The sequence below is a fragment of the Caballeronia eucalypticola genome, assembly GCF_047608185.1.
Taxonomy (GTDB): domain Bacteria; phylum Pseudomonadota; class Gammaproteobacteria; order Burkholderiales; family Burkholderiaceae; genus Caballeronia.
The window spans coordinates 1-56,968 of the sequence record NZ_JBLKRU010000016.1; the positions used below are offsets into that span (position 1 = coordinate 1).

Annotated in this window: 53 protein-coding genes and 1 pseudogene (1 of these 54 cut by a window edge); 30 read left to right on the forward strand and 24 right to left on the reverse strand. The window is 60.0% G+C overall.

What is annotated here, in order from left to right:
* Window positions 1–157 precede the first annotated feature (157 nt).
* The 7 genes from ACMX25_RS19310 to ACMX25_RS19340 form a co-directional block, all read right to left on the reverse strand.
* Window positions 158–949 (reverse strand): phytanoyl-CoA dioxygenase family protein, encoded by a 792-nt coding sequence (locus ACMX25_RS19310; RefSeq protein WP_414951681.1) that lies wholly within the window; start codon window positions 947–949, stop codon window positions 158–160.
* A gap of 107 nt (window positions 950–1,056) precedes the next feature.
* The gene (locus tag ACMX25_RS19315; protein WP_414951682.1) at window positions 1,057–1,884 is read right to left on the reverse strand and encodes an ABC transporter permease; all 828 of its coding nucleotides are present in this window, start codon (window positions 1,882–1,884) and stop codon (window positions 1,057–1,059) included.
* A gap of 12 nt (window positions 1,885–1,896) precedes the next feature.
* Window positions 1,897–3,153: an ABC transporter permease gene (locus ACMX25_RS19320; RefSeq protein WP_414951820.1), complete on the reverse strand. Its 1,257-nt coding sequence runs from the start codon at window positions 3,151–3,153 to the stop codon at window positions 1,897–1,899.
* 20 nt (window positions 3,154–3,173) lie between these two features.
* On the reverse strand, window positions 3,174–4,238 hold the full coding sequence (locus ACMX25_RS19325; RefSeq protein ID WP_414951683.1) for an ABC transporter substrate-binding protein: 1,065 nt from the start codon (window positions 4,236–4,238) through the stop codon (window positions 3,174–3,176).
* Between the two features lies 1 nt (window position 4,239).
* Window positions 4,240–5,397, reverse strand: coding sequence for an ABC transporter ATP-binding protein (locus ACMX25_RS19330; protein ID WP_414951684.1), 1,158 nt, complete (start codon window positions 5,395–5,397; stop codon window positions 4,240–4,242).
* 78 nt (window positions 5,398–5,475) lie between these two features.
* A complete protein-coding gene (locus ACMX25_RS19335; RefSeq protein WP_414951685.1) occupies window positions 5,476–6,654 on the reverse strand; it encodes an SRPBCC family protein in 1,179 nt (392 codons plus the stop codon).
* Window positions 6,655–6,815: 161 nt separating this feature from the next.
* Entirely contained in the window at window positions 6,816–7,736 is a 921-nt protein-coding gene (locus tag ACMX25_RS19340) for a LysR family transcriptional regulator (protein WP_414951686.1), read from the reverse strand.
* Window positions 7,737–7,893: 157 nt separating this feature from the next.
* On the opposite strand from ACMX25_RS19340, the gene ACMX25_RS19345 reads away from it, so the two are divergent.
* The 5 genes from ACMX25_RS19345 (at window position 7,894) to ACMX25_RS19365 (ending at window position 12,416) form a co-directional block, all read left to right on the forward strand.
* A complete protein-coding gene (locus tag ACMX25_RS19345; protein WP_414951687.1) occupies window positions 7,894–8,451 on the forward strand; it encodes a flavin reductase family protein in 558 nt (185 codons plus the stop codon).
* A gap of 66 nt (window positions 8,452–8,517) precedes the next feature.
* Complete coding sequence (locus tag ACMX25_RS19350; RefSeq protein WP_414951688.1) at window positions 8,518–10,002, forward strand: 4-hydroxyphenylacetate 3-hydroxylase family protein; 1,485 nt, start codon at window positions 8,518–8,520, stop codon at window positions 10,000–10,002.
* 7 nt (window positions 10,003–10,009) lie between these two features.
* The gene (locus ACMX25_RS19355) at window positions 10,010–10,423 is read left to right on the forward strand and encodes a RidA family protein (RefSeq protein WP_414951689.1); all 414 of its coding nucleotides are present in this window, start codon (window positions 10,010–10,012) and stop codon (window positions 10,421–10,423) included.
* A 13-nt stretch (window positions 10,424–10,436) separates the two neighbouring features.
* On the forward strand, window positions 10,437–11,108 hold the full coding sequence (locus ACMX25_RS19360) for a DUF1028 domain-containing protein (protein ID WP_414951690.1): 672 nt from the start codon (window positions 10,437–10,439) through the stop codon (window positions 11,106–11,108).
* A 180-nt stretch (window positions 11,109–11,288) separates the two neighbouring features.
* Complete coding sequence (locus ACMX25_RS19365; RefSeq protein WP_414951691.1) at window positions 11,289–12,416, forward strand: VIT1/CCC1 transporter family protein; 1,128 nt, start codon at window positions 11,289–11,291, stop codon at window positions 12,414–12,416.
* A gap of 246 nt (window positions 12,417–12,662) precedes the next feature.
* Here the strand turns inward: ACMX25_RS19365 and ACMX25_RS19370 are convergent, their stop codons facing one another.
* The 6 genes from ACMX25_RS19370 to ACMX25_RS19395 form a co-directional block, all read right to left on the reverse strand.
* Entirely contained in the window at window positions 12,663–12,860 is a 198-nt protein-coding gene (locus ACMX25_RS19370) for a hypothetical protein (RefSeq protein ID WP_414951692.1), read from the reverse strand.
* 552 nt (window positions 12,861–13,412) lie between these two features.
* Window positions 13,413–13,640, reverse strand: a complete 228-nt coding sequence (locus tag ACMX25_RS19375) for a DUF2934 domain-containing protein (RefSeq protein ID WP_414951693.1) — start codon at window positions 13,638–13,640, stop codon at window positions 13,413–13,415.
* A 370-nt stretch (window positions 13,641–14,010) separates the two neighbouring features.
* Window positions 14,011–14,355, reverse strand: coding sequence for a cupin domain-containing protein (locus tag ACMX25_RS19380; protein ID WP_414951694.1), 345 nt, complete (start codon window positions 14,353–14,355; stop codon window positions 14,011–14,013).
* Between the two features lie 30 nt (window positions 14,356–14,385).
* Window positions 14,386–15,375 carry a M14 family metallopeptidase gene (locus tag ACMX25_RS19385; protein WP_414951695.1) on the reverse strand — a complete coding sequence of 330 codons (990 nt, stop codon included), beginning with the start codon at window positions 15,373–15,375 and terminating at the stop codon, window positions 14,386–14,388.
* On the reverse strand, window positions 15,372–16,844 hold the full coding sequence (locus tag ACMX25_RS19390; RefSeq protein WP_414951696.1) for an NAD-dependent succinate-semialdehyde dehydrogenase: 1,473 nt from the start codon (window positions 16,842–16,844) through the stop codon (window positions 15,372–15,374). Before ACMX25_RS19390 ends, ACMX25_RS19385 begins: the two co-directional genes overlap by 4 nt.
* 59 nt (window positions 16,845–16,903) lie before the next feature.
* Window positions 16,904–17,986 (reverse strand): tartrate dehydrogenase, encoded by a 1,083-nt coding sequence (locus tag ACMX25_RS19395; RefSeq protein ID WP_414951697.1) that lies wholly within the window; start codon window positions 17,984–17,986, stop codon window positions 16,904–16,906.
* A gap of 515 nt (window positions 17,987–18,501) precedes the next feature.
* Between ACMX25_RS19395 and ACMX25_RS19400 the strand changes: the two genes are divergently transcribed.
* Window positions 18,502–19,413, forward strand: coding sequence for a LysR substrate-binding domain-containing protein (locus tag ACMX25_RS19400; protein ID WP_414951821.1), 912 nt, complete (start codon window positions 18,502–18,504; stop codon window positions 19,411–19,413).
* Window positions 19,414–19,418: 5 nt separating this feature from the next.
* Here the strand turns inward: ACMX25_RS19400 and ACMX25_RS19405 are convergent, their stop codons facing one another.
* The 3 genes from ACMX25_RS19405 to ACMX25_RS19415 form a co-directional block, all read right to left on the reverse strand.
* Window positions 19,419–19,916 (reverse strand): Lrp/AsnC family transcriptional regulator, encoded by a 498-nt coding sequence (locus ACMX25_RS19405; protein WP_062089182.1) that lies wholly within the window; start codon window positions 19,914–19,916, stop codon window positions 19,419–19,421.
* A 56-nt stretch (window positions 19,917–19,972) separates the two neighbouring features.
* A complete protein-coding gene (locus ACMX25_RS19410) occupies window positions 19,973–21,424 on the reverse strand; it encodes an aspartate aminotransferase family protein (RefSeq protein ID WP_414951698.1) in 1,452 nt (483 codons plus the stop codon).
* 180 nt (window positions 21,425–21,604) lie between these two features.
* A complete protein-coding gene (locus ACMX25_RS19415; RefSeq protein ID WP_414951699.1) occupies window positions 21,605–22,531 on the reverse strand; it encodes a 2-hydroxyacid dehydrogenase in 927 nt (308 codons plus the stop codon).
* An 838-nt stretch (window positions 22,532–23,369) separates the two neighbouring features.
* Between ACMX25_RS19415 and ACMX25_RS19420 the strand changes: the two genes are divergently transcribed.
* Window positions 23,370–23,552, forward strand: coding sequence for a hypothetical protein (locus tag ACMX25_RS19420; RefSeq protein ID WP_414951700.1), 183 nt, complete (start codon window positions 23,370–23,372; stop codon window positions 23,550–23,552).
* Between the two features lie 108 nt (window positions 23,553–23,660).
* Here the strand turns inward: ACMX25_RS19420 and ACMX25_RS19425 are convergent, their stop codons facing one another.
* Window positions 23,661–24,563, reverse strand: a complete 903-nt coding sequence (locus tag ACMX25_RS19425) for a GNAT family N-acetyltransferase (RefSeq protein ID WP_414951701.1) — start codon at window positions 24,561–24,563, stop codon at window positions 23,661–23,663.
* A gap of 341 nt (window positions 24,564–24,904) precedes the next feature.
* On the opposite strand from ACMX25_RS19425, the gene ACMX25_RS19430 reads away from it, so the two are divergent.
* The 11 genes from ACMX25_RS19430 (at window position 24,905) to ACMX25_RS19480 (ending at window position 37,404) form a co-directional block, all read left to right on the forward strand.
* A complete protein-coding gene (locus ACMX25_RS19430) occupies window positions 24,905–26,383 on the forward strand; it encodes an aldehyde dehydrogenase family protein (protein WP_414951702.1) in 1,479 nt (492 codons plus the stop codon).
* A 231-nt stretch (window positions 26,384–26,614) separates the two neighbouring features.
* On the forward strand, window positions 26,615–27,283 hold the full coding sequence (locus ACMX25_RS19435; protein ID WP_414951703.1) for a haloacid dehalogenase type II: 669 nt from the start codon (window positions 26,615–26,617) through the stop codon (window positions 27,281–27,283).
* Window positions 27,284–27,291: 8 nt separating this feature from the next.
* The gene (locus ACMX25_RS19440) at window positions 27,292–28,569 is read left to right on the forward strand and encodes an NAD(P)/FAD-dependent oxidoreductase (RefSeq protein WP_414951704.1); all 1,278 of its coding nucleotides are present in this window, start codon (window positions 27,292–27,294) and stop codon (window positions 28,567–28,569) included.
* Window positions 28,570–28,641: 72 nt separating this feature from the next.
* Window positions 28,642–30,267 carry an ABC transporter substrate-binding protein gene (locus ACMX25_RS19445; RefSeq protein WP_414951705.1) on the forward strand — a complete coding sequence of 542 codons (1,626 nt, stop codon included), beginning with the start codon at window positions 28,642–28,644 and terminating at the stop codon, window positions 30,265–30,267.
* Window positions 30,268–30,360: 93 nt separating this feature from the next.
* Entirely contained in the window at window positions 30,361–31,317 is a 957-nt protein-coding gene (locus ACMX25_RS19450; protein WP_414951706.1) for an ABC transporter permease, read from the forward strand.
* Window positions 31,314–32,270, forward strand: coding sequence for an ABC transporter permease (locus ACMX25_RS19455; RefSeq protein ID WP_414951707.1), 957 nt, complete (start codon window positions 31,314–31,316; stop codon window positions 32,268–32,270). The genes ACMX25_RS19450 and ACMX25_RS19455 overlap by 4 nt, the downstream gene beginning before the upstream one ends.
* Entirely contained in the window at window positions 32,267–34,117 is a 1,851-nt protein-coding gene (locus tag ACMX25_RS19460; RefSeq protein WP_414951708.1) for an ABC transporter ATP-binding protein, read from the forward strand. Before ACMX25_RS19455 ends, ACMX25_RS19460 begins: the two co-directional genes overlap by 4 nt.
* Window positions 34,114–34,428, forward strand: coding sequence for a (2Fe-2S)-binding protein (locus ACMX25_RS19465; RefSeq protein ID WP_414951709.1), 315 nt, complete (start codon window positions 34,114–34,116; stop codon window positions 34,426–34,428). Before ACMX25_RS19460 ends, ACMX25_RS19465 begins: the two co-directional genes overlap by 4 nt.
* Window positions 34,413–35,789, forward strand: coding sequence for an FAD/NAD(P)-dependent oxidoreductase (locus ACMX25_RS19470; protein WP_414951710.1), 1,377 nt, complete (start codon window positions 34,413–34,415; stop codon window positions 35,787–35,789). The genes ACMX25_RS19465 and ACMX25_RS19470 overlap by 16 nt, the downstream gene beginning before the upstream one ends.
* A complete protein-coding gene (locus ACMX25_RS19475) occupies window positions 35,786–36,988 on the forward strand; it encodes an NAD(P)/FAD-dependent oxidoreductase (protein WP_414951711.1) in 1,203 nt (400 codons plus the stop codon). Before ACMX25_RS19470 ends, ACMX25_RS19475 begins: the two co-directional genes overlap by 4 nt.
* Window positions 36,985–37,404 (forward strand): helix-turn-helix domain-containing protein, encoded by a 420-nt coding sequence (locus ACMX25_RS19480; protein ID WP_414951712.1) that lies wholly within the window; start codon window positions 36,985–36,987, stop codon window positions 37,402–37,404. Before ACMX25_RS19475 ends, ACMX25_RS19480 begins: the two co-directional genes overlap by 4 nt.
* Window positions 37,405–37,479: 75 nt before the next feature.
* On the opposite strand, the gene proX (ACMX25_RS19485) is transcribed toward ACMX25_RS19480, so the two are convergent.
* From proX (ACMX25_RS19485) to ACMX25_RS19495, 3 genes are all read right to left on the reverse strand, one after another.
* A complete protein-coding gene (proX, locus tag ACMX25_RS19485) occupies window positions 37,480–38,508 on the reverse strand; it encodes a glycine betaine/L-proline ABC transporter substrate-binding protein ProX (RefSeq protein WP_414951822.1) in 1,029 nt (342 codons plus the stop codon).
* A gap of 331 nt (window positions 38,509–38,839) precedes the next feature.
* Entirely contained in the window at window positions 38,840–39,310 is a 471-nt protein-coding gene (locus ACMX25_RS19490; protein WP_414951713.1) for an Lrp/AsnC family transcriptional regulator, read from the reverse strand.
* Window positions 39,311–39,752: 442 nt separating this feature from the next.
* Entirely contained in the window at window positions 39,753–40,343 is a 591-nt protein-coding gene (locus tag ACMX25_RS19495; RefSeq protein ID WP_414951714.1) for an amino acid synthesis family protein, read from the reverse strand.
* Between the two features lie 158 nt (window positions 40,344–40,501).
* Here ACMX25_RS19495 and ACMX25_RS19500 point away from each other — a divergent pair, with 158 nt between their 5' ends.
* The 9 genes from ACMX25_RS19500 (at window position 40,502) to proX (ACMX25_RS19540) (ending at window position 50,531) form a co-directional block, all read left to right on the forward strand.
* Window positions 40,502–42,331 (forward strand): helix-turn-helix domain-containing protein, encoded by a 1,830-nt coding sequence (locus ACMX25_RS19500; protein ID WP_414951715.1) that lies wholly within the window; start codon window positions 40,502–40,504, stop codon window positions 42,329–42,331.
* Between the two features lie 92 nt (window positions 42,332–42,423).
* On the forward strand, window positions 42,424–43,413 hold the full coding sequence (locus ACMX25_RS19505) for a flavin reductase (protein ID WP_414951716.1): 990 nt from the start codon (window positions 42,424–42,426) through the stop codon (window positions 43,411–43,413).
* A 16-nt stretch (window positions 43,414–43,429) separates the two neighbouring features.
* A complete protein-coding gene (locus ACMX25_RS19510) occupies window positions 43,430–44,941 on the forward strand; it encodes an aldehyde dehydrogenase (protein ID WP_414951823.1) in 1,512 nt (503 codons plus the stop codon).
* A gap of 41 nt (window positions 44,942–44,982) precedes the next feature.
* Window positions 44,983–46,083, forward strand: a complete 1,101-nt coding sequence (locus ACMX25_RS19515; protein WP_414951717.1) for an LLM class flavin-dependent oxidoreductase — start codon at window positions 44,983–44,985, stop codon at window positions 46,081–46,083.
* Window positions 46,084–46,086: 3 nt separating this feature from the next.
* Window positions 46,087–46,932 (forward strand): alpha/beta fold hydrolase, encoded by an 846-nt coding sequence (locus ACMX25_RS19520; protein WP_414951718.1) that lies wholly within the window; start codon window positions 46,087–46,089, stop codon window positions 46,930–46,932.
* Window positions 46,929–47,294 carry an NIPSNAP family protein gene (locus ACMX25_RS19525; RefSeq protein WP_414951719.1) on the forward strand — a complete coding sequence of 122 codons (366 nt, stop codon included), beginning with the start codon at window positions 46,929–46,931 and terminating at the stop codon, window positions 47,292–47,294. The genes ACMX25_RS19520 and ACMX25_RS19525 overlap by 4 nt, the downstream gene beginning before the upstream one ends.
* On the forward strand, window positions 47,291–48,475 hold the full coding sequence (locus ACMX25_RS19530; RefSeq protein WP_414951720.1) for a quaternary amine ABC transporter ATP-binding protein: 1,185 nt from the start codon (window positions 47,291–47,293) through the stop codon (window positions 48,473–48,475). The genes ACMX25_RS19525 and ACMX25_RS19530 overlap by 4 nt, the downstream gene beginning before the upstream one ends.
* Window positions 48,465–49,415 (forward strand): ABC transporter permease, encoded by a 951-nt coding sequence (locus ACMX25_RS19535; RefSeq protein WP_414951721.1) that lies wholly within the window; start codon window positions 48,465–48,467, stop codon window positions 49,413–49,415. Before ACMX25_RS19530 ends, ACMX25_RS19535 begins: the two co-directional genes overlap by 11 nt.
* 69 nt (window positions 49,416–49,484) lie before the next feature.
* Entirely contained in the window at window positions 49,485–50,531 is a 1,047-nt protein-coding gene (proX, locus tag ACMX25_RS19540) for a glycine betaine/L-proline ABC transporter substrate-binding protein ProX (RefSeq protein WP_414951722.1), read from the forward strand.
* 33 nt (window positions 50,532–50,564) lie between these two features.
* On the opposite strand, the pseudogene ACMX25_RS19545 reads toward proX (ACMX25_RS19540), so the two are convergent.
* Window positions 50,565–50,732 (reverse strand): annotated as a pseudogene (locus tag ACMX25_RS19545) (inorganic phosphate transporter); the annotation flags it as partial.
* Between ACMX25_RS19545 and ACMX25_RS19550 the strand changes: the two are divergent.
* Together ACMX25_RS19550 and ACMX25_RS19555 are read left to right on the forward strand one after the other, a co-directional pair.
* Window positions 50,733–51,473 (forward strand): TetR/AcrR family transcriptional regulator, encoded by a 741-nt coding sequence (locus ACMX25_RS19550; RefSeq protein WP_414951723.1) that lies wholly within the window; start codon window positions 50,733–50,735, stop codon window positions 51,471–51,473.
* A 212-nt stretch (window positions 51,474–51,685) separates the two neighbouring features.
* Entirely contained in the window at window positions 51,686–52,087 is a 402-nt protein-coding gene (locus ACMX25_RS19555; protein WP_414951724.1) for a VOC family protein, read from the forward strand.
* Between the two features lie 1,006 nt (window positions 52,088–53,093).
* Here the strand turns inward: ACMX25_RS19555 and ACMX25_RS19560 are convergent.
* From ACMX25_RS19560 to ACMX25_RS19570, 3 genes are all read right to left on the reverse strand, one after another.
* Window positions 53,094–54,137 (reverse strand): rod shape-determining protein, encoded by a 1,044-nt coding sequence (locus tag ACMX25_RS19560; protein WP_414951725.1) that lies wholly within the window; start codon window positions 54,135–54,137, stop codon window positions 53,094–53,096.
* 212 nt (window positions 54,138–54,349) lie between these two features.
* Window positions 54,350–55,153, reverse strand: a complete 804-nt coding sequence (locus ACMX25_RS19565; RefSeq protein WP_414951726.1) for a hypothetical protein — start codon at window positions 55,151–55,153, stop codon at window positions 54,350–54,352.
* A gap of 226 nt (window positions 55,154–55,379) precedes the next feature.
* Window positions 55,380–56,270 carry a LysR family transcriptional regulator gene (locus ACMX25_RS19570; RefSeq protein ID WP_414951727.1) on the reverse strand — a complete coding sequence of 297 codons (891 nt, stop codon included), beginning with the start codon at window positions 56,268–56,270 and terminating at the stop codon, window positions 55,380–55,382.
* Window positions 56,271–56,453: 183 nt separating this feature from the next.
* Between ACMX25_RS19570 and ACMX25_RS19575 the strand changes: the two genes are divergently transcribed.
* Window positions 56,454–56,968 carry the 5' portion of an SDR family NAD(P)-dependent oxidoreductase gene (locus ACMX25_RS19575; RefSeq protein ID WP_414951728.1) on the forward strand. The gene runs 235 nt beyond the window's last position, so 515 of the gene's 750 nt are visible here — the first part of the coding sequence; it begins with the start codon at window positions 56,454–56,456; its stop codon lies off the right edge, out of view.

Here is a 56,968-nt window from a genome sequence, read left to right on the forward strand (position 1 = left end):
ACGAAGAACAGCAACGGCAGCGCAGCATCGATGCCCTCAGGCGCCGCGCGACTGCGCTCGGTTTTCAGATCACCCCAGCCGTTCAGCTGGCTTGAAACCCGTACTGCTCTAATTGTTTCTCAGGAGATATTGCGGACAACAGACCCAAGACCCTCATTTAGACGATAAACGGAAACTCCATTTCAGGCAGCGGATCGCCGGAAGCAAGCCGGCCTGCCAGCTCAGGATAGGGCGGCGACGTCTCGCCGCCCCGGTCCACGTAGTGCGCGCCGTCGCCGAGCCATCGGAACGAAACCACTCGGCGCGATTGCTGACCGTCTACGTTCCCCGGCGCCCCATGCACCGTATGAAAGTTAAACGCGATCGCATCTCCCGGCTCCAGATCCCAGCCGAGGATCCGATACGCGTCCCTGTTTGCATCGATATCCGGCAACTCTTCCAGCCGATCCGACTTGTGGTCGTACGCCACGCCGCTGAACTTGCGCGGGCGGAACAGCTTTCCCCACTTGTGCGAGCCGGCCACGAATTCGACGCATGTCTCGCGGGGCACGTGATCGAGGGGAATCCACAGGCTGACAGCTTGCTCTGCGCTGACGCAGTAGTAGGGCTCATCGTGATGCCATGGCGTGAGCTTCGCGGCGCCGGCTTCCTTCACCAGCACATGCTCGTGAAAGATGCGAGCACGCTGCGAGCCCATCAGGGCCTGAGCCACCGACGCAGCCGGACTATGCTCGACAAAATCCCTGAACGGTTCAATGCGCTGCCAATTGCAGTAGTCGCCGAAGAACCGTCCGGTCGTTTTCTCGGGTGTGTAGTTCCTGAACGAAGGACCTGGATGAGTCGCGTTATATTCCACGCCTTCACGCAAGGGCTCCACCCAGTCTTTAAACACTCCGCGCAAGACGGCGGCGCCGTCCAGCTCAAACGCTTCCCGTTCTTCTGCCAGCATGCTGCTCTCCTTTAAACGTGCAATCAAACGACAGTCTCCTGCCAACGCGATCGCCACTAGCAATAAAAGCGAACCGATAAAAACAATCGTCGGCTCTCCTGAAGTCTTTAGCTTGCCGGTAACGCCGCTGCCGCACTGCGTCCGCGAAGCCAGTTGATGCTGGTGAACAGCGCCACGGCGAACAGGATCAGCATGGTGGCCACGGCCAGAATGGATGGATCGATGGAATCGCGAATGCCGCTCCACATCTGCCGCGGTACGGTCCGCTGATCCGGGCCGCCGATAAAAAGAATCACGATGACTTCATCGAACGAGGTGGCGAACGCAAACACGCTGCCGGTTGCCACCGCCGGCGCGATCAACGGCAACGTGACGCGACGGAATGCGATCCACGGCGTGGCGCCCAACCCCGACGCCGCGCGAATCAGGCTTTGGTCGAACGAGAGGAGGGAGGCCGTCACGGTGATCACCACGAACGGCGTGCCGAGCGCCGCATGGGCGAGCACGACACCCACGTAGGAATTGACCAGTCCGAGCGGCGCGAAGACCAGATAGAACCCGGCGGCCACGACCACGATAGGGATGATCATCGGCGAGATGAGCAGCGGCATGATGATCGCGCGAAACGGAAAATTCGCTCGGCTCAGGCCCAGCGCCGCGAGTGTGCCGAGGCAAGTGGCAAGCACCGTGGATGCCGCGCCAATGCCAATACTATTCACGAACGCACGTTGCCAGTCGCTGCTGCCGAGCGCTTTTGCATACCAGTGCAGCGAGAAGCCCTGCATCGGATACGAAAAGTACGAACCGGTGTTGAACGACAACGGCACGATTGCCAGGATGGGCGCGATCAGGAAGAACAGGATGAGCGCGGAATGCACGCGCAACCACTTCGACGCAATGCGTTCGGAGAGAACGAGATGGCGCTGGCTTTGCATGAGTCCTTCCCCTTAGCCGAAGCGCAGCCGGTCAATGCCGACAAGCCGGTTGAACACGAAATAGAACACGGCCGTGAAGATCACGAGATACGCCGACAAGGCGCCGGCCAGTCCCCAGTTGAGCTGTTCGTTCGTCTGCGTTGCAATCAACTGACTGATCATTTCGTCACCGGCTCCGCCCAGCAACGCAGGCGTGATGTAGTAACCCAGCGCAAGCACGAACACGAGGAAACAACCCGCGCCGACACCCGGCAAAGTCTGCGGCACATAGATGCGAATGAACGCCGTGACGGGATGCGCGCCAAGCGATTGCGCCGCGCGCATATAGACCGGCGACACGCCCTTCATGACCGAATAGATCGCGAGGATCATGTAGGGCAGGAGGATATGCGTCATGCCGATCAGCACGCCGGCTCGATTAAACAACAGCGGTAAGGGATGGCTGACGAGACCCAACCCCATGAGCAAGCTATTGATGACGCCGCCCGGTTGCAAGAGCACGTACCACGCGGTCGTGCGCACGAGCAACGACGTCCAGAACGGCACGATCACCAGCAGCATCAGTCGATTGCTCTTGGCTGCCGGCAGGGTGGCGAGCAGATACGCGACCGGATAACCCATGACGAGGCACAGCAGCGTGACCGACGCACTGATCCATACCGTGCGCGCGAACGCGTTGACGAACACCGAGCTATCGGCGGGCAGGGCGGCGATGGAACCGTCAGGCGTGACAGTGGCGTCCACTGCGCCTAACAGATAGTCGGGCGTAGGCGACACAGCGGAGCGCTTCAGGATGCGCCAGATCTCATGCGTGCCCCAGCGCGGATCGAGTTCGATCAGCGCCGGTTTCCACGCGGGCGGCGCGGTCTCCGGCAACTGGCGCGCGGTGCGCATCAGCAAGCTGCGAAACTCCGGCAAGTAGAAATTCAGCCGCCGCGCAACGGTTCCCAATTGCCCTTCCGCGGACGCACGGCGCATATCGGCCGCGAGGATCGCGAAGGTGTGTTCGTCGGGCAGACCTTCGCCGTTCCACGCCTTGAGCACCTGCGATAACGCCGGCAGGTTCACCGGCACCTCGCGATTCTCGACACTGCGCGACAACAGGATTGCGATGGGCGCAATGAAGGTAGCGAGCAGGAACAACAGCAGCGGCAGCGCAAGCAGGAGCGCCTGGGCCGACGCCCGGCGACGGGTCCTCGCATACGCCGTCCGTCCGTCGGCCCCTGAGCTAGCGGATGCGTCAGCCGGCTCCTGCAGATTGCTGGTCACTGTCACGGTCACGAGTCGCCTTACTGTGTCAGCCAGACCTGGAAGCGCTTGTTGATCTGGTCGGCGTTATCCGCCCAGAAGCTCGCGTTGATCTGCAGCGCATGCTTGAAGTTGGCCGGAGCCGTCGGCAAGTCGTTGAGGCGGTCCTTCGCAATCAACGGAATGGCATCCTTGCGCGGCGGCGCGTAAGCAATGTACTTCGTCAGGTCTGCGTAGCTTTGCGCGGTGGAGGCGGAAGCAATGAACTTGGCTGCGGCGTCGCCGTTCTTCGCACCCATCGGAATGCCCCACCATTCGAAGTCATAGACCTGGCCATCCCACACCGATACGAACGGCTTGTGGTCCTTGTGCACTGCGTCGTCAATACGCCCGTTGTAGACCTGCGTCATGATCACCGCGCCGTCGGAGAGCAATTGAGGCGGTTGCGCGCCCGCTTCCCACCAGACGATGCTTGGCTTGATCGTGTCGAGTTTCTTGAACGCGCGGTCGACACCGGCAGGTGTGCCGAGCACCTTGTACACATCGGTTGCTTTCACGCCGTCGGCGAGCAGTGCCCATTCGAGCGTCACTTTCGGCGACTTGCGCAGGCCTCGTTTTCCAGGGTATTTCTTTAAATCGAAGAAGTCGTTGATGGTCGTCGGCGGGCTCTTGAGCTTGGTCGTGTCGTAGGCGTATACCGTCGACCAGACCATGGCGGCGACCGCGCAATCCATGATCGAACCGGGGATGAAGGCGCTGGTGTTGCCAAGCGACTTGCGGTCGATCTTGCGCAACAAGCCTTCATCGCAACCGGTGATGGCGTCGTTGGATTCAAGGTCGATCAAGTCCCATGTGGGGTTCTTGGCCTGTTCCATCGCGGACAGTTTGGCGAGCCCGCCATCGTACGATTCCGTCGAGAAGCCGATGCCGGTCGCTGCCGTGAACGGTTCGAAGAACGCTTTCTTCGCCGCAGCCTCGTAAGCGCCGCCGAAGGTCACGACGGAGATGGTATCGGCTGCATGTGCGGTGGCGGCGAACAAGCTGGCCGCTGCGAGGGTGAGTCCGGCGATGCCCGTCAGACCGGTTCGAACGAGTGTTGCTTTCATGTTAGTGGACTCCTGCGGTGAAGGACGGAGCAGAGCCGCGAGCGACAGTAGCGGCTGTTGCGAGGATCTTGCAGTCGTCGTGGCGCCATGCCACGACGGTTGCTTGGCCGAGTGACGGAAGATCGTGGTGCTGCGTATTCGGGACTTTGACGATGAGGTTGTCGCCATGACCAAGCTCCCCGAGTTTCAAGTGGACGCGGTGGTGATCGCCGCAATACACGAGTTCTTCCACACGCGCGGTCACCGCATTGGTGTCCGCGGCGTCATGTTCGGCGTCAGCCGACGCTATGTGCGCGCGCTCGGGGCGCAACGCGAGCATCGCTTCCTCGCCGTTGCGCAAGCCCCGTCCGCAACGGCCGCGAATGACCGCGCCATCCGGCAGTTCCAGCGTCGCCCAGCTCGCATCCTGTTCGAGCACCCGCCCCGTCAAGCCGTTGTTCTCACCAACAAAATTCGCCACGAACGCGTTGTGCGCGTTTTCATAGAGTTCGGTAGGTGTCGCTGCCTGCTGGATGCGGCCATCGGAGAACACGGCTACGCGGTCCGACATGGTCAACGCTTCCGCCTGGTCATGCGTCACGTACACAACCGTCAATCCCAGCTCGCGATGCAGCCGCATGATTTCGTACTGCATGGTTTCGCGCAGGCGTTTGTCGAGTGCGCCCAGTGGTTCGTCCATCAACACCACGCTGGGCTCGAATACGAGTGCCCGGGCGAGGGCGACGCGCTGCTGCTGTCCGCCTGACAATTGCGACGGCCGGCGGGAAGCCAGTTGCGGCAATTCGACCATCTCCAGCGCGCGCTTCACACGCGCCTTTTGTTCTGCTTTGCCAATGCCTCTTACCGACAACGGGAACGCGACGTTCTGCTCGATCGTCAGGTGCGGGAAGAGCGCGTAATTCTGGAACACCATGCCGATGTCGCGCTGATGCGGCGGTTTATCGTCGAGGCGTTTTCCGTTCAGGCGGATCTCTCCCTGAGTCGCGGACTCGAAACCGGCGAGCATCATCAGCGTGGTGGTTTTTCCAGAACCGGACGGCCCGAGCAACGAGACGAATTCGCCTTTCGCTACGTCGAGATCAAGCCCTTCCACGACATAGTGAACGCCGTCATACGTCTTGCTCACACTCGCAAAGGAGATGAAGGAGTGGGTTGACATCGTGTCGTGGGCTCCGGGTTTCAGATCGGCGTTGCGTGTCTTGCTTTATGCGTTTTGCTGTATGCGTTTTCTTATGTGTCAGGCAAGCTGCTGCGCGAGATACCGCGCGAAGTCGTAGTTCGGCCGTTCGAGATGACTAAGATGACCGGGCTTCGCCAGCGGCGCCTGCACACCACGGAACACGGCCTGCACCCCTCGGCGGTCCTCCTCGTTGACTGCATCCAGCAACTCTTTCAGCGACGCCATGTATTGCCCGGCCCTCGGATCCGCGATGAACTCAGGCGCGAGTCCCCCGCCGAAGCGGATATGGACGCGGCCCGTGCTCAGCGGCTGCAGTACGAGGTACCAGAAATAGCCCGGAGTCAGCGTGACGAGATGAGTCGGGTAGATCGCGAGCAGCGCGGTCGTCTTGCGCCAGTGCCCTTGAAGACGCGTGTTATCCGGATGCGCCTGACCAATGGGTAGCGATGCTTCCTTGGTGATCCAGTGGTAATTAAATGCGTCGTGGCCGGGTGGGCATTCCATCTCGTCGAGACGCGAATGCGGCCCAACGGTTGCTCGATGCAGCATCGGCAGGTGGTAACTCTCCATGAAGTTTTCGGCCAGGATTTTCCAGTTCGTATCCCAGACGTGCTCTTCGTAGAATGTTTCCTTGTAATCGGTCATACCATAGTCGGCGATCAGATCGGCGAGGCCGGCGAGTTGCTCGGCGACCGGCCGTGCACCGGCATCGAGCGTGACGTAGATCCAGCCTTGCCAAGCCTCACATCGCACCGTGGGTAATCGGTAGCTTTCCTTACAAAATCCGCTTTGATGCTCCATCATGGGCGCGCCATGGAGCTTGCCATCGAGCGTGTAGTTCCATGCGTGATAGGGGCACACGATACGGCGGGTGTTGCCGCGCCCCTCAAGCAACACGGACATCCTGTGCAGGCACACGTTGGAAAACGCCTTCAACTCCAGGTGCTCGTCGCGCAGCACGACGATCGGCTGACCGTCGATATCCGCCGTGAGATAGTCGCCCGCTTCGGCTACTGCACTTGCACGGCCAACGCACAGCCATTCGCGGCGAAAAATGCGTTCTTGTTCCAGCGCCAGGAAATCGGGCGAGGTATAGACGGTGGGCGGCATGGAGCGTGCATCGCTGAACGGGCGTTCGCAGTTCGCCTGCAACTGACGGACGATATCCAGTCCAGCGCCGGATGCCGTCGACGCCGCTGATGACGTTACCGCCGAGGATGCCGTTGCAGAATCCATCGCGCCTCCCTGTCCCATTCAGTGAATGTGGCAACCCGCTTGAGTCTTGACTGCGGGTTGCTCACTGCATGGACATCAATCTATCAAGTCAAATTACCAGCCAAAATATTGTTTTTGCATGTAGAACCAAGCTTTTTCCTATCTAGAGGGGAGTCTTCAGTTCATGAGTGCTGGCGCTTGATTTCGGCTTCGCAGAACGCGGCGAAATGCTGGACGACCTGCCGGAGCTTCATGCTTCTGGACTGCGCGATACCCAGCGTGGTCGCGTTCACCTCGTCCTTGAATTGCTTGATGACAAAGTCTTCGCCATCCACTGTACGGCTCGATTTGAGCGGGAAGTTGAGGATGCTGTAGCCCAGCCCGTTCGCCACCATGCCGCGTACCACTTCGGGCTGGGACGACTTGAACGCGGCGATCGGCCGGTCGCCGACGGCATCGAAGAGTCCGGCAAAGTACTCGCGGCTGTGCGGCAGGTCGAGCATCACGTACGGCTCGTCGCGCAGGTCGGCCAACGCCACGCTGCGCGCGCGAGCCAGCCGATGGGTCTTCGGCAGGATCACATAAGGCGGCAAAGAGAGCAACGGCGTGAAGGCGATGTCATCGGTCAGGTCGAGGTTGTAAGTGAGCGCTATATCCAGCGAACCGTCGTGCAGGCCCCGCAGCAAGTCCTCCTGATGCGCTTCGAGCGTGCGAAACGCGATGCCCGCATGGTCGGCCAGGAAGCGGCTCATCATCGCGGGCATGAGCGGCGGTGCGAGCGAAACAAGGCAGCCAAGCGTGATGGCGCCGGACATGCCGCCGTCCATTTCCTTGGCGGCCGTCTGCAGGTCCTCCGCGTTCTTGAGCAGGTCGCGCGCACGTCCCAGCATGTCGCGGCCGGCCTGCGTCAGGGATAACCCGCTCGCGTGATGGCGGATAAAAAGCTGGACTCCGAACGACACCTCCAGGTCCGCCAGCGCGGTGGAGATGGACGGCTGCGAGATATGCAGCAGCTTGGCCGCGGCAGTGAACGACAAGACTTCCGCCGTGACGACGAAGTACCTCAACTGACGCAGCGAATAGCGTAGTTGCGCTGGTTCCATGATCCGCCCCGTGGTCTTTTCTAGCGCTTATTGTGCGTGGACATAAATAGGCTTGCATAGGCAAAAGCGATGATTTGCATTTTTGAAATATGTTTTTCGGATGCGCCGCCCGAGCGTAGATTTTGCGAAAGGCTAGGGCAAACGCGAGAGGGACGACATGCAACGAGACAGCGGCTTATCGGAATGTGCGGCGGAATGTGGCAGCGCAGGAGCTAAAGACTTAGACGCCTTGCGCTCCGCGTTCCTGGATTCCATGGCGTCGAATTCCACTTCGGTTCACGTAGTGACGACCGGCACGAACGACCAGCGTTTCGGCGTCACGGTCAGCGCCTGCAGTTCGGTATGTGCGGACCCGCCCACGTTGCTGGTCTGCATCAACACGCGCAGCCCGGCGAATGGGGCAATAGCAGAAAACGGCGTATTCGCGGTGAACCTGCTGAACGTGGCGCAGCGCGGCATAGCGGATACGTTCGCCGGCCGCTCGGCAACGTCCAAGCCGTTCGACTTTTCCTGCTGTACGCATACGGCCGGCACGCTGGGCGTACCGCTTATCGACGGCGCGGTGGCCGCGCTTGAATGCCGCGTGGTCGCGCAACAGGTCATTGGCACGCATACGGTGTTTTTCGGCGAAGTGGTGGCCGTCACGCGCGCACCGGTGACGCACATGCCCTTGCTCTATTGCAAGCGCGACTACGGCCAGTTCCTGGCCTTCTAGACCCTCTCGTTCCAGACGGTCAGCACCATTCCCGAACGACATTCCCAACGGACCGAGGCACAGTAAATGATCAGAACCGGCGAGCAGTACCGCGATTCAATTCGTGACGGACGGCAAGTCTGGATCAACGGCGAACGCGTGAATGACGTGACCACGCATCCCATGTTCAAGCCTATTGTCGATATCCGTGCGCGCATCTACGACATGGCGCACGAGAAAGCGACGCAAGGCGTGATGAGTTACGCCGATGAAACCACAGGCGAGCGCAACGCCATCGGCCTGAAGCTGCCGTACACGCAGCAGGACTGGCACGACAAGCGGCTGGCAGTAGACACCGTGCTGGATGACGTGGGCGGTATTGCCACGCGCGTGGGTGATGAAACCATTGGCGAGATGTGGTCGCTGTATGACGGCAAGGATGTGCTTAACGAAGTCGACCCGCGTTTTGCGGAGAATATCGAGCGTCACATTCATCGTACGTTGCACGAGGATCCGTTCCACGTGTCCGCGAATACGGACCCGAAGGGCGATCGCTCGAAACCGCCGCAGGAGCAGGACCCGGACATGTTGCTGCATGTGGTGAAGGAAACCGATGCCGGCATTGTGGTCCGTGGCGCCAAGTATGAGACGGCGGCCGCGTACGCGAACCAGGCGTTCGTCAAGCCGACTATCGCCAACTGGGGCGATGCGAAACTCTCGGACTATGCGGTTGGTTTCATCGTCAACATGTCTGCGCCGGGGCTCAAGTTTATTTGCCGCACGGGCTTCGCGGGCCGGGCGAATCCGGACGACTATCCGCTCTCCAATCGCTGCGATGAAATAGATACGCTGCTGATCTTCGACAACGTGTTGATCCCATGGGAAGACGTATTGTTCTATCAGCACACGAAGGCGGCCACGTTTATTCGCGCCACGCTGCACCGCTATAGCGCGTTCGCATTCGTTCAGCGCAACTTGCGTCTGGCCGATTTGATGATTGGCGCGGCGTTGTTCAATGCGCGTCAGACGGGACTGGAAAAGCAGCAGGCCGTGCAGGAAAAACTGTCCACGCTCGCGGTGTACAGGGAGACCATCAATGCGCATTTGACAGCCTCCATTGCATGCGGCGAGCGCAGTCCCGCAGGGCTGATGATGCCCAACCAGTCGCTGCTTTATACCGGCCGCGTGCAAGCGTGTTCGCGGCTTCACGAGATGATGCATCTCGCCCGTGAGTTGTGCGGCGGCCAGATCTGCGTGACGCCGGATGCGGCGTCGTTTGCGAATCCGGAGATCAGCGACTGGCTCGACAAGTACTACACCGTCAATGAAAACTGGGTCTCCGACGACCGCCGCAAGTTGCTCGCCTTCGCCCGCGACTTGCTGAATTCGGACTACGCCGGACATCGGCTCACATTCCAGTTGTTTGCCCAGTCGCCGCCGTTCGCGCATCTGGGCGCCGTGTTCCGCAACTTCGATTTCGACAGTACGCTTGGTCACGTGAAGAAGGCGGCGAACTTGTCGGACCGTGTTGTTCAATCCAGCGCAGAGCCGCGGCTCAAGCGCGTAGTGTGAGGTGTCCATGAGCCATACCCGCATCCGCAAATTCAATACTCGCGAGACCTACCCCGAGCAGAAACTGGACAACGATCTGTGCCAGGCGGTGGTCGCCAACGGCACGGTCTATTTGCGCGGCCAGATAGGCCAGGACCTCGATACGCGCGAATCGGTGGGCGTGGGTGACGTCGCCGTCCAGACCGAAAAAGCCATGGCGAACATTGCGATGCTGCTGGACGAAGCCGGCAGCAAGCTTGAGGATATCTGCAAGATCACGGTCTATCTCGTCGATATCCGTTATCGCGAGGCGGTCTATACGGTGGTGGGCAAGTGGTTGAAGGGTGTGTATCCGGTCTCCACAGGGCTCGTAATTTCAGCGCTCGCACGGCCCGAGTGGCTGGTTGAGATCGATGTGATTGCCGTCATTCCAAACAGTTGAGCGGAGTCTTCTCATGACCTTTTCACTGGCTGGCCGATGCGAGCGCACAGGTATGGTCGGCGGCATTGTGTGCAGTTCGAGCATCGCGGTGCCTAGCCGTTGCTTATGGGCGAGTCCGCACGGCGTGGTGCTAAGCCAGAACGTGACCGATCCTCGTCTTGGCGCGCTCGGACTGAATTTGCTGGCGCAGGGATTCGGGGCGCAAAGCACCTTGCGGCAGTTGCAGGACGCACGGCCCTACGCGGAGTGGCGACAGCTTGCGGTACTCGACGCCGATGGTTCACGCGAAGCGGTGACCGGCGCGAAAGGGCTTGGCACTATCGCGACGAAGGCGGGGCGCGACTGTATTGCGGCGGGCAACCTGCTTGCGCACGATGGTATCCCGGCCGCCATGGTGGAAGCTTTCGAAGCGTCTAATGCGAGCTCGCTTGCCGAGCGCCTGATCTGCTCGCTGGAAGCGGGCGCGGCGGCAGGCGGTGAGGCGGGACCCGTGCACTCAGCGGGTTTTTGCGTATACGGGCGAGACGTCTGGCCGCTTGCTGAGTTGCGGGTGGATTGGTCCGATGAACCCATCGCTGATTTACGCGCGCTCTGGCAGCGCTACGAGCCGCAAATGAACGACTACGCAACGCGCGCAAAACGCCCGGAGCAGGCGCCGTCATATGGGGTACCCGGGAACCTGTAGCTCGCAATGCGTGAGGTGCGCGCTGCGCTAAACGAAACCTTGAGCCGCACCACAAACGTTGTACAAACCATTGCTATTCGCAATTACGCAGACGTTCAGGGTCTTTAAGCAGTTAGCACGCTTGATCCGCTAGGATTTGCTGAAAGCACAATTTCAGCATCCACCGGGGAGAGCAATCCTTTGGCATCCAAAACGGAGCTAAAAAGGTTCAGGTCAAACCTGGCCGACGAACTCGATAGCGCGGCGCTTTACGAAACGCTCGCGAACGTCGAGCAGGATCGTTCGAAGAAGGCCATTTATGCGGAACTCGCTGCGTCCGAGTTCAAGCACGCGCAAGTGTGGCGCGAGAAGCTTCGGGCGAACGGCGTCAAGGCCCGGACGCATCAATACAGCGCCAAGACCCGGGTCATGCGGGCGCTCGTACGCGTTTTCGGACCGGATTTTGTCCTGCGTACGGTCGCCGCTGCCGAATACGCGGATCGGGATAAATATGCGGGGCAGCCGGATGCTGCGCAGATGGCGGAAGAAGAGCATCGGCACGCGGACATGGTGCAAAGCGTGGCGAATCGCAAGCGTCCGTCGAAGTCGAAAGGCGCGGAGATTGCCGACGCGGAGTCGTGGCACAAGGGTGTCTCATCGGGCAATGATCTGAGGGCCGCTGTTCTTGGGGCGAACGACGGCTTGGTATCGAATTTCTGCCTGATCATGGGGGTGGCGGGCGCCGGCATCAACAACAAGACCATCCTGCTGACCGCTTTCGCAGGCCTGATAGCCGGTGCGTGTTCCATGGCGCTGGGCGAGTGGTTATCCGTGACCAATGCGCGAGAACTCGCACGTACCCAGATCGCGAAAGAAGCAGACGAGCTGGAACATACGCCCGACGCTGAGCGACACGAACTCGCGCTGATTTACCAAGCCAAGGGCCTGGACAGTGACGAGGCCAAACGTGTTGCCGCCCAGATCATGCGAGACAAGGACAAAGCGCTCGACACCCTCATACGCGAAGAACTCGGTCTGGACCCAGCCGAGTTGGGCGGGAATCCGTGGTCGGCCGCAGGCGTTTCCTTTTGCCTGTTTTCAATGGGTGCAATTTTCCCGGCAATGCCTTTCCTGTGGAGCAGTGGACTTGCGGCAGTCATCCAGTGCGTTGCGCTAAGCGCACTGGCGCTCGCTGCAATAGGCGTGTTCACGTCGCTATTCAATGGGCGTGGAGCTGCATTCTCAGCGATAAGGCAAATCGTTATTGGGTGTATTGCCGCAAGCTTTACCTTTTGCGTAGGGCACTTACTCGGGGTGTCAATATCCTGACGTTGATGGTTTGACCTTGGACCGCTCGTGGGACGCGAGCTCATGCACGCAATATCCAGCGTGCGCCGGTCGCGTGTTGACTTATGCGCGCCTGGAGTGTGTGCTTCAAGTAACCCGAAAGAGAAAGCGAGGCGGTGGCCGTGTTGCTTTAATCAACGCGGCCTTCGCGTGCGCTTAGCGCTTCATTTCACCGGCAGGTTTTAATCAAGCCGATAAAGCCCGTAAATCCACCTTGCAACAACGCGTCTAGTTATAGCCAAGGATTGCAACAGCGGTAATGTCGGCGCGATCGGACACGTTGCAGGCAAGCACGGTCATAGGCGCCTGGAGCATCGATACATATGAGGAGCACTGCGTTTCGGTTTTGGCGGCTGCCTTGGATACCTTGCTACGGCTTCCTGCACTCGACGAGGTCGAGGCACTGAGATGATTGAACGTCTTCATGTTGAACACCACTTCGTTTAGTTATCGGCGAAAACAACGGCGTGCCTCGGTCGACGTATGCGCAATGGCGCAATCACGAGACTAACCACAGGACAGCCGCAGTTCGTGTTCTTCCAGTAAGCGCCAACTGTTTGGTTCAGGACATTGGTAGTGTTACCAATGCAGCCGCTCAGACCCTTGCTGGCTGGGGCTGTGCCACGAGAAAGATCGCGTTAAGCGTATGTTTAGGGCAACAGTATTGAAGTCGCGCAACCATGAGCGCGATTGGCCGGCGTTTGAAGATTGCTCAAGGTGACCGCTAAACTTATTTAGCATCCGTACTTGGCGCTCTGTCCGGATTGTCTCGGGACCTAGGCTAGTGGCTACGTTTCGAAAATGACCACGTGAACAGCGATGCGGTATCACGCGCGATGCGTACGTGGTGTGCTGCCTTGCAAAGATTCCAAAGGATTTTCCGTCCCGCTAAGCGCGGGGCGCGTGGGCAAAGGAAACCCGCATTTCGTCGAACGGCCCTGTGTCATCGCAAGGCCGAATCGCTCAGGCGCGTGCTTTCTATTCAGCCAGCGGGCGGTTCGACGTCGCCTCGGGTTCTTCGCTAAATCCTCGTGTCTCGGCCTCACTGCCATTCGACGCCTTCTCGTCTTGCGCCGAACCTTCAACACCGAGTTGCTGCCGTGCTTTTTCCCAATACTCGTCTGCGCGTCCCTCGGGACTACCGTCCTGCTCCCATAGATGGAACGCAAGCGTGCGAATCTGCTCTTCCGACATTTGGACGTCCATAGTCTGCACCGTAAAAGTGGTTATCTGATCCGAAAGTTCCGGTCATCGCAAAAGCGTGACCGCGCCAAGCTCGATCGAGCTTAACGACGTTGGCAGCAATTTTCGTGACACCGGATGGCTTGGACTGAAGCGCGCATGACCGGGCGCGAGGAGTTTGCTCGGTGAACAGCGAGGCAGCGGTAAAAAACTCTGATGAACGTATAAAGGAAACGGGTCGCTAAAGGAGATGTGCGAACTGGGGGCAGAGTGCCCGGACTTTATCGCCATAGCGCGAAGCCGCCGCTACAGGTCATGGAAGTTATTTAATACGGCCGCTGTTCAAGAGCGGCCGTTGGTCACACCGGGCGGTCTCGCCCGGATCCTTCCGACACTAAAAGATCACATATACCTTGCGCATGGTTTCTTCCACTTCCCACAGCCCGTCGGTGTTCGCTTCAAAAAACAGCGTGTCGCCGCTGGTGAAGTGAATCGTGTCTTCGCCGTCCGCCGTAAAGCGGCCACGGCCCGCGATGAAATGCATGACTTCAGCCTGTTTCACCGAGCGCCGATACGTCCCCGCCGAACACTCGAAAATACCGGTATCGATCGCTTCGCTGCCTTTGATCACGCGTTGCGCGCCGGAGACTTTGATCGGGGTCGTGCCGGGTAAACCTGCGGTGCCCCAATCCTCGAGATTTTGCAGGCTAACGCTCTGCTTGATTTGATGAACCTTCATGTGGACCTTATTGATTCGTTAATCGTCACGTCAGACCGCGCTATCGCGCTCTACGGTTCGCTCGATTTTCCCAAGGCGCACGACGGTTACGCCGGGTCGCAACTGCCGCAATGAAGGCATCACCAGCATGCAGTCGTCGTAAGGCGTATGGATCGGTTCACCATTCGACCAGCCGATCAAACTGCCTGCCTCCGGGAAAATTTCCAGACCCGTGTAGGGCGCGGCAAAGCGGAAATCCATGCTCTGCGCCACGACTGGTTGCGTGACGCGCACCACATGCATGACCGAAGGTAGTGGGCTCAGCCAGTCGCTGGGCAAGTCTTCACTCTCGACCACGCCGGAGAGCAGCAGGAACCGTGCGGTGGTATCGCGGGCGACGGTAACCGCGCTGCGTTCCCAGTGCTGTCCACATTCGATCAGCAACGCGTTCTTCGGACTGCCGGCATCGCCGAAACCCTCGTAGTCGCGCATGCGGCGGCCTTCGGGATGACCCTCATCGCAGATCACCGTGGCCGGCGTGCCAATTTGCAGCGACAACTCAATGCCCTTGTCCAGCGGACCCGCAACGATCAGCGGCTTGCTGCGTTCGTGCATTGAATGGAGGTCGAGCAGGGCGTCCACGGTGTCGATGACCGGACGCATCTCACGCGCCCGTTCGAGCTCGCTGGATGTATGCGATGTGTCGTCGAGTACCTTGCTGGTCCACACGCGGTTGAAGTCCTGATCGACGAAACGGGCGGCATCGGGCTTCGAAGGATCGAAGCTCGCATACGCCTCTACGTTCGCTAACGAAAGCGTCAGGCGGCCGCGCCGTGGCCGCAATTTAAGGCGCAGCAGCGCATCGACCACAATCGCGCCGCACACCTCGTTGCCGTGCGTCAGCGCGTTGATCATCACGTGCGGTCCCGGTACGCCAGAGTCGAACGTGTGCACGTACGGAATGCCCGACTCGGACTTCGCATGCACGGAGATATCGGGGAACGTGACCTCGATCGGATAATTTTCAGTGGGCGTGCTCATGCTAGATTTCCTTGGCACAGGTACTTGATGGAGAGGTAGTCGTCGAGGCCATACTTCGATCCTTCGCGGCCATAGCCCGATTCTTTTACGCCGCCAAAGGGCGCCGCTTCGCTGGACAACGCGCCTTCGTTGATACCCACGATTCCCGCCTCCAGCGCGCGCGACACACGGTCGATACGGCGCAAGTCCTGGCTATAAAAATACGAAGCGAGACCGAACGGCGTGTTGTTAGCGGCTTCGATGGCTTCGGCTTCATCGTCGAAACGGAACAGCGGAACGACTGGGCCGAAGGTCTCTTCGCCGCACAGGAGCATCTCGTGGGTGGCATCGGCGAGCACGGTCGGGGCGTAATAATTCGGGCCGAGTTCGGGCAGGCGTTTGCCGCCGGCAAGCACGCGCGCACCATGCGCGAGGGCGTCGTCTACGTGACGCGCGATCTTGTCCAGTGCGCGGATATTGATCATTGGACCGATCTGCGCGTCGGGGTCGGTGGCCGGTGCAACCTTCAGCTCGGCAACGCGGCGGCTCAGCATGTCCGCGAATTTATCGTAGACGCCCGCTTGTACGTACACGCGGTTCGGGCATACGCAAGTCTGTCCGCCGTTGCGGAATTTGGAGGCGAGAAGGCCGGTGACGGCGGCGTCGAGGTCGGCGTCATCGAAGACAATGAACGGTGCATTGCCACCCAGTTCCAGCGATAACTTCTTGAGCGTCCCCGCCGATTCACGCGCCAGGTACTTGCCTACCGGCGTCGATCCCGTGAACGTGATCTTGCGAACGCGCGCGTCTTCAAGCCAGTCCGCGACGGTCGCCACCGCATGATCCCGCGACGCCGTGATGAGGTTCAGCACGCCCGCCGGCACACCGGCTTCGTGTGCCAAGAACACCAATGCCGATGCCGTCAGCGGCGTGTCTTCAGCCGGCTTTGCAACCACCGTGCAACCGGCCGCGAGCGCCGGCGCGATCTTGCGCGCGATCATCGCGAGCGGAAAATTCCACGGTGTAATGGCCGCGACAATGCCTATCGGTTCCTTGACTGCCGTCATGCGCTTGCCGCGTTGCTGCTGCGGAATGATGTCGCCGTAAATGCGCGTGGCTTCATCGGCGAACCATGCAACGTAAGACGCGCCATAGCCTACTTCACCCCGGCCTTCGGCCAGCGGCTTGCCCTGCTCAAGCGAGATCAGCGCGCCGAGTGCATCCTGATTCGCCACGATCAGCGCGTGCCATTGATGCAGGATCGCCGCGCGTTCCTTGGGTAGCAAGTCGCGCCACGCGGGCGCTGCGCGCGCGGCGGCGTCGGTGGCGGCGCGGGCGTCGGCAGGACTGCTGTCGGCAACTTGCGTGATGACCGTGCCGGTGGCCGGATCCGTGACGGCGAAGCGCGCGCCGTCAGCCGCCGCGCGCCATTGGCCATCGATGAAATTATCCGGGCGGATCAACTCCTTCAGTTCGAACTGGCGTGTCATAAGTCCATGCTCCTGATTTAAGCCAACTAACTCATGCTAATCAATTTAAACGCACTACTTCAAGCCAGGCGCGCAGCAATTGCCTGACCGACTTCCGTCGTGTTCGCCTTGCCACCGAGATCGCCCGTATGCGGACCTTCCTTGAGCGTCGCTTCTATCGCCGCAAGGATCGCATCGTGCGCGTCTTTTTCCGGGCCTTTGAAGTCACCAAGGAACTCAAGCATCATGGCCGCCGACCAGATCATGGCAACCGGGTTGGCGATATTCTTGCCCGCGATGTCCGGCGCCGATCCATGCACGGGTTCAAACAGCGACGGGAATTTGCGCTCGGGATTCAGGTTGCCTGACGGCGCGAGGCCGATGGTGCCGGTGCACGCCGGGCCGAGATCGGAGAGGATGTCGCCGAACAGGTTGGTGGCAACCACCACGTCGAAGCGGTCCGGATTCAGGACGAAGCGGGCGCACAGGATGTCGATGTGCTGCTTGTCCCACTTCACGTCCGGATAGAGCGCTGCGACTTCGGCGGCGCGCTGGTCCCACCACGGCATGCTGATCGCAATGCCATTGCTCTTCGTGGCGACAGTGATCTTTTTCTTCTCGCGACGCTGGGCGAGATCGAATGCGAATTTCAACACGCGTTCGCTGCCGTGGCGCGTGAAGACGGATTCCTGTAGCACGAACTCACGGTCGGTGCCCTCGAACATCACGCCGCCCACCGATGAATATTCACCTTCGGTGTTTTCACGCACGATCCAGAAGTCGATGTCGCCGGCCTTGCGGTTCGCGAGCGGCGACGGCACGCCTTCGAATAAACGGGCCGGGCGCAGGTTGATGTACTGGTCGAACTCGCGGCGGAATTTAAGGAGCGAACCCCACAGGGAAATGTGATCGGGGACAGTGTCGGGCCAGCCGACTGCGCCGAAGAGGATGGCGGCGCAATCCTGTAGTTGCGCTTTCCAATCGTCAGGCATCATCTGGCCGTGCTTCTGGTAGTAGTCGCAGCTGGCCCATTCTATGTGCTTGTATTCGATGGATATGCCGAAGCGCTTCGTGGCAGCGTCGAGGACGCGGATGGCTTCAGGCATCACTTCTGTGCCGATACCATCGCCAGGGATGATTGCGATTTTGTAGGTTTTCGTCATGTTCAAGGTCCTGTTGAGTTTCGTTCGCACTCTGGGTTTTTGGGGTTAGCGGTCGGGTTCATTGCCAGGTTGCTGCTTTCCAGGTTTTCGCGGGTTCCCTTCTAGCTGATCTTTTTCGCTCTATTAGCCACTGCGCGTGGCGGCGCGTCATTTCTTGGTCCTTAGCGACAAAGAAACGAAGCAAAGAAAACGCTTTTAACAGCTCTACCCTAAGTGTCCACAGCGTGCAGTTTCTATTCATGGGTGCCCCAAAAGCACGGTGCTCGCAAGAGCTTAGAATGTTTGAAACCCTCCTTCTCCGAACACCGATACCCACACGCTTCGCCACCAGTCATTGAACCTGCCCAAGGACCACCCCGCGCTATCCGCGTAAACCACACACCGAATTTGTAAGGTCGATGAACCACGTCACTAACCCATAGCGCAGGGGTTGTCTTTATTATTTTATTCCGCTCTGCAAGGCTTAAAATCAGCGTTTTGGTTAAGCCACTGTGCACGAAGCGTGAATAATGAATATCCCGTCTTCCCCAAATCTCGATGATCTCCGCGTCTTCTGCACCGTCGCCCGCAAATCCAGCTTCAGCGCCGCAGCCGATGTCCTGTCGGTCTCGGCGGCTTATGTCAGCAAACGCGTAAGCGTCCTCGAAAACGAACTCGGCACACGCCTCCTGCATCGCTCCACTCGCCGCGTCGCCATCACCGAGGCAGGCGAACGGGTCTACGCCTGGGCCGAAAAAATCCTCGACGACGTCGATCATCTCGTCGAAGACGTATCCACCACACGCCGCATTCCACGCGGCACACTGCGCATTTCCAGCAGCTTCGGCTTCGGACGGCATATCGTGGCGCCCGCCCTCGCACGTCTCTCCGACCAACATCCGCAATTGAGCGTGCGCCTCGACCTGTTCGACCGGCTGGTGGATGTCGCAGGGGAGGGCTTCGATCTGGATATCCGCATCGGCGACGATATCGCAGCGCATCTGATCGCGAAGCGGCTGGCGTCGAATCATCGCGTGTTGTGCGCTTCGCCGGCTTACGTGGAACGTCATGGCGCGCCAAAGCAACTGGCCGATCTCGCAAGCCACGCGTGCCTCGCGATCAAGGAACGCGATCATCCGTTCGGTTTGTGGCGCTTGCATGTGCGTGGCGAACCGGTTTCGATCAAGGTGACCGGGCCGTTGTCGACAAATCACGGCGAGGTCGCGGTGCAATGGGCGCTGGCCGGGCGCGGGATCGTGCTGCGCTCGCTATGGGACGTTCGCCCGTTGCTTGAGAGCAAGAAGCTAGTGCAAGTGCTGCCCGATGTCACACAGCCCGCCAACGTCTGGGCGGTCTACCCGGCGCGGCTGGCGTCATCCGCGAAAGTGCGGGTATGCGTGGACTTTCTCGCCGACGAGTTCGCACAATGGAACTTGCCGGCGCCCTGAGTTCCCTAACTGTGATTCTGTGAAAACAGACTCTCAAGCGGGTAGTGATTCTTCACGAACGGCGACTTGATGATGATGAAGCTGAAGTACTTCTCAATGCCAATATCGCGTTCAAGCAAGCCTTCAATAATGCTCTGATAGTGACTCACGCTGCGCGTCACGAACTTGAGCAGGTAGTCGTATCCGCCGCTCGCCAGATGGCATTCCACGATCTCATCCACATCCTTGATCGCCGCGACGAACTTGATGAAGTCCTCGCGCCGATGATCGGCCAGCGTGACTTCGGTAAAGACTATCTGCACGTCGCCGAGCTTCTCAAGCTGGATCTGCGCGCCATATCCGACGATATACCCCGCCTTCTCCAGCCGCTTCACGCGGATCAGGCACGGGCTCGGCGAGAGCCCGACCGCGTCGGCCAGCTCGACATTCGTAATGCGGCCTTTCTTCTGCAACTGCGAAAGGATGCGCAGATCTATGCGGTCAAGCTTGCCTTCGCTGCTCATCGTCAGAATGTCGCTCCAGTTGCGGGGGATCGTCTCAAAAATGTGATTCGATCTTATCACGCAGCTACGTGGGTTTTCACCTTGCCCTGGGCGCCGCTTTCGGCTCCCGGTACGGCGCTGCCTGACGCCGCCGTAAGCTTGAGCGCGGCGCGGACTTCGGGTTCGGCGAGCACCTCGTCAAGCGTCTTCTCGAGGCGCTCGAACATCAGGTCGAACTCGGCTTCCGTGTAGCTCAATGCGGGCGCAAAACCCAGGATGTTGTCGCCGAACGCACGGAACACCAGACGGTTCCGGTACGCGGCGGCCGTGATCCGGTCGGACAATTTGAGCGCGGGATCGAAGCCTTGGCGGGTTGCTTTATCGGAGACGAGTTCGAGCGCGCCCAGCAATCCGCGATGACGTGAATCGCCGACCAGCGGATGCGCCAATAGCGCGTTGAGGCCGCGCGCGAAACGCTCGGCATGGCGAACGCCGTTCTCAAGCAGGCCGCCCTCGTGATAAAGACGCAGCACTTCGATGCCGATAGCCGCGCTGACCGGGTGCGCCGAATACGTATGACCATGGCCGACGATCGCGGCGGCGTCGCCGTTTGCAATGCCCTGGTACACAGCGTCCGACATAAGCACGGCGCCCATCGGCGCGTAACCGGCCGTCAGGCCCTTGGCGACCGTCATCAGGTCCGGCTGGACGTCTTCGGCCTGGCAGGCGAACAGCGGGCCGGTGCGGCCGAAGCCGGTGATGACTTCATCGGCGACGAACAGGATGTCGAGCTTGCGGCACGCGTCGCTCATGGCCTTCAGCCAGCCGAACGGCGGCACGATCACGCCGCCCGAGCCCTGGATGGGCTCGCAGAAGAATGCGGCGACGTTCTCCGTCCCGAGTTCGGCGACCTTCGTTTCCAGTGCCGCGACGGACGCGGCGATCAGCGCGGCATCATCGGCGAAATTGTTGCGATACGCGTACGGCGACGGGATGTGATGCTGGTTCGGCAGCGGCAAGTCGAAGTTGCGATGGAACGCCGGCAGCGCGGTCAATCCCGCGCCGACCGCCGATGACCCGTGGTATCCGCGTTCGAGCGCGATGATGTGTTTCTTCGACGGACGGCCGGTTGCGTTGAAGTAATGCGTGATGAAGCGCACGGCGGAGTCGACTGCGTCGGAACCGCCTAGCGTGAAATACACGTGTTGCAGCGAGGCTGGTGAAAGTTCGACCAGTTTCTCGGCCAGTTCGATCGCGGGTGCGTTGCCGAAGTGGAAATAGCTGGTGGCGTAGGGGAGGCGGGCCATTTGTTCGGCCGCTACTTTCACGATGCTTTGTTGGCCGTAGCCTACGTTGACGCACCAGAGTCCGGAAAACGCGTCGAGGAGTTCGATGCCGTCGGCATCGCGCAGGAATGCGCCGCTGGCGGATTCGAGTACGGTGACGCCGCGGGCTTCGTGGGCGCGATAGTTGATGACCGGATGAATCAGGTGCTTACGGTCGGCTTCGATGAGCGATTGGTTCGACATGGGAATTTTTCTCGTCGCGGAAAGGGGCTGATGACCGTTCCATACTAGAGAAGATGCACAGGAGTCCGACGTCCTAAACAATTCGTGAAATAACGCGGATGCCGCGTTTTGCAGCGCGTCCGCAGCATTTTCTGCCACGGGCGCGTAAAAACGATGATTTGCCCGGGCGAGCGGCCAGATTCAGTAACCGCGGCTGCGATCGATTTGTCCGATCATCGGCAGGCCTTCCTGATGGCGTCGCAGATTGTCGAGCACGACTTCCACGGCGCTGTCCGGCCGCGTTTCGCTGGCGATATGCGGCGTGATCCGAACGCGCGGGTGCGTCCATAGCGGATGTGTTTGCGGTAGCGGCTCGGGATCGGTGACATCGAGGATGGCGTTTTGTAGCTGGCCGCTGGCAAGTGCGGCGAGCAGGTCATCTTGGTTCAGATGCGGGCCGCGGCCGGTTTGAATCAGCGATGCACCGCGTGGCAGCTTGTTGAATAGCGCGGTGTTGAGCATGCCGCGGGTGGCGTCGGTGAGGGGGAGCAGACAGATCAGGATATCGGTGCGCGCGAGGAAGGTGTCGAGCGTATTTGCGCCGGCATGGCATTCGACGCCTTCGATATCCCGGGCTGAGCGGCTCCAGCCGGCGCAGGGGAAGCCGAATAGTTTCAGCCGTTCCAGCACGGCGGTGCCTAATACGCCGAGGCCGAGTACGCCGATGCGCCGGGTTGACGCGGCGCGTACGGGCAGCGGGTCCCATGTTTTTTGTTGCTGCTGGAGTTGGTAGTCGAGGAGGTCGCGGTGGATGGTGAGCACGGCTTGGGTGACGTATTCGACCATTCCTTCGACGATGCCGGGTTCGATCATGCGGACTACGGGGATGTGTTCGGGCACGCCGGAGAGGTCGAATTGATCGACGCCGGCACCGATTGAGAATATGACTTCGAGGTTCGGTAGCGTGCGGGCGGGGTCTTCGGGTGGTTGCCAGGCGGCAAGGTAGCGGACCTTCGCGGGATCGCCGGTGTCTGGCCATATGTGGAAGGGGATTTCTGGTGCTTTTTGGGCGAAGAGTTTTGCCCATTGGGTTCCGCGGTCGGAACTGGCCTTATAGAGAAATGTCATTTTGCTCGCGCCGGTGGACGGGGGGTGTTAGGGGTTGGGGTTCGGGTCTATGCCGGGTTGGTGGTTCTTGCGTTAACGGTCTGAGTCATTGCCGGGTTGCTGCTTTTCAGGTTTTCGCGGGTTCCGTTCTGGCTGATCTTTTTCGCTCTATTAGCCACTGCGCGTGGCGGCGCGTCATTTCTTTGTCCAAAGCGACAAAGAAACGAAGCAAAGAAAGCGCTTTTAACAGCACTACCCTAAGTGTCCACAGCGTGCAGTTTTTATTCATGGGTGCCCCAAAAGCACGGTGCTCGCCAGAGCCACGGATGTGTGAACCCCTCTTTCTCCGAACACGGATACCCCACGCTTCGCCACCAGTGACTGAACCTGCCCAAGGACCACCCCGCGCTATCCGCCTAGAACCATCCACCAAATAGATTCGGATCCCGAAACATACCGGCAACCCACTCAGAAATTGAATCACCGAAATGTGTAAGGCCACAGGTGGCCGAAATAACGCGCGTGCTAGACAAACGCCTAACAAAAATATAGCAGCCAAACTAGAAAATTTAACCTGCATCCGGCCGTCGCGCGATCTGCGAAATTGCTACGCAGACCACACGATCGACCTGTCAGAACCCACGAATTAAGGCTATTTCCACGAGTATTGCTGCACAAACCGGGGGCTAACACATGAACAAAATGGGAGAGCTAAAAAGCGCATGGGGCTGTGCTGGTTCATGGAACACGGGTGCTTGCCCGAGAGCGTACGGGGCGAAGCGTGTTCGTGTCAGTATTCGCGAGAAGGAGGGGTTCACACATCCTAAGTTCTGGCGAGCACCGTGCTTTTGGGGCACCCATGAATGAAAACTGCACGCTGTGGACACTTAGGGTAGTGCTGTTAAAAGCGCTTTCTTTGCTTCGTTTCTTTGTCGCTTTGGACAAAGAAATGACGCGCCGCCACGCGCAGTGGCTAATAGTGATAAAGAAAACATCCAACACTAAACCCGCGAAGACCTGGAAAGCAGCAACCCGGCATTGAACCCGACCGCTAACGCAAGAACCACCCCCGGCATTGAACCCGACCGCTAACCCCAGAACCAACACCCCACCCCACTAACCCCAAGTGCGAACAACCCCCATCGGCCACTTACATTAAAGCCTGATTAATAATCCCAAACTGTTTAAAGTCAGCATCCGCGGGAGGAAACGCCCCGACCAAACCGCCGTCCGGCCCATTCAAAACCATTTTGACCACCGTATCAACCCGTGGCAAACCCAACCCGTCCAACCACTCCGTCAACCCACTATCCCCCGGGGTATCGATACGAACAAACATCCCCTCGTTCAACGCCAGCCAATGACTGATCAATGCCTTCGCCCGGCTCGAATCAGGCGCATCCGGCGCTACCACCGGCCCAATCGCAAAACCTCGCCCGAAACGCCTGAACAAGGCAAATCCAAGCAACTCGCCGTCGTGATCCAGTGCTATCCCATCCGCAGTCCCAAGCAACGCCGGCAACACCTCACTCCGATCCAGCCCGCACGCCCGCGAAGCCAGTTCGATCAACCGAGGCGTATCGTTAGCCCCAAGCGGCCGCAACCGCTCACCCGCCGGTAACGACACCAAAGGCGGTTGGAACGCCGCCCCCTGATGCTGGTCAAGGGACCCCACCGCACGGAAACCTAACTTCTCATACAACGGCTGGCCAGCCACCGTCGCGTGCAAAAACGTAACGCGCCCACCCAGTTGCTCAAGCACCGTTTCCATCAACCGCTTGCCAATCCCTCGGCCCTGCCAGGCCGGCGACACAATCACCATCCCCAACGACGCGCGCTCAGCCCCGTAAGTCCAGTACAACACCGTGCCAATCACCCTCCCCGACACCTCCGCGACAAACCCCGCGCCCGCCTGCACCACGAAACGCCAGTCATCCGCCCGATGCGGCCACTTCAATTCAACAGTCAACGCATGCGCCGCGGCAATATCGTCGCCGGTAAAAGATCTATAGGTAACTGGTTCGCTATCTCGTTCATTGAATCGCTCGGACACGCCGACCTCCCTCGATGGCCTTCACTTCAGCCGCTCAGCAACCCCTCATCAGACTTCTCTTATCCAGGCTCAAATCAAGCTCAGGTCTCACGCCACCACTCTCGCATCCCACAAACAACGTGACTAGGACGATCTTTTCATGAAAGGACCCCGGAGCCGCGCCGCACGAACTTCAATGCAAAACGGCATGTCCGCACCCTCATAACGCGTGTGATCTGCCGAGCCAATGTTTTTGTCGACGATAAATGCTGCGCACCTAGCCCTACGATTTCATAAAGCCACGCAGCATTCGCGGCCGCTACCAAGACCGCTAGTCAAAGTGCTACTCAAAGGATCTTCATATGGATAGCTTCGATCCCGCCGCCGTCATCGTACGCAGCGGCCATTTTATTGGCGGCGACTACGTGGATGAAGGCGCACGCCGCATCGACGTCGCACGGCCATCGGATGGCATGGTGTATGCCTCGGTGCCGCTCGCGGACGCGGAGATGGTTGACCGTGCTGTCGAGAACGCATGGCAGGCATTTCGCACCAGCGGCTGGCGAACCATGCCGCCACGCGATCGTGCCCGCATCATGCGCCGTTTCGCTGACCTGATCGCCGCCAATGTCGACACGCTAGGCCCCCTCGAAGCGCTCGGTTCAACCCGCCCGATCCGCGATGCCACTCACTGGGACGTGCCGTTTACCGCCGAAGGCATTCGCTTCTACGCGGAGTTCGCCGACAAGATTGGCGGCGATGTGGCGGCCACGGATCACGATCACCTCGGCATGACGATCGCCGAACCGTACGGCGTGATCGGCGCTATCGCTCCGTGGAATTTTCCGCTGGTCATGGCATCGTGGAAGATCGCACCAGCACTCGCAGCAGGCAACGCCGTGGTGCTGAAACCCTCCGAAATGACACCGTTCTCGGTGCTGCGGCTCGCTGAACTTGCCATCCGCGCCGGCATTCCAGCGGGCATTTTCAACATCGTTCAAGGCGATGGCCGCACGACCGGCGACGCGCTCGTGCGCCATCCAAAAATCTCCAAGGTTACGTTCACCGGTTCCACACGCACAGGCGCCGCCATCATGGCTGCGTGCGCGGAGACGGGCACGAAGCCGGTGACGCTGGAACTGGGCGGTAAAAGCCCGCAAATCGTCTTCGCCGATGCCCCGCGCCTGGACGCCGTCGCGCGCCGTATCGCCGGGGCTATTTCGGGTAACGCGGGGCAAGTATGCGTCGCAGGCTCGCGGCTGCTCGTCGAGCGTTCGCTCGCGGAGCAACTGGCCGAACGCATCGCAGCTGTTTTCAGCGAACTGAAACCGGGCGCGACCTGGACATCCGGGACAACCCTCTCGCCGATCATCTCGGAACCGCAGGCGGCGCGTATCGAAGCGATCGTCGGGCGCACGCTTGCCGGTGGCGCGACGTTGCGGTGCGGCGGCCTGCGATCCGACGGCTGCGGTGCGGGCGCGTTCTATGCACCTACGCTGCTGAGCGGCGTGACGCAGCACTCAGAAGCGGTTCAAGAGGAAGTCTTCGGGCCGGTGCTGACCCTGCAGACCTTCGATACGGAAGAGGAAGCGCTCGCGCTCGCCCAGCACCCCGATTACGGTCTGGCAGCGGGCGTTCATACAGCAGACCTGGGACGCGCGCTGCGGCTGGTCCGGGGTCTGGAAGCCGGCACGGTGTGGGTCAACCGCTACGGCAGGACGTCCGACTTCATGATCCCGACCGGCGGCTACAAACGCTCGGGCATCGGTAAGGACCTGGGCCGGCAGGCGTACGAAGCGAACCTTCGCTTCAAGAGCGTGCTGATCGATCTGCGCGAGTAGATCCAAAAAAGAAGGGCAAACCCTAAGCCCCGAAAGGGGCCAAAAAACAGCAGCAACCCGAACCGCAGACTCTGCTGCCGACACCCTGCAAAACGCTTGTTTTATGTTTTTGGATTGCGCGAATCAGGGACATCTTTGTTTTTGCGCTGATTAAATCTCTAACAGGAATGCGCTTTCCTGTTTTCGCCACTGAACCCCGCGCGGGTTCATATCAACGATAGGACTATCACCATGATCGAATTCGAACCGAAGTACATCACCTTCGACTGCTACGGCACGCTGACCAGATTCCGCCTCGCCGACACGACGCGCGAAATGTACGGTGACGTGCTGAGCGGTCCGGACATGGACAAGCTGATCGCGTTCTTCTCGGGTTATCGGCGCGATGAAGTGCTCGGTGCATGGAAGCCGTATCGCGACGTGATCGTGAATGCGTTCAAACGCGCTTGCCAACGCATGAACATCGATTTCGATGAAGCCAAGGCAGAAAAGTTCTACACCGCCGTGCCGACCTGGGGTCCGCATCCGGACGTGCCGGAAGGCCTCTCGCGGCTGGCGAAGAAGTACAAGCTCGTGATCCTGTCGAACGCGTCGAACAACCAGATCCAGAGCAACGTCGACAAACTCGGCGCGCCGTTCCATGCCGTGTTCACGGCTGAGCAGGCTCAGTCTTACAAGCCGCGCATGCAAGGCTTTGAGTACATGTTCGACAAGCTGAACTGCAACCCTGAAGACGTGCTGCACGTGTCGTCGAGCCTGCGCTATGACCTGATGACCGCGCACGACATGGGCATCAAGCACAAGGCTTTCGTCAACCGTGGCCATGAACCGTCGACGCCGTACTACGAGTACACCGAAGTCGACGACATCCCGCATCTCGCCACGCTGCTTGGACTGTAAGCCGCCGGATGAAGCTCGACTCCTACTGGCTCGACACCGCGCCGCCACTGCGCTCAACCACCGATGGCCCAGTCGATGGCCGCGTTGACGTGGCGGTGGTCGGGGCCGGCTTCACGGGTTTGTCGGCGGCGCTGGCGTTGGGCCGGCGCGGCGCGTCGGTGGCGGTGCTGGACGCGGGGCGGATCGGCGGCGGTGCGTCGGGTCGCAACGGCGGCCAGGTCAATACCGGCGTCGCCCAGGATTTCGCCGCGCTGGTCCAGCAGCTTGGACTGGAGAAGGCGCGCGGTTGTTATCGGGCCTACGCAGCCGCCGTCGATACCGTCGAACGCCTGATCCGCGAAGAGCAGATCGATTGCGATTACCTTGCATCGGGCAAGTTGAAGCTGGCGTCGAAACCGCATCATCTCGCGCATCTGGAGAAGACGGCGGAAGTGATCCGGCGTGAAGTCGATGCCGATATCGAGATCATCGGCCGCGACCGGATCTCGACCGAGATTCAGTCGGACAGTTTTTTCGGCGGCTTGCTGCAGCGGCATGGCGGCCAGATGCACATGGGCAAGTTCACGGTCGGTCTGGCGGACGCCGCCGCGCGTCATGGTGCGAAGCTCTACGAGAACGCGCCCGTGACATCGATAGAAAAAGCCGCTGACGGTGGGTACCGGATCGTGTCGGCGCGTGGCGAAGTTCGTGCAAACCAGGTGCTGGTCGCGACCGGACCGTCGCGGCAAGGACCGTTTGGCTGGTACCGGCGGCGTCTTGCACCGGTGGGTTCTTTCATCGTGGTGACGGAGCGCTTGCCTCCGGAGCTGGTGCACCAGGTCTTTCCGAATCGCCGTGCGTACACGACGTCGCGCCTGATGCATAACTACTTCCGCATCACGCCCGATTCGCGTTTGCTGTACGGCGGCCGCGCACGCTTCACGGCGTCCGAGCAGCCTTCTGACGCGAAGAGCGGTCGCATCCTGCAGGACGGTCTTGCGACCATGTTCCCGGCCTTGGCGCAGGCACGCATCGACTATTGCTGGGGTGGTCTCGTCGATATCACCGCCGACCGGCTGCCGCGTGCGGGCCAGCATGACGGCATCTATTTTTCGATGGGTTATAGCGGCCACGGCACGCAGATGTCCACGCACATGGGGCAGGTCATGGCCGATGTCATGGACGGCCGCGAGAGCGCCAATCCGTGGCGTGAATTCGAGTGGCCGGCGATTCCCGGCCACACGGGCAAGCCGTGGTTCCTGCCGCTGGTGGGCACGTATTACCGCATCAAGGATGTGTTTTATTGATTCGTAGCCTTTCATGTAATCAAGCCGAAAAAACCAAAAATCAACCCCAGCCACCCTCGCGGAGAAGTCTCGATGAACAAACAAGATCTGCAACACGCCGATGCCCCAGCCGGGACCGAAGTGACCGAACTCGAGCGCCTGACGCGCCGGGGTGCGTCACGGCGCGAGGTGCTGCGTGCGCTGGCTGCAGCCGGCATGGCTTCGGTCACCGGGGCAGGGTTGCTCACCGCGAGCGGCGCTGCGTTCGCGCAGGCGAAGCCAAAGCAGGGCGGCAAGATTCGCGTGGCCACACAGTCGGCATCCGCCGCGGATACGCTTGATCCGGCAAAGGGCGCGCTCGGCACGGACTATGTTCGTGCATTCATGGTCTACAGCGGGCTGACCGAACTGGATTCGCATCTGGGCGCGAAGATGGCGCTCGCGGAATCGCTGGAAACAAAGGACGCGACCGTGTGGATCGTGAAGTTGCGCAGCGGCGTTCAATTCCACGACGGCAAAGCACTGGCGCCCGCCGACGTGATCTATTCGCTGATGCGCCATAAGGACCCGGCCACGGCATCGAAGGCCAAGACGCTCGCCGACCAGATCAAGGACGCGAAAGCCACGGGCCCGAATGAAGTCACCATCACGCTGGAAGGCGCGAATGCCGACCTGCCGGTGATCCTGGCGACCTCGCACTTTCTCATCATCAAGGACGGCACGACCGACTTCAAGACGGCCATTGGCACTGGTCCCTTCAAGATCAAGGACTTCTCGCCGGGCGTGCGTACGGTTGGCGTGAAGAACGAGAAGTACTGGAAGCCGGGCTTGCCGCATCTGGACGAAGTCGAGCTGATAGGTATTGGCGACGAATCCGCGCGCGTGAATGCGTTGCTTTCCGGCGACGTGCAACTGATCAACGCGATCAGCCCGCGCTCGACAGGCCGCATCAAGGGCACGCCGGGTTTCACCGTGCTGGAGACGAAGACGGGCCAGTACACGGACCTGATTGTTCGCGACGACGGCGGGATTGGCGGCAACGCCGATTTTCGTCGAGGTATGTTCTATCTCATGGACCGCGAGCAGATTCGCCGCGCCGTGTTCCAGGGTTTCGGCACGATCGCCAATGACCAGCCGATCGATCCGACCAATAAGTACTTCATGCCGGGTATTCCCCAGCGTCCCTACGATCCGGAGAAAGCCAAGTTCTACTTCCAGAAGGCAAAAGTGGGTAACGCACCCGTGCAGATTTATGCCTCGCCGGCGGCCGACGGTTCGGTCGAAATGGCCGTGCTGTTGCAACAGGCTGCGCCCGCAGCGGGCTTGAACCTGCAGGTCACGCGTGTGCCCGCCGACGGCTACTGGTCGAACCACTGGATGAAACATCCGCTGGGTTTCGGCAATATCAATGCGCGTCCAAGCGCCGACGTGCTGTTCACGCAGTTCTTCAAGTCGGACGCGCCATGGAACGAAGCGAACTGGAAGAGTCCGAAGTTCGATCAGATGTTGCTCGCGGCGCGCGGCGAACCGGACGACGCCAAGCGCAAGCAGATCTACGGCGACATGCAGGTATTGGTGCACGAGAGCGGTGGTGTCGGCATTCCGATGTTCCAGAGTTCGCTCGACGGTTTCACGACCAAGCTCAAAGGCCTCGGATCGATTCCGCTGGCCGGCCTGATGGGCTTCATGTTCGCGGAGCATGTCTGGCTGGAAAGCTGAAGCGGGACCCAGTGGTCACCTAGTGGTCATGTAAAGCAGCAGCAAAGCACGCCGCCCGCGCGGGGCGTGCCGTTTCAACCCCGGAGGCGGATCATGAAAGCACACGCGTCACGACTTATCGCTGCTCGCCTGGGCCTCGCATTGCTCACGCTGCTGATTGTGTCGGCAGTGGTGTTCGGCATTACGGGGCTGCTTCCCGGCGACGCCGCGCAGCAGGCACTCGGGCAAGCGGCTACCCCCGAAGCAGTCACTGCGCTACGGCATCAGTTCGGGCTCGACCAGCCGGCCTTGCAGCGCTACTTCGAGTGGCTCTATCTGATTGTCACCGGCAACTTCGGCATGTCGTTATCGAATAGCTTGCCCGTGAGTCAACTGATCGCCACGCGCTTGCCGAACTCACTCGTGCTGGCCGGATTGACCGCCCTGGTGTCCGTTCCGGTCGCGCTCTTCATCGGCATCTCGTCAGCCATGTTCCGCGGCTCGCTGCTCGATCGCGTGCTCAACGTGCTGACGTTATCCACCGTTGCAGTGCCGGAGTTCCTGATTGCGACCATCGCCGTACTGGTCTTCGCCGTGAAACTGCGCTGGCTGCCCGCGTTGTCGTATTTGTCCGAGGTGTCGTCGTTCGGCGGCCTGCTGCGGATCTACGCCATGCCCGTCATGACGCTGTGCTGCGTGCTCGTCGCACAGATGGCGCGCATGACCCGCGCCGCCGTGCTCGACCAGCTCAACGCATCGTATGTCGAGATGGCGATCCTTAAGGGCGCGTCGCCCATGCGCGTGGTCCTGCGCCATGTGTTGCCCAACACCATTGGCCCGATCGCGAATGCGGTGGCGCTGAGCCTGTCGTACCTGTTCGGCGGCGTGGTGATCGTGGAATCGATCTTCAATTATCCGGGCCTGGCGAGCCTCATGGTCGATGCCGTCACGAACCGCGACATGCCGCTCGTGCAGGGTTGCGTCATGGTGTTCTGCGCGGCTTACCTGCTGCTCGTGCTGATTGCCGACCTGGCTCAAATCGTATCCAACCCGAGGCTGCGTCAACGATGAACCGACCTGCCAATTCTTCCATTCACCATCCCGGCAATGAGCTCTACGACATGGGCCTCGATGAAATCGTCAATGACCCGGCCATCCCCGAGCCTGAAGTTGCCGGGCCAAAAGCGGGCGTGCTGAAACGGCTGCACCGGCGCTTCTCCGTGCTGGGTTTGATCGGCTTCGTGCTGGTCGTATTCTGGATGACCATTGCGGTCATCGGTCCGTGGATTGCACCTTATAAAAGCGGTGCGCTGTCGTCGGTGGATATATTCGCCGGGTCGAGCCGTGCGTTCGCGCTGGGCACCGACTATCTTGGCCGCGACATGCTCAGCCGGATTCTCTACGGCACGCGATACACGGTCGGGCTGGCGCTGGGCGCGGCGTTGATGGCGAGCCTGATCGGCACGTTCTTCGGCTTGATCGCTGCGGTGTCGGGACGTTGGGTGGATGAAATCCTGAGCCGCTTGTTCGACGCGTTGATCTCCATTCCAAGCAAGGTGCTCGCGCTCGTCGTGATCGCCGCGTTTGGTTCCTCCATCCCGATGTTGATGGGTGTCGCCGCGCTCGCCTACATTCCCGGCGCGTTCCGCATCTCGCGCTCGCTCGCGGTCAACTTGATGACGCTCGAATATGTACAGGTCGCGCGGGCTCGCGGCGAAAAACTGTTCTACATCGCGCGCGTGGAAGTGCTGCCGAACATGATCCATCCGATGCTCGCCGACTTCGGCCTGCGCTTTGTGTTCATCGTGTTGCTGCTTAGCGGCCTCAGCTTCCTGGGCCTCGGCGTGCAGCCGCCCAATGCCGACTGGGGCTCGCTTGTGCGCGAGAACATTGGCGGGCTGGCTGAAGGCGCGCCCGCCGTCTTGATGCCGGCTATCGCGATTGCGACGCTGACTATCGGCGTGAATCTGCTGATCGATAACCTGCGCCGCCGTGGCGGCCGCGGGCAAGGAGCTGCGCAATGAACACCGACGCGATCGACATGATTCAAGTGAAGGGCTTGCGCGTGGTGGCAGGCGCGGCCCCCGATCCGGTGACGGAGATTGTCAAGGGCGTCAACTTCTCGGTGAAGAAAGGCGAAGTGCTCGCGTTGATCGGCGAGTCGGGATCGGGCAAGACGACCATCGCGCTGGCGCTCCTGGGATATGCGCGGCAAGGATGTTCTATTAGCGGCGGGTCGGTGCGGATCGGCGAGACGGAAGTGCTTGAACTCGACCAGCGAGGCCGCCGGGCACTGCGTGCCCGGACCGTGGCGTATGTGGCGCAAAGTGCGTCCTCGGGGTTCAATCCGGCGCGCACGATTATTGATCAGGTAACCGAACCTGCGTTGCTGCATCGGCTGATGACGAAAGACGCGGCGCGTCGCAAGGCGGTCGAATTGTTCCGTGCGCTTGCGTTGCCGGAGGCGGACACGATCGGCGAGCGTTATCCGCATCAGGTATCCGGTGGCCAGTTGCAGCGTCTGATGGCGGCCATGGCGTTGATCACGGATCCAGCGGTAGTGGTGTTCGACGAACCGACGACCGCACTCGATGTAACCACGCAAATCGAAGTGCTTGCCGCGTTCAAGAAGGTGATCCGCGAGTTGGGTACTACGGCGATCTACGTGTCGCATGATCTTGCGGTCGTCGCGCAAATGGCGGACCGGATTGTCGTGCTGAACGGCGGCCGGGTAAAGGAAGATGGTCTGGTGGCGCAAGTGCTCGACGCGCCCGTCGATGTTTACACGCAGCAGCTACTGGCTGCCACGCGGCGGCCCGAGCCGGTGTTATCGGTGCAGACGGCGGCGCAGAAACTCGCCGCACCCTTGCTCGAAATTCGTGGGTTAGCGGCGGGTTATGGCCGTATCGACCGATACGGCGCGCCGGCCGTGCGCGTGCTCGACGACGTGAGTCTGTCCATCGCGCGCGGCAGCACGCTGGGCGTGATCGGCGAATCAGGATCGGGCAAGACGACGCTCGCGCGCGTGGTGGCGGGTCTGGTCGACCGGGCGCGCGGTGAAGTTTTCTTCGATGGCAACCCGCTCCCGGCGCAGCTCTCAAAACGGACTCCTGATCAATATCGGCAGATCCAGATCGTGTTCCAGAACGCCGATACCGCGTTGAACCCGAGCCATACAATCGCCGATATCCTCAGCCGGCCGCTCGCTTTTTATCATCATCTGCGCGGGTCGGCGGCGCGCAAGCGAATGCTCGAACTGCTCGATCTCGTCAAGCTGCCCGCATCGATTGCAGCGCGCGCGCCGGGTGGTTTGTCAGGCGGCCAGAAGCAGCGTGTCAACCTGGCGCGCGCGCTCGCGGCCGACCCCGCGCTGATCCTCTGCGACGAAGTGACGTCCGCGCTCGACACTGTCGTCGGCGCGGCCATTCTCGACCTGCTTGCAGAACTGCGCCGTGAGCTGGGTGTGTCGTACATGTTCATCAGCCACGATATTTCAACGGTGCGTTCGATCTGCGATGAAGTGATCGTGCTGTACGCGGGGCATCGTGTGGAAGCGGGCGAGCGCGATGTGCTCGTGGCGCCGCCGTATCACCCGTATACCGGCTTGCTGGTCGACTCCGTGCCGGCGCTGAAACCCGGTTGGCTCGACGCGCGCCGTTTGGTGGGCAGCGCCGCGTTGCCGCAGATGGGCGAAAGCGCGGACATCGCCGAGCTGTGCAGCTTCAGGGCGCGCTGTCCGGTTCGTATCGACGGTAAATGCAATGCCACGCCGCCCTCCATGAAGAAGCTGGCTTCGGGCGCCGAAATTCTTTGCCACCATTCAACGGACGAGTTGAGCCGGCTGCAGACTGTCGAGGTGGTTGAAGCATGAGCGGACGATTCGTGCGGCTGGCGGAAACGGAGCGTAAGACGTTTGTGATAACCGTCGATGGCGTCGCGCGCCAGGCAGCCGATGGCGACACGCTGATGGTCGCGTTGCTGACCGGCATGCGGACCTTGCGCGACTCCGAATTCGGCGATGGCAGGCGCGCGGGATTCTGCCTGATGGGCGCATGCCAGGATTGCTGGGTCTGGACCGCTGACGGCGAGCGCTTGCGTGCGTGTACAACGCCGGCGGAAGCGGGCATGTCGATCGTCACGCAATTGGCTGCAGACGGGGAGGGCGTATGGCCGCGCGGGTAGTCGTGATTGGCGCGGGACCAGCGGGCGTGCGGGCAGCCGAGGCACTGGTCGAAGCGGGTCTGCGGCCAACCGTCATCGATGAAGGGCGGCGAGACGGCGGCCAGATTTATCGACGGCAGCCGGACGGTTTTACGCGGTCGTACGAGACGCTCTATGGCACCGAAAGTGCACGCGCTGCCGCGCTGCATTCGACCTTCGACGCGCTCAAGAGCCGTATCGACTACTTGCCTGAGACGCTCGTCTGGAACATCGGGGCGAACGCCGTGCATCTAGTGAGTGGGACGTCGTACCGCACGCTTGATTTCGATGCGCTGATCATTTGCACTGGCGCAACGGACCGGTTGATGCCGGTCAAGGGCTGGCATTACGCCGGCACATATAGCCTGGGAGGTGCCCAAGTCGCGCTGAAGTCGCAAGGGTGCTCGATCGGTTCCCGAGTCGTGCTGATGGGCACCGGGCCGCTGCTGTACCTTGTCGCTGCGCAGTATGTGAAAGCGGGCGCAGCGGTGTCCGCCGTCTTCGATACCTCCACGCTTTTACACCGGCTCAGCGCGTTGCCGAAGCTGCTCGCCATTCCCGCCGCGCTGAAAAAAGGCATCGCTCTGATGGGCGTGCTGAGGAAAGCGCGGGTGCGTGTATATCGCGGCGTGCGGCCATTGGAAATAAGCGGCTCATCGGAGCATTGCGTGAGCCACGTAGAGGTCGCGCTGCAAAGCGGCATGCCTTTGAAGGTGGCCTGCGATGCAGTCGCGATGGGGTACCACTTGCGCCCCGAAACGCAGCTCGCCGACTTGGCCGGCTGCGAATTTACCTTCGATGACGCCACCCGGCAATGGCTGCCCGCTACCGATGAAGACGGCCGCAGCAGCGTGAAGGGCGTCTATCTGGCAGGCGACGGTGCGCGTATCCGCGGCGCGGATGCCGCTGAACGATCAGGCCGTCTCGCCGCCCTCGCTGCGATGCAGGACAGTGGTTTGAAGGTCGAAGGCCTGGCTGCCTTGCGTGAACAATTGCAGGTCTTCAGCCGCTTCGCGGCCGGCTTGCGCGCGGCCTTTCCGTGGCCGGCGCGGTTTGCGAGCATGCTGCCGGACGAGACTATCGTGTGCCGTTGCGAAGCCATCACTGCCGGCGAATTACGTCGCGTCGTCCGCGAAACCGGCGCGCAGGAAGCGAATCGCGCGAAGGCATTTTCGCGTGTGGGCATGGGCCGCTGCCAAGGCCGCTTTTGCGCTCACGCGGGTGCGGAAGTGATCGCAGCGGCTGCGTCCGTGCCGCTGGCTTCCGTTGGACGGCTGCGTGGGCAAGCACCCGTCAAACCGCTGCCGGTGGCGCTGGTCGAGGAAGAGGGGGCAACTGAATGACCGCGACACAACGAGCAGCTTCCGGTGCCTCTCATCAAGCCGATGTGATCGTGATCGGCGGCGGCATCATGGGCACGACCACTGCGTTCTTCCTTCGACGCCGCAACCCCGCTTGCTCCGTGATCCTGCTCGAGCGCGGCTTGACGGGCCAGCAAGCGAGCGGCGTCAATTTTGGCGGTGTCCGCAGGCAAGGCCGTGCGCTGCCGCAACTCGCAATGGCGAATCGCTCGCTCAACACGTGGCAGCGTTCGAAAGAGCTGCTGGGCGAGGACGTCGAATTCCTGCCGTCCGGGCACACACGGGTCTGTTATCACGCGCACGATGCGGATACCTTCGACCGCTATGCCGCCGATGCCCGGGCGTACGGCCTCAATCTCGAAGTGCTGCACGGCAAGGCGATGTTCGAGCGTTTCCCTTTTCTCGGCCGCGAGGTGCTGGCCTCTTCCATCTCGCCGCTCGACGGTCATGCAAACCCCCGCCTCGCCGCGCCGGCCTTCGGCCGGGCGGCGGCGCGCATGGGCGCGCAGGTGGTGGAGAACACGGAGATCGTGCAGGTGGAGAAGGACGGCGGCGGCTTTCGCGTGGAGACTGCGGCAGGCGTGGTGTATCGCGCAGCGCAGCTCGTGATTTGCGCGGGCGCGTGGGCGAGCAGACTCACTGAGCAGTTCGGCGAGCCGGTGCCGCTGCGCGCAAGCGGACCGCAAATGTCGGTCACTGAACCTGTGCCTTATGTTTTCAAGTCGTCGATGGGCGTGTTCACATCGATCAAGCAGGAGGGCATCTACTTCCGCCAGATTCCGCGCGGCAACATCATCATAGGAGGCGGCCCACCCGGTCCCGCCGATGCGCTAACGAGACGTGCATCCGTGCTGCCGATCAACACAGTGCGCCAGATCGCGCAGCTGCGCCGCCTGGTTCCCGCGATGGCTCCGCTGCACGTGATCCGCGTCTGGAGCGGTGTGGAGGGTTACCTGCCCGACGGCGAGCCGGTGATAGGCCGCAGCTCGACTACTGACGGACTGTTCTATGCGTTCGGCTTCAGCGGCTCGGGGTTCCAGATTGGCCCGGGCGTAGGTGAGACGCTGGCCGAGCTGATCGATACCGGTAGCACACCGATTCCACTCGATCTATTTTCGATCAGCCGGTTCGCGGCCTTTGCAACTTCATCGCAGGCTCAACCTGCGGCGGCGGCTTCATGAAACAAGCCATGCCGCTGACCGAAGCACGGGCGTTTATCGAAGCGCATTTCGATGAACCTGTCACGCTTGCACAACTTGCCGAGCTCTCGGCGCTTAGCGTCTCGCGATTCGCGACCGCGTTTCGCCAGCAGTTTGGCTCTTCACCATACCGGTATTTATGCGGGCTACGGATTGAACGCGCGCAAGCATTGTTGCTGGCGGGCATGCCGGGATCGGTGGTCGCGGCTGAAGTCGGGTTCTTCGACCAGAGTCATTTCGCACGGCATTTCAAACGTTTCTGCGGCATGACACCGAGCATGTATCTAAAGCGATCGCGCGCGAGATGTTCAGTACAGGGCGGCAGCGGCTTGTTGCGCGGCGCTGGTAATGGAGTTGAGCGGGCGGACGAGCACATGCTCTGCGAGCAAGCAGCGTGAGAGTAGAGCTCAATTGAATAACGGCGAAGATGCGCAACAGCGCGGTCACCGTTGCGCACCTTCGCCGCCACTCATTTAGTGTGCGCTACGAGCCGTATCAACCCAGCCGTCGAACTGCGTTTTGTTCGCGGCCAGCCACTGGTCCGCGAGTGTCGAGACGACCGCTGTTGCACCGTTGCCCTTGCTGATCGCAAGTTCCCAGGCCGACCATGTCGCCGATGGGAAACTGACCTGCTCGACGAGCTTCTTCACGACCGGATTGGCCGCGATGAATTGCTTGTTCGCGACCGCACCGTAGTTCCACGATGCCATCGCCATACGGCACGGATTCGCGCCGCCCGCACATCCTTCAACGCCATTCACGAGCGCCGAGCCGTGGTTCGGCACGTTCGGCGGCAACGCGTCGGTGGGCGTCGGCAACCATACGACGTCTTTACCCGGCACCAGCACATTGACCGTCCACGACGGGCTCCACGCGTAGAAGAACGCCGGCTTGCCTGCCTTGACGCGCGTCACGACGTCGGCCATCAGCGCCTCGTATTTACCGCTTACCGGATGCACGGTCTGACGGAGTCCGAACTTGTCCAGCTGATAGTTGACGACATCGCCGCAACTCCAGCCCGGATCACAACTGATCAGTTGCGCCTTGTCGTTGTCCCCAAACAGTGCAGCAATCTTCGGGTCCTTCATCTGTTCGAGACTGGTGATGTTGTGCGCTAACGCGGTCTTTTTATCGATCAGGTAACCATTGATTCCACCGCCAATAATTTCGCCGCCGCCGATCATTTCAGCCTGAGCCTGGACCACGCGGAAATCAGGTTCGCTCTGCGGAAAATTGACGTCGGTCTCCATGTCGACGTCGCCTTGCGCGACCGCTTGAAAGAACAGTACCGTCCCCATGGTGCTCAGATTCACCTCGTAGCCGAGCGACGTCAGCGCCTTCTTCACGATCTGTACCGCGACGTAATTCGCGCCCAGGCTGTCGGTCTGCGCGTAGTGAATTGTCTTGCCCGCACCGGGCTGAGCCTGCGGGGATGCGGCTACTGCGGGCGTTGCAAATGCCACGCTTGCTACGCACGCCGCGACCGTTGCCGCTCGCATCATTGCTTTCATGAAGGTCATCTCCCTGTTTGAATATTAAGGTTTGGTCTACTTCCGCTGCGGCGACTTATCGAAGTGAGGGATCGGTTTTTGCCGTCGCACGGATGGATATAAGTTACGTGACACTAAAAAATGCGTCTTCCATCGAAAGGAAGGACGGCGGCGGCAAGATGGCCTACCGTTCAACGTAGGGTGTTAGTTCGACGGCTTGGTCGCGGACAGTTGGGAGCGTGATGTGACGTGCGCACCTTGGCTTATCCATGGTGCGCATTCGGTGATTTGCCAGCGAGGGTAGGGGAAACCATCAGAGTCGTACATTGCCGTGAAGCGTTTTTCACTCCCAGTCGGGCACCCTGTCAGGCATGCTCTTCACGACCTTCGTAACGATATAAGTGAAGTAGCGTTCTATTCCGATTTCCCCTATCAGCAATGAGTCAATGAAGCGCTGGTAGTGGTAAATATCGCGCGAGACCACGTGCAATACATAGTCCACGCCGCCGCCTGTCGCATAGCACTGCACGACTTCCGGCGCGGCCTGCATGGCCTCCTCGAAGCGCCGCATGTCCCGCTCTGTATGTCGTGCGAGCGTGACTTCCACCACGATCCGGCTCGCGTTAAGGGTTCCGACCCAGTCGAGTTCCGCACGATACCCCTTGATAACGCCGCTCTCCTCAAGTTTGCGCACGCGTTCCCAAGTGGGCGAAATCGACAGGTTCACTTCTTCGGCGAGTTTTGATTTCGTGATGCGGCCATCGCGGGCAAGAACGCGCAGGATGGCGATGTCGTAGCGGTCGAGCTTGATCACCGTCAGACGGCCACCGCGATAACGTGATCGCTTGGATCGTGCGCTTGGTAGCGTTTTTTGTCGTAATAGTGGCCGCTAGTTGGCACGGTCGACGCAACGGGTGATGCACGCATTACTGCTCCTTTACAAACAACCTTAGTAGTCGTGTCAAGACAACGAACGTGAGCTTTACGCTTGCTTGGTAAGCGCGCTCATTTGCGGATGTTGCCACAGGCACGAAACAGGAGCTAACGCTTCTTCATTGAAGACGTTGAAAATCGCATGTGACAGATGCTCGGCCGGATAAGCGCTACAAGTCTGTCATCGTTTGAAAACATCCCCACGCCGAAGAGCCGTCTTACCGACCGGCTCTATCCAGCGACTTCGACGCCGGCTTCTCTGATATCGCGGCAACGCCGGCGTCTTTATCAACCGCAAGCCAGCGCCGCAGCCTTTTCGCTGATCAAGCGTTCGCCTTTTCGGCCTCCATCTCCGCCATGTCCTGAAAGCGATCAGCAATGCGCGGATGAGCGCGGCCGCCGTCCGCTGCGCCTATCGCGATCACGATTTCGTCGGGGCCGGGAGCATCCGCTACCTGGAACGTTGCCGTGATGAAGTGCGACCGCTTGCCCGTTTCCGACTTATGGATCATGGGAACAGACAGGAGCGCGCCGGGGGCTGAACGCGTGTTCGTGAAGCTGAGAAATGCAGTGCCGTTGACTGCCTCACGAAACATGTTGCCAAAGCGAAGCGTGTGGATCAGCGCCGAACCGTGCTCGATCTCACCGTTGACACCCACGGTCGCTGCCTTCCCATAAGCCTCCACGCGATCGGCCGGCATGATGGCCACAAGCCGCCGTGTCATCTCGGCGCCCAGCACCGGAGCAAGCCGCAGGATCTCCGGCCGGAGGTCTTCCACGAAGCCTTTTCCTGCCCACGGATTGCGAACGATTGCTGCAACGACCACCGTTGTAATCGGCCGCTCAGCCTTCCTTCCTCCCTCGATGACGGTCTCTTCAATAAACGTCGCGATCTTGCGAATCCCAGTTTCCATGTGCGCACTCCATTGGTTGGCGGGTGGGGGTACTGACTTGTCCAATACGAATGCTAACGACGCAAACAGGGTGCGTCCTCCGCGCCTTCGAGGGATGAATCTTTTATTTTTTGCTACGTTATGTCGTATATTGAAATAAGACTTTTGGATGCTCTGATATGCCAGATCAACTGTCGCGGATCATGTCGCTTCGTGATGTCGCGAGCCAAATCAACTCAGATGGCGACCTCGATACGCTGCTGCGGGACCTCATCCAGGCGGCATGCCGGCACGGCTCGTGGGACCTGGGATCGATCATGACCGTGGACCTCGCGCATGGTTTCGCGCTGGTCACGGCGCGTTATGAAACCAATGCCATGCTGCGCCGCCCACTAGGAGATCGATGGGAACTGGCGACCAGTCCTGCGCTGGTTGCGCTGCAGCGTTTCGAGCCCGTATATATCCGCGATGCGCGCGAGTCCGTTGAATTCCCCGGGTATCGGCTTGAAGCGCATGAGCGCGGTTATTGCACCGTGCTGATCTATCCGATGGCGAGCGTCGACGGTGAAGGGCGGCCCATGGTCATGGCCGTTTCGTCGCGCAAAGTGGTGGACGTGTCCGCCGATGATCTCGCGTTCATGGGGATCATCGTGCATCTTGGGGCAATAGCGATTGAACGTGCGCATCGCCATCAAGCGCAGATTGCTGCGGCCGAACAATTGCGCCGCGTGCTCGGCGCGCAGGGTTCGCTGCTGCAGGAAGTGCTCGCCGGCGGCTCCATAGAAACCCTCACCGCCATGCTCGGCGATCTTCTCAATGCGCCCGTACTCGTACTGGATTTCTTCGCAAGCAGCTTGCTTGCGTCCGCGTCGCCCGTGCCTGACGCTCACGACAACGACGCGTGGCGTCTCATGCTGGAAGGGGCAACGGGCCGTCAGATTCTTGCCGAGGTCCGTGACGCTGTCACCACCCGGCACGCCGAGACCATCACGCTGCACCTTGGCGACAAGCTCTCGCTCGATGCCCGCATAGAGTCGCTCATGGTCGACGATGAAGCAGTCGGCGCTTTGCTGACCTTCGACAAGGCCGACGCGAATGATCTACAGAAACTCCTCATCGAAAGTGCGAAGTTTGCGCTAAGCGTTCAATTGATGCGTAGCGTCATACGCTTTCGCTTCGAGACGCGAACGCTCACTGAATTGTTCTTCGAAATCGTCGAGCGGCGCTGGCGCGACGAGCAGGACATGCTGCGCCGCGCCCGTCGCCTCGGGCTGTCACTCGCGGCGCCCATGCGCATGCTCGTGACCGATTTTCCGGATCGCACGGATGCGTCCGCGGATCTCTCTGTCGATGCGCATCGCGCGGTCGCGCTGCTTGCCGCGCAACTGCATGTTGCGGTGCACATCGTGACGGTTGGCGGCGCGCTGGTGTGCCTCGTGCCGCATGAGGAGGGCGTAGAACTGGACCGGGTTGCGCGACTGGCGCAGCGCGTCTCCGAGACCTTGTTCCGTTCGTTTGGCAGTGAACCCATCGTGGTCGTTGGCGACACATGCGAAGGGCTCGAATCGATTGCGAACGAATGGGAGCGCTGCTGGCGCATGATCCGGGTGGCCCGCACATTCGGCAGACGCGGTGCGATGACCGTCCCTGACTTCGGACCGTTGCCCATGCTGATCGGCGCCGCTGATTCCGCCGATGTGCGCAGCTTCATTGACGGCGCCATAGGCCGGGTAGTGGAGCACGACAAGAAGCACAAGTCCGCTTACCTTGAAACGCTCGCTGCCTATGTCCGCTCAGGCTGCCGCAGCCAGCATTGCGCCGATGCGATGGACCTTCACGTGACCACCCTGCGGTATCGCCTGTCGCGGATCTCGGACCTGTTTGGCATCCAGGTCGAAACGCCTGAGCAGCGTTTCGCGATCGAGCTTGCGTTGCAGCTGCATAGCCTGGTTGAGAACAGCATACCGTCAGCGAAGCGCGCTAAGTCAGTACCTCGAATGAGAGGGTAATCAGGCTCGGATGTCCTTCGATCCAGCGGAAGATATCGGATTTTGCATGGCTTAACTTAGACCTCAACGTAACGACGTTCGAGGTGAAGTACATGCAAGCCGAAGTTTCAGATAAACCCGTCGCCGTGGATCCGGTCGCCTTGCGCCGAGCGTTCGGCACCTTCGTGACAGGGGTGACGATCATCACCACCCGCGACGCCGAAGGCCGTCCGCGTGGCATGACGGCGAACTCGTTCACGTCGGTGTCGCTTGATCCGCCGTTGCTCCTCGTATGCGTAGGAAAGGGTGCGTCGAGTTATCCCGTCTTCCAGGATACCGGTCACTTCGCCGTCAATCTGCTGCACGAAGCGCAGACCGACGTCTCCAATCTGTTCGCCTCCAAATCCGCCGATAAATTCGCTGCCGTCAGTCATGACGGCGTCCACACTGGCGCGCCCGTGCTGACCGAATGCCTGACATGGTTCGACTGCACGGTCCATGACCGCGTTGATGCAGGTGACCACACGATTCTCATCGGCCGCGTCCAGGCCTTTGGAACCAGTCCTTCAGCGCCGCTCGGCTTTTGCCGCGGCCGCTATGCGCAAGTCAAGAATCCGTTGCCGCCGGGCTGGCTCTCATCGCACAACATGATCGTCGGTTATCTCATCGAGGCCGAAGGATCATTGCTGCTGGCAAGCGATGGCAAGAATGGCTGGACGCTGCCCAGTGCACCGCACCGGCTCGTCAATGGCCGGCTTCCGATTGCAGGCGGAGACGACCTGGAGTTGCTGCCCGACGATACGTTCCTCTATTCCGTCTTCGATGCAGCCGGCAGCGACTCCGGTTACCTGATCTACCGCGCCCGCCTGGCGCTTCCGCGTGCGGCTTGCGAGATCCCCGAGAACTTCCGCTTCTTCCCGCTCGACCAGCTTCCCTACGACGACATCCCGACGACGGAAATACGGGGAATGCTGCGGCGTTATGTGAACGAAAGCGCTGGCGGGCGGTTCGGCATTTACATGGATTCACACGATGGCGGCCGCGTCGCGATGGTCAGTGCAGCGCAGCCTCATATGAAGCATTTGCAGCATTCGCAACCTTGAATCTGGAAAGGACATGATGAAAACGACAGTCGAAAGTTTGCAAGGGTCGAGACAGAATCTATTCATTCATGGAGAGTTCACGACTCCACGCAGTGGGCAATATGTGTCGAGTTATGACCCCACCACGGCTACTCCCTGGTATGAGTTTGCGCAAGCCAATGCCGACGACGTGGATGCCGCTGTGCGCTCGGCGCAAGCTGCATTGAAGAACCCTGCGTGGCGCCGGATCACGCAAACCGATCGCGGCAAACTGGTGCGCCGTCTTGCCGATCTCGTGCTCGCCAACGCGGACGAACTGGCGTTGATCGAATGCCGCGACAACGGCAAGCTCATCAAGGAAATGCGCGCGCAGATGCGGGCTATCCCTGACTCGTATCTCTACTTTGCCGGGATGGCCGACAAGCTTCAGGGCGATACGATCCCCGTCAACAAACTCGACACGCTGAACTTCAATTTGCGTGAGCCCATAGGCGTGGTCGGCATGATCATCCCGTGGAATTCGCCGCTGATGATGCTCACGGGCACGCTCGCGCCGTGTCTCGCGATAGGCAATACGATCGTTGTCAAACCGTCGGAACACGCGACGGCTTCAACGCTCGCGCTTGCTGAACTGGCTATCGAAGCGGGCTTTCCGCCGGGTGTATTCAACGTCGTCACGGGTGACGGCGCGACGACCGGCGATGCACTCACGCGCCATCCCGGCATCGCTAAATTTGTGTTCACTGGCAGCACGGTGACCGGTCGCAAGATTGCGGGCAACGCGGCGGAAAATCTCGTTCCCTGCCAGATGGAACTGGGCGGCAAGTCGCCACATGTCGTGTTCTCCGATGTCGACGTGGATAGGGCGGTGAACGGCGTTGTATCGGGCATCTTTGCGGCAGCCGGGCAGACCTGTGTGGCGGGTTCGCGCTGCTTCGTCGAGGCACCGGTGTATGAGCGTTTCGTCGAGGCGCTGGTCGAGCGCACGCGTCGCGTCAAGGTCGGACATCCGATGGCCGACGACACGGATATCGGACCGCTCGCTCTTGCCAGTCAGCTAGATAAAGTGGTGGGTTACGTTGCGTCCGGCGTGAGCGAGGGCGCGAAGATCGCGATCGGCGGAGGACAACCCAAAGACTCGGCGTTATCGCGTGGCTGGTACTTCGAGCCGACCGTGATGACGCAGGCCCGCAACGAGATGCGCTTCATGCAGGAGGAGATTTTTGGACCGGTCGTGGGCGTGGTTCCGTTCAACACGGAAGAGGAGCTCATCGCGCTCGCCAACGATACCGAATACGGCTTGGCCGCGGGCATCTGGACCCAGAACATTGACCGCGCACTGCGCTTTGCACGCGACATCGAGGCGGGCACGGTCTGGGTGAACACCTATCGTTCGGCGGCTTATATGTCGGCGAACGGAGGCACCAAGCGAAGCGGTTACGGGCGTCGCGGCGGCTTTGAAGTGATGCGCGAGTTCTCGCGTTTGAAGAACGTCGTGATCGACTACTCGGGCGCCATGCAAGACCCGTTCGTCATTCGTTTGCGCTGAGCCATGCGCGTTGCCAAAAAATCCAAATCAAGAGACTCATTATGAAATTTGCCATCTCAATCAGCATGGAGCGTTTCTCGCCGAAGGATTCAATGTCGACGGCCATGTCCAATATGCTGGCGCTGGCGCGCATGGCCGACGAAGGCGGCTTCGAAACGCTCTGGACCGCCGAGCATCACACGATCGAATGCACCGTCTCGCCTAATCCGTTCGCTATCCTGACTTGGTTGTCGCAGCACACGCAGCGCATCAGGCTTGGGACAGCGACGCTGGTCGCGCCGTACTGGTCACCAATCCGGCTCGCTGGCGAAGCCGCCATGTGCGATCACCTGACCGGTGGACGCCTCGAATTCGGGATTGCGCGCGGTGCGTATCAGTACGAGTTCGATCGCATGGCCGGCGGCATTCCTCAGCAGGAGGGCGTAGGGTATATGAAGGAACTCGTGCCGGCCGTGCAGAAGCTCTGGGCAGGCGATTACGCTCATGACGGACACTACTGGAAGTTTCCGCTGGCGACGTCCGTGCCCAAGCCATTGCAGCAACCTCATCCGCCCATCTGGGTGGCCACACGCGACCCCGGCAGTTTCGACTGGGCGGTTGGCATTGGTGCGAACATCTTGTCTACGCCGCTGTCCGCGCCGCCGGCTGAAGTCGCGGTGCTGGGCGAGAAGTTCCGCAAGGCCGTGGCCGACCATCCCGAGCGTGCGCGCCCGCGCTTCATGATGCAGCGGCGGACCTGCGTATACGATCACCCCGATGACTGGCAAACCGCCGTGCGCCACAGCGTGGATTACGGCCGCACCTTCGAAAACCTGATGCAGAACATTGGCACCGTCAAGGATGGTTTTCCTGAGCCTGTGCCGTACGAGACGGTGGCGAATCGTGCCAACTACGACCCCGCGAACATTCGCGATAACCTGATGTTCGGCACGCCCGACGAGGTGATCCGGAAGCTGCAGATTTACGAAGACCAGGGCGTCGATCAATATTGCCTGGGCCTCTCGTTCAACCTGCCGTTCGAGCTGCAGGTCAAGACGTTGCGTCTCTTCATCGATGAAGTGATGCCGCATTTTGCCGCGCGCGATGCCGGACGAAAACAGGATCCACAGGGCGAGCCGAGCGTCGCGGCTGCGGGGTACTGACCCATGGACGCCGCCAGGACTTCAACAGCGCAAACTGCTCCCGATCAGACATTCACCGGCCGTGGCGTGGTGCTGAATTATCGGCTCCAGGGTGAAGGCTCGCGCCCGCTGGTCTGCATCCACGGCGTGGGGTCGAGTCTTGATGCCTGGGAAGGCGTCGCAGCAAAATTGAGCGATACCTTCCGTATCCTGACGCTGGATCTGCGTGGTCATGGGCGCTCATCGCTGATCAAGGGCCGTTATGAAATCGATGATTTCGTGGGCGACGTGTTGGCACTTGCCGACCATGTGGGCTTCGAAAAATTCGACCTCGCCGGTTTCTCGCTCGGTGGCCTGATCGCGCAGCGGCTGGCGCTCACGCATGCGGCGCGCCTGAGGAAACTCGTGTTGCTGGCTACTGTGGCCGGGCGCACGCCCGAAGAGCGTGAACGGGTGGCAGCGCGGCTTGCTGCGCTGCAATCCGGCGACCGGGGCTCGCACTACGATGCGTCGGTGTCGCGGTGGCTTACCGAGGAGTTTCAGCAGCGTCATCCCGAGTTGGTCGCGCGCATGCGCCAGCGTAACGCCGAGAATGATCCCGATTGCTACGCGGCCGCTTATCGCGTGTTGGCGCAAACGGACTTTGGCGGTCTTATCGATCAGATCGGGGTGCCGACCCTGATCGCGACCGGAGAAGAGGACCAAGGCTCCAACCCGCGCATGGCGCATTTCATGCACGAGCGCATTCCCCGTTCGCAACTCGAGATCCTGCCGGGATTACGGCATTCGATCCTGATCGAGGCGCCGGATCTTGTCGCCGCGCTGATGCGCCGCTTTCTGGCGGGTGAAGATAAGGAGTTGCGCTCATGATTGTCGAAGAACGGATCTATCGAATCAGGAACGGCTGCATGAGCCGTTATCTTCAACTTGTGCGGGAAGAGGGGCTGGCGATCCAGCAACCGATCCTTGGCGGGCTCGTGGGCTACTTCACGTCTGATATAGGCCCCTTGAGCCAGGTGACGCACTGGTGGGCTTACGCAGACCTTCAGGACCGGGCGCGCCGCCGTCAGCAACTGGCGAATGATTCAAGATGGCAGGCTTTCCTGCCCAAGCTGTCAGAGAACATCGAGCAGGCGGAAAACAGGATTCTCGTGCCGACGGACTTTTCACCGTTGCAGCATCTTTCCCAATTTTCGCAATCCGCTGGCTCTCATGAGGAGAAGAGGCTATGACCGAGCGCTTGAAGATCGAGCATTTGTACAAGGTGTTCACGGACAAGCCTGAGCGCGCCCTGGCCATGTTGAACGCCGGGAAAAACAAGTCGGAAGTGCAGGAGACGCTCGGCCAGGTAGTAGGACTCGACGACGTTTCCTTAAGCGTGCCCTCAGGTGCCATGTACATGATCATGGGATTGTCGGGCTCGGGCAAGTCTACGCTTGCACGCTGTATCAATCGTCTTAACGAACCGAGCGCAGGAAAGATCCTGCTGGACGATGAGGACATCTGCACGCTCGATGAAGCCGGCTTGCGCGAAGTGCGGCGCAATCGCATCTCCATGGTCTTCCAGCATTTCGCGTTGCTGCCTAACCGGCGTGTGATTGAGAACGTCGAGTTTGGGTTGAAGCTACGGGGCATGTCGGCTCCGCAGCGGCGCAAGCGCGCGGAAGAGGTGTTGAGCGTGGTCGGTCTTGCGCGATGGGCTTATCACATGCCGCATGAACTAAGCGGCGGCATGCGTCAACGCGTGGGCTTGGCGAGAGCGCTCGCCACCGACGCCGATATCCTCATCATGGACGAAGCGTTCAGCGCGCTGGACCCGCTGATCCGCACCGAGATGCAGGACGAGTTGCTGCGCCTGCAACGTACGTTGAGCAAGACCATCCTGTTCATCACGCACGACTTCCAGGAGGCGCTGAAGCTCGGCTCGCGCATCGCCATCATGTCGGAGGGAAAGCTGGTGCGTGAAGGCACGCCGCAGTCCATCGTGCTTGAACCCGGCAGCGAATACGTGGCTGCGTTCACCCGTGAAGTCGATCGCGGCAGACTCTTCGATGCCGGCTCGGTCATGACATCGCTCGTGACCATCCTGCGTGGTCCTAACGGAATCGTTCTGGGCGACCCATCCGGCGAACCGGGACCGGGCTTCATGCTCGACGCCGATGAACGCATCCTCGGCACCGTGACGGCGTCCGAGATAGAACTGGCGCGCGGCGGCGCGATGCCCCGGCCGGACAGCCGCTTTACGTGCGTGCCCGCCGACACCAAGCTCGTCGATGTCGCCGGCAGTTATCGCAACGGCGGCGCAATCGGCGTCATAGACGACACCGGCCGGCTGATAGGCCGCCTGGAAGCCGGGCAAATATTGGCCGGCATTGGCGCTCCGGGCGCCGCAGGAGCACGCCATGTTAATTAAAGCCGATGACCTCGCAGGCCTGCCGGTTGGCGACTGGATCCAGCACGGAGTGCAATGGATCGCGCTCAACTTGCGGCCGTTCTTCCTGCTTATCAAATGGCCCGTTGAGCGGCTGTTGAACTTCAACGACAGCGCGCTTCACGCGATCCCGTTCCCGTTCATGTTGTTGTTGATGTTCCTGCTCGCATGGCGATTGGCGAGCCTTGGAGTTGCTGCGTTTACCCTGGTGGGACTGATCGTTATCGCGATGCTTGGTGTCTGGGATCAAGCCATCACAACGCTCTCGTTGATCGCGACCGCCATTGTGTTTTGCGCGGTCATCGGCATTCCGATCGGCATCTGGTGTGCACGCAGCGACCGGGTCTGGCGAATCGTGCGTCCGGTGCTGGACATCATGCAGACCACGCCGACATTTGTGTATCTCGTGCCCGTCGTGATGCTCTTTGGCGTGGGTACGGTGCCGGGTGAGGTCGCAGTCGTCATCACGGCCATGCCGCCGCTGATCCGCTTCACCCATCTCGGGATTCGCATGGTCGATCATGAGATCGTGGAGGCGGGTCTGGCTTTCGGCGCGGATAAACGCCAGCTTCTCTGGGAGGTCCAGTTGCCGTTAGCTATCCCGACTATCCTCGGCGGCCTTAACCAGACCGTGCTCACCGCCATGGTGATGTCGGTTGTGATCGCGATGATCGGCGCGGAAGGGTTGGGGCTGGTGGTGCTGCAAGGTCTGGGTCGTCTCGATGTCGGTCAGGCGGCTATTGGCGGTATTGCCATCGTGCTGCTCGCGATGATGCTCGATCGCATCACGCAGAAGCTGGCTCAGTCGAAGGGCGGCACCAAGAGCGCGCTTCTGCCGGTGCTGGCGAGGTTTATTCGCGGTGGACGGGTTCCCAGGAGCACGCCGCCAGACACGGCCCACGATGCTGAAAAGGCGCTGTAAAAATAGCGTACTCAAAGCGCGTCTGGTTTAAAAGCCAGACGATCAAACGATCACGAAAGAGGAGCATTGATGAGAGCATTTGTCCGGGCTGTAAGCACACTCGCTGCCGTCGCAGTGGTCGGCCTGACGTCGGCGAGCGTGGGTGCTGCCACGCCAGCTGCGCTGGCCTTACCCGGCGACGGCAAGACGGTTCGCTACGCGCAGGGTGACAGCCTTGGTGGGAACTACGTCGCGGCACAGATCGTGATGAAAGCGATGAAGGCGCTCGGCTACGACGTGAAGTTAAGCACGATGAACACCACGCTCTTCTTCCAGGCGGCGGCGCAGGGCGACGCGGACATCGCGACCGATGTGAATTTTCCCCAGCGCGAGCCGGGCTTTCGCGCTGTTGAAAAACAGGCGGAAGTGGTCGGCAACGGCATGATCGTCGGTGGCGGCATCAATGGCTATGTGATCGACAGGAAGACGGCGCTTGCACACAACATCACCAGTCTGGAGCAATTGAAGGACCCCAAGATTGCGGGGCTCTTCGGCAGCGACGGCAAGGCGGAACTGATTAGCTGCGACCCCGGATGGAGCTGCGGAGACGTGGTGGATTATCAACTGGATAAATTCGGCCTCAAGCAAAATGTCCACGCGGTGCGGGGAAAATACGAGGCATTGATGGTCGATGCAGTGACGCGCGTGAAGGCCGGCAAGCCCGCATTTTTCTACGCCTGGAGTCCGTCGTGGGCAACCAACGCGCTGGTTCCGGGAAAGGATGTGGTGTGGCTGCCTACGCCCGCCGATGCCTTGCCGCCTAACGTACCCAACAAGGGTTCTGCGCTTATCAAAGGCGTAGAGGGCTGTGCCGGCGGCGCCGATCCGTGCCGGATGGCGATGTCGTCATGGAACTTCGATACCGTGGCGAACAAGACGTTCATCGCTGCCAATCCTGCGATCCGGATGCTAATCGAACAGATCAAGATCCCGGTCGCGACATGGTCGCAGTGGGAGTACGCAATCAGCAAAAATGGCGGGTCGACGATGCAGATCACGAAGCTTGCCGATGACTGGCTTGCGAGCAACAAGCCGCAATTCGACCAGTGGGTTGCAGCGGCAAGCAAGGCGCGATAGCGTGGCAGTTGTGCTCAAGCAACTACCCGAAATAGCCAATAGAGCGCTGCGGCCAACGCAATGGACGCCGCTGGTACAGGAGGGACCACGCATCAATTGATTCATCGGGCCGACGCCGATGATCGAACCAATCAGCGTATGTGAGCTGGAGGATGGCAGTCCGAGGTACTACGTTGCGAGGTACCAGACGATCGCTGCAATTTGCTGCAGATTAAAAAGGCTCGTGCGTCAGGCTGTAGAATCCGAGTTAAAACTCGCTTTTTATCAGGTTGCATCGTGACGAAACCCCGGCGTCAATCATTAAAGCCCCGAAAGATTCCGCAGCAATCGCGTGCTGAACAAACCGTTGCTGCGATTCTGGAGGCAGCGGCCCGCGTGCTTGAAACGAAGGGGATGGAAGGGATGAATACCAATCTGGTCGCGCAGCGCGCGGGAGTTGGTGTCGGTTCGCTGTATCAATACTTTCCGAACAAGGACGCGCTCATTGTTGCCCTTAGCGAGCGGGAAGGGGCCGTGTTCTTTGCGGAGGCTGAGGGCGCATTGAACGAGCCGACAGGTCAGAAGGCATTGAGGCATCTGATTACAGTTTGCGTTCGTCAGCAACTGCGTCGTCCAGCGCTTGCACGCGCGCTCGACTTCGAGGAAAACCGCTCCGTCATTGCCAATGAGTTGGCGGCATCGAAGTCCGCTTTTCGTGAAGTGATCCGGCAGATTCTCGTGCATGAAGATATTCCACCGCAGACGGAGATGGAGATTACGATCGACGACCTTGTCGCTGTGATTCGCGCCATCGTGGATGCAGCGGGAGAGCGTGGCGAAACGGATCGAAGAGGTCTGGAAAGCCGCGTCGGCCGTGCCATATTCGGGTATATGGGGATCGTGGATCGTCAGCCTGAAAAGTTGCCACGAACCCGGAAAAAGGTGACTCCGAAAAGCGATTAATTATTCGTATCCGTGTGGTGGCCGACGCGTGAAACCCACGCCAGTATTGCTATATCCGCTGATGCAGGCTAGTTGGTCAATGCGAGTTTAAAAATAGAGCAATTACTCGCAAAATGGACCCCGTGGAGCAACACACGATCAGCTCAGGCACTTAGGGCTGGTCGGTAGGCAATCGCTCTGCGGTACATATCAACTTTTCTGCGAGACCGATCATGAATCTTCATAAAGAAGCAAAGCTGAACCACCTGAGCTTTCCCACGACCAACGTAGCCGAGACGGCTGCATTTTTTGAGAAGTATCTCGGTTGCGAGATCGTTGCCGCGGGAGAGAGTTGCCTGCTCAAACGTAATGGCTTTGACATTGTGTTGGACCATGTGGCGGAAGAGGTGCCGGTTTGGCCCAAGAACTTCCACTTCGGCTTGGAAGTCGACAGCCTGGATGACGTGCATACCCTGTATGAGGAATTTCTGGAGGACGGCGTTCGCATGGAAACGGAGGTCTTTAACAACTCGCGTGGTTCGCGGTTCTTTTGCCGTTCGCCGGGGGGCATTCTGATCGAGATTAATACGCGCGCGGATATGCACAAGCAGGATCAGTGGCAGAAGTTGTTCTAGATTTTGCGGATGGCATCGTGGCCGGGTTTGGGGGCGGGCGTGGTCGGGGTCAATGCCGGGGTGCACGGGTTCTGCGTTAGCGGTCTGGGTCAATGCCGGGTTGCTGCTTTTTAGGTCTTCGCGAGTTATACGTTGGATGTTTTCTTTATCACTATTAGCCACTGCGCGTGGCGGCGCGTCATTTCTTGGTCCTTAGCGACAAAGAAACGAAGCAAAGAAAGCGCTTTTAACAGCACTACCCTAAGTGTCCACAGCGTGCAGTTTTGATTCATGGGTGCCCCAAAAGCACGGTGCTCGCAAGAGCTTAGGATGTTTGAAACCCTCCTTCTCGCGAATCCTGACATTAAAACGCTTCGCCCCGTACGCTCTCGGGCAAGCACCAGTGCCCCACGGACCCGCACGGCCTCACACGTATCTTCCGCTATAGTTCTTCGCGGGTTAGCTGCTCAGGTTGCGCCGCGATTTTCGGGGTTAGGCCTCACCCAATCTGCTCCCTCATTTATTGACAGGTTGCAAAGTGGTTCGGTATGCGTACAAATTCGGTGGGTGGTTTTCCGCGGATAGCGCGGGGTGTACCTTGGGCAGGTTCAAACACTGGTGGCGAAGCGTGGGGTATCTGTGTTCGGAGAAAGAGGGGTTCACACATCCGTGGCTCTGGCGAGCACCGTGCTTTTGGGGCACCCATGAAATGGAACTGCACGCTGTGGACACTTAGGGTAGAGCTGTTAAAAGCGTTTTCTTTGCTTCGTTTCTTTTTCGCTTTGGAAAAAGAAATGACGCGCCGCCACGCGCAGTGGCTAATAGTGATAAAGAAAACATCCAACGTATAACGCGCGAAGACCTGGAAAGCAGCAACCCGGCAATGAACCAGGCCGCTAACGCAGAACCCGTGCAACTCGGCATTGAACCAGGCCGCTAACCTTGGAACCTGGCACCCCAATACCACCCCTGCCCCCCGCAAACCAAACCGCCCAACCCCCGACCAAGTGCGAACGAAAACCAATTTTCAATCGTAGGAAAAGACACTACCAAATTTGTCCATACGCTCAAGCGCCATGCCAGAACCGCGCACGACACACGTCAGCGGCTCCTCAGCGACGAGCACCGGCAGGCCAGTCTCCTCTGCAAGCAGACGGTCAAGATCTCGCAACAGCGCACCGCCGCCCGCGAGCATGATGCCGCGTTCGGCGATATCGGCGCCAAGTTCAGGTGGCGTGTTTTCAAGCGCGATTTTCACCGCTGAAATGATCTGGTTCAACGGATCGGAGAGGGCTTCAAGGATCTCATTGCTCGAGACCGTGAAGCTACGCGGAATACCTTCGGACATGTTGCGGCCCCGCACGTCCATTTCCCTGACCTCCGAGCCCGGGAACGCGGAGCCGATCTCCTTCTTGATGGCTTCAGCTGTCTGCTCACCAATCAGCATGCCGTAGTTGCGTCGAATATAGTTGACGATAGCGTCGTCGAATTTATCCCCGCCAACACGCACCGACCCCTTGTACACAATGCCGCCAAGTGAAATCACGCCAACTTCCGTGGTGCCGCCACCGATATCGACGACCATCGATCCGGTCGCCTCGGACACGGGCAGGCCGGCACCGGTTGCGGCCGCCATGGGTTCTTCGATCAGGTACACCTGCGACGCGCCGGCGCTATGCGCGGCTTCCTTGATCGCGCGTCGTTCGACCTGAGTTGATCCGCACGGCACGCATACAACAATCCGCGGCGATGGCGCAAACATGCGGGTTTCGTGCGCCATCCGGATGAAGTGCTTGATCATTTGCTCGGTAATGCTGAAGTCGGCGATCACACCGTCCTTCATCGGGCGAATAGCTTCAATGTTGCCCGGCACCTTCCCAAGCATCTGCTTCGCTTCCTTGCCCACGGCGAGAATGGTTTTTTTGCCATTCGGACCGCCTTCCTGACGAATCGATACGACCGAGGGCTCGTCGAGGACAATACCCTTGCCACGCATGTAGATCAGCGTATTTGAGGTGCCGAGATCAATGGCCAGATCGTTGGAAAAATAACTGCGTAGAAAACCGAACATTCAAAATCCTGTCTTGCTTGACGCCAGGCACTTGGACTTGGCCCCATCACGTGCGACCAGGCTGCGGTCGAGAATGGGGAAGAGTAACAGTTTCAGCGGAACGGAGCCGTAGCGCGTCAGGCACGTGGTTATCAGCGAGGCCGGAAAGGTGGCGATGGCCGTCCTCGGGTTCTGGCAAATCAGCGTGACAAGGCTGGATTCGATGTCAGCAGTCAGGGCTTCGTATCATCCTGTTTGGCGCCAATGACGGCGGCAAGGCGGGCTTGTGGCGCGACAAGTTGATCATCCGTAGTCGCCACCAGCCACAGACGCGTGTTCTGCGCGATCAGGCGGTTGTGGTCCTTCAGCGGGCCCATCGCGCTGGCGGCCTTCCAGACCACCGGGCCAACGCGGCTCTTCCTGCCCGATACCGCGCCGACCAGCAGGCAATAAGGTCCCAACGGAAGCGATACAAACGGAAGTCCCGGATTGACGCGAACACGCCAGTCGATGAAGGGTGTCTCGTTGATTAGCAGCGGCGTGGGCAAGCCGTAGAGCACACTGAAATCGTAGAGCGCCAGTTGTTCGCGCATGCCGGTATAGGTACGCCGTATGTCGTCAACAACGGCCGCGCGGATCTCGTCATCGAACATGGCCTCCTCTGCATAGCGGGCCATCGCTTCGCGAGCCTCCAGTTGATAGGCGCTGAACAGGCCAAGTTCCACGCAATCCTGCACGGCGCGCTGGACCTCCGCGATAGAACCGGCGTCTTCCGGCGTACCTAATTGCGCTGCCCGCAAAAATCGCGCAAGGCCCGCGTCCTGGATCGCGGGACCTTCTGCGGAGCCATCGTCCTTGGCGCCTTTATCCAGGGGCACATAGATATACTTTTCGGCGGCGAAATGCGATTTCTTGCCTTCATCGAACTTGATTTCGCCGTCGACGAAGTCGAGATAGCGAGTCCCAATTCGCCCATGCTCCCAAACCCAATTCTTCAGGAACGGACGTAGTGGATGTAGTCGGTCGTGATCAGCCATTGAAGCCTCCAAGTGCCTCAGTATAGTTCCAAGTTGTAGCGCATCTCTTGTCCCGGGGACTGCTTGGCGATCGATGAAACGGATGCGCCGGCTGTTTCCGATCATGTTGAGTTCGATACGGCTGGCTCAGGTGCAGCACGCGTTATGGGTCACCATTTACCCGTTTAATCGATCCGCCTCTCCGCGCTTCGCTTGGATCCTTCCCGGCCCGATTGATTCTGTTTGCCTAAATACGCAGCGGTAAAGCGGCGGCAAAAAAGTCAGTCGCACGGCGCACGCGTGCCGGTACATACCGGCGTTTCGGCCAGATCAGGCTTATGTCCCTGACGTCGGTTATGAATTCTTCGAGAATTACGATCACGTCCGGATGCTGGAGTTCGTCGGCAAGAGAGACCTTGGCAAACAGCCCGATTCCCACACCGGCGAGAACACCGGCCCGGATCGTTTCCACACTATTGGATGAAAGATTTCCGCGAACTGAGACGCTGAATCGACCTTCCGGTCCTACAAACGGCCAGTTTACTGACTCCATCAAACCGCCATATAGAAGGCAGTTGTGACCAGCGAGCTCGGCGGGGGTCTTCGGTATTCCGCGTTGCTCGAAGTAGCGACGTGATCCGACGCAGACAAGCGGGGTACTAGCCACGCGCCTGACAACCGCATCAGGTTCGTTGACGGGGCCCACCCGGATTGCCAGATCAATCCGATCGTCCACCATATCCCGCACAAAGTCGGAAAGAATGAGGTCCACCTGAAGGCCGGGATTGAGCGCTAGCAAGTCGGGAATGAGCGGGAGAATGTGAAGCCGGCCGAACGTAGAAGATGCGGCGATCCTGATCAGACCGGAGACATTGTGCGTGCTGCTCGTCAGTTCGCTGTCGGCTTCATTCATCTCGTCGACTAGCGGTTTCGTCCGATCATAGTATTGCTGCCCCTGATCCGTCAGGGTCACGCTGCGCGTGCTCCGGTTAAACAGCACCACGCCAAGGCGCCTCTCCAGCGCGCCGATCGCTTTACTGACAGCGGACTGTGAATCGCCGGTTCTGCGCGCGGCGGCGGAAAAACCGCCTGCTTCAACCACGGCGATGAAAGAATTCAATTCGTGAAAACGATCCATTTTTAGTCTTCCACAGAACTAATCATTAGCGAAATAACCGGCTCGTCCGTGGTTCTTGGAAGGCATTGATAGTACGCGACTCATTTTTTTGAAGAATAGATCTTATGGAAAATATGCTCATTATCATTATTGGCGGCAGCAATTATGCTGTTCTTGTCATTCACGAACAGACGGAAGGTTTCAATGCCCACTCTCGCAGGCAAGGTTGCCGTTATTAGCGGCGGCACAACCGGTATTGGTCTGGCGATCGCTCAGCGGTTTGTCTCCGAAGGCGCTCACGTCTTTATCTTTGGCCGTCGGCAAGCACAGCTCGATGAAGCCGCCAAACTGATCGGACGCAATGTCACCGCACTCCAGGCTGACGTCACGGATCTCGAAGACCTCGACCGCGTCGCTGCAGCGGTAAGGAACGAAAAGGGTGTAGCCGATATCATCGTGTCGAACGCGGGCTTAACGGAGCAGGCTTCGATCAATACCCTCACGCCCGCTCATTTCGACAAGACATTCAACCTCAACGCTCGCGCTCCCGTCTTCCTTGTGCAAAAGCTGTTGCCGCTGATGACAGCGGGTGGGTCGATTGTTTTGGTCTCGTCGGCCATGCACGTCATGGGCATTCCAGGGCACACCACCTACGCCGCGACCAAGGCGGCGTTGCGTTCCTATGCCCGGACCTGGGCTGCTGAATTCAAGGATCGCGG

Coding starts and splice junctions, on each gene's coding strand:
- ACMX25_RS19370 (WP_414951692.1), bottom strand. CDS start 12,860: ATGAAGACGTTCAATCATCTCAGTGCCTCGACCTCGTCGAGTGCAGGA.
- ACMX25_RS19460 (WP_414951708.1), top strand. CDS start 32,267: ATGAACACCGACGCGATCGACATGATTCAAGTGAAGGGCTTGCGCGTG.
- ACMX25_RS19350 (WP_414951688.1), top strand. CDS start 8,518: ATGATCAGAACCGGCGAGCAGTACCGCGATTCAATTCGTGACGGACGG.
- ACMX25_RS19325 (WP_414951683.1), bottom strand. CDS start 4,238: ATGAAAGCAACACTCGTTCGAACCGGTCTGACGGGCATCGCCGGACTC.
- ACMX25_RS19355 (WP_414951689.1), top strand. CDS start 10,010: ATGAGCCATACCCGCATCCGCAAATTCAATACTCGCGAGACCTACCCC.
- ACMX25_RS19500 (WP_414951715.1), top strand. CDS start 40,502: ATGCCAGATCAACTGTCGCGGATCATGTCGCTTCGTGATGTCGCGAGC.
- ACMX25_RS19345 (WP_414951687.1), top strand. CDS start 7,894: ATGCAACGAGACAGCGGCTTATCGGAATGTGCGGCGGAATGTGGCAGC.
- ACMX25_RS19440 (WP_414951704.1), top strand. CDS start 27,292: ATGAAGCTCGACTCCTACTGGCTCGACACCGCGCCGCCACTGCGCTCA.
- ACMX25_RS19530 (WP_414951720.1), top strand. CDS start 47,291: ATGACCGAGCGCTTGAAGATCGAGCATTTGTACAAGGTGTTCACGGAC.
- proX (WP_414951722.1), top strand. CDS start 49,485: ATGAGAGCATTTGTCCGGGCTGTAAGCACACTCGCTGCCGTCGCAGTG.
- ACMX25_RS19465 (WP_414951709.1), top strand. CDS start 34,114: ATGAGCGGACGATTCGTGCGGCTGGCGGAAACGGAGCGTAAGACGTTT.
- ACMX25_RS19570 (WP_414951727.1), bottom strand. CDS start 56,270: ATGGATCGTTTTCACGAATTGAATTCTTTCATCGCCGTGGTTGAAGCA.
- ACMX25_RS19520 (WP_414951718.1), top strand. CDS start 46,087: ATGGACGCCGCCAGGACTTCAACAGCGCAAACTGCTCCCGATCAGACA.
- ACMX25_RS19510 (WP_414951823.1), top strand. CDS start 43,430: ATGAAAACGACAGTCGAAAGTTTGCAAGGGTCGAGACAGAATCTATTC.
- ACMX25_RS19360 (WP_414951690.1), top strand. CDS start 10,437: ATGACCTTTTCACTGGCTGGCCGATGCGAGCGCACAGGTATGGTCGGC.
- ACMX25_RS19525 (WP_414951719.1), top strand. CDS start 46,929: ATGATTGTCGAAGAACGGATCTATCGAATCAGGAACGGCTGCATGAGC.
- ACMX25_RS19435 (WP_414951703.1), top strand. CDS start 26,615: ATGATCGAATTCGAACCGAAGTACATCACCTTCGACTGCTACGGCACG.
- ACMX25_RS19315 (WP_414951682.1), bottom strand. CDS start 1,884: ATGCAAAGCCAGCGCCATCTCGTTCTCTCCGAACGCATTGCGTCGAAG.
- ACMX25_RS19395 (WP_414951697.1), bottom strand. CDS start 17,986: ATGACGAAAACCTACAAAATCGCAATCATCCCTGGCGATGGTATCGGC.
- ACMX25_RS19410 (WP_414951698.1), bottom strand. CDS start 21,424: ATGTCGAACCAATCGCTCATCGAAGCCGACCGTAAGCACCTGATTCAT.
- ACMX25_RS19555 (WP_414951724.1), top strand. CDS start 51,686: ATGAATCTTCATAAAGAAGCAAAGCTGAACCACCTGAGCTTTCCCACG.
- ACMX25_RS19340 (WP_414951686.1), bottom strand. CDS start 7,736: ATGGAACCAGCGCAACTACGCTATTCGCTGCGTCAGTTGAGGTACTTC.
- ACMX25_RS19430 (WP_414951702.1), top strand. CDS start 24,905: ATGGATAGCTTCGATCCCGCCGCCGTCATCGTACGCAGCGGCCATTTT.
- ACMX25_RS19405 (WP_062089182.1), bottom strand. CDS start 19,916: ATGAGCAGCGAAGGCAAGCTTGACCGCATAGATCTGCGCATCCTTTCG.
- ACMX25_RS19375 (WP_414951693.1), bottom strand. CDS start 13,640: ATGGACGTCCAAATGTCGGAAGAGCAGATTCGCACGCTTGCGTTCCAT.
- ACMX25_RS19480 (WP_414951712.1), top strand. CDS start 36,985: ATGAAACAAGCCATGCCGCTGACCGAAGCACGGGCGTTTATCGAAGCG.
- ACMX25_RS19380 (WP_414951694.1), bottom strand. CDS start 14,355: ATGAAGGTTCATCAAATCAAGCAGAGCGTTAGCCTGCAAAATCTCGAG.
- ACMX25_RS19475 (WP_414951711.1), top strand. CDS start 35,786: ATGACCGCGACACAACGAGCAGCTTCCGGTGCCTCTCATCAAGCCGAT.
- ACMX25_RS19310 (WP_414951681.1), bottom strand. CDS start 949: ATGCTGGCAGAAGAACGGGAAGCGTTTGAGCTGGACGGCGCCGCCGTC.
- ACMX25_RS19445 (WP_414951705.1), top strand. CDS start 28,642: ATGAACAAACAAGATCTGCAACACGCCGATGCCCCAGCCGGGACCGAA.
- ACMX25_RS19470 (WP_414951710.1), top strand. CDS start 34,413: ATGGCCGCGCGGGTAGTCGTGATTGGCGCGGGACCAGCGGGCGTGCGG.
- ACMX25_RS19415 (WP_414951699.1), bottom strand. CDS start 22,531: ATGACATTTCTCTATAAGGCCAGTTCCGACCGCGGAACCCAATGGGCA.
- ACMX25_RS19565 (WP_414951726.1), bottom strand. CDS start 55,153: ATGGCTGATCACGACCGACTACATCCACTACGTCCGTTCCTGAAGAAT.
- ACMX25_RS19515 (WP_414951717.1), top strand. CDS start 44,983: ATGAAATTTGCCATCTCAATCAGCATGGAGCGTTTCTCGCCGAAGGAT.
- ACMX25_RS19330 (WP_414951684.1), bottom strand. CDS start 5,397: ATGTCAACCCACTCCTTCATCTCCTTTGCGAGTGTGAGCAAGACGTAT.
- ACMX25_RS19385 (WP_414951695.1), bottom strand. CDS start 15,375: ATGAGCACGCCCACTGAAAATTATCCGATCGAGGTCACGTTCCCCGAT.
- ACMX25_RS19455 (WP_414951707.1), top strand. CDS start 31,314: ATGAACCGACCTGCCAATTCTTCCATTCACCATCCCGGCAATGAGCTC.
- ACMX25_RS19495 (WP_414951714.1), bottom strand. CDS start 40,343: ATGGAAACTGGGATTCGCAAGATCGCGACGTTTATTGAAGAGACCGTC.
- ACMX25_RS19390 (WP_414951696.1), bottom strand. CDS start 16,844: ATGACACGCCAGTTCGAACTGAAGGAGTTGATCCGCCCGGATAATTTC.
- ACMX25_RS19420 (WP_414951700.1), top strand. CDS start 23,370: ATGAATGAAAACTGCACGCTGTGGACACTTAGGGTAGTGCTGTTAAAA.
- ACMX25_RS19450 (WP_414951706.1), top strand. CDS start 30,361: ATGAAAGCACACGCGTCACGACTTATCGCTGCTCGCCTGGGCCTCGCA.
- ACMX25_RS19535 (WP_414951721.1), top strand. CDS start 48,465: ATGTTAATTAAAGCCGATGACCTCGCAGGCCTGCCGGTTGGCGACTGG.
- ACMX25_RS19560 (WP_414951725.1), bottom strand. CDS start 54,137: ATGTTCGGTTTTCTACGCAGTTATTTTTCCAACGATCTGGCCATTGAT.
- ACMX25_RS19335 (WP_414951685.1), bottom strand. CDS start 6,654: ATGGATTCTGCAACGGCATCCTCGGCGGTAACGTCATCAGCGGCGTCG.
- proX (WP_414951822.1), bottom strand. CDS start 38,508: ATGATGCGAGCGGCAACGGTCGCGGCGTGCGTAGCAAGCGTGGCATTT.
- ACMX25_RS19505 (WP_414951716.1), top strand. CDS start 42,424: ATGCAAGCCGAAGTTTCAGATAAACCCGTCGCCGTGGATCCGGTCGCC.